This window comes from Streptomyces sp. DT190, from assembly GCF_049846985.1.
Classification (GTDB): domain Bacteria; phylum Actinomycetota; class Actinomycetes; order Streptomycetales; family Streptomycetaceae; genus Streptomyces.
On the sequence record NZ_JBNCNM010000020.1, the window covers coordinates 1 to 54,601 of the forward strand.

At 72.3% G+C, this 54,601-nt stretch carries 54 protein-coding genes and 1 pseudogene (1 of these 55 cut by a window edge); 33 read left to right on the plus strand and 22 right to left on the minus strand.

The genetic code is table 11. From position 1 onward, the window contains the following. Positions 1 to 128: 128 nt before the first annotated feature. The 5 genes from pgl to tkt are packed head-to-tail and all read right to left on the minus strand — an operon-like array spanning position 129 to position 6,758. Complete coding sequence (gene pgl, locus ACPXCS_RS28940; RefSeq protein ID WP_425945771.1) at positions 129 to 869, minus strand: 6-phosphogluconolactonase; 741 nt, start codon at positions 867 to 869, stop codon at positions 129 to 131. A gap of 41 nt (positions 870 to 910) precedes the next feature. Continuing rightward, complete coding sequence (opcA, locus tag ACPXCS_RS28945) at positions 911 to 1,993, minus strand: glucose-6-phosphate dehydrogenase assembly protein OpcA (protein WP_425945617.1); 1,083 nt, start codon at positions 1,991 to 1,993, stop codon at positions 911 to 913. Then, the gene (gene zwf, locus ACPXCS_RS28950; RefSeq protein WP_425945618.1) at positions 1,990 to 3,513 is read right to left on the minus strand and encodes a glucose-6-phosphate dehydrogenase; all 1,524 of its coding nucleotides are present in this window, start codon (positions 3,511 to 3,513) and stop codon (positions 1,990 to 1,992) included. The genes opcA and zwf overlap by 4 nt, the downstream gene beginning before the upstream one ends. Before the next feature lie 4 nt (positions 3,514 to 3,517). Next, positions 3,518 to 4,636, minus strand: coding sequence for a transaldolase (gene tal, locus ACPXCS_RS28955; protein ID WP_425945619.1), 1,119 nt, complete (start codon positions 4,634 to 4,636; stop codon positions 3,518 to 3,520). Positions 4,637 to 4,670: 34 nt separating this feature from the next. Next, positions 4,671 to 6,758 carry a transketolase gene (tkt, locus tag ACPXCS_RS28960; protein ID WP_425945620.1) on the minus strand — a complete coding sequence of 696 codons (2,088 nt, stop codon included), beginning with the start codon at positions 6,756 to 6,758 and terminating at the stop codon, positions 4,671 to 4,673. Between the two features lie 384 nt (positions 6,759 to 7,142). Here tkt and ACPXCS_RS28965 point away from each other — a divergent pair, with 384 nt between their 5' ends. The 3 genes from ACPXCS_RS28965 (at position 7,143) to ACPXCS_RS28975 (ending at position 9,731) form a co-directional block, all read left to right on the plus strand. After that, positions 7,143 to 8,060 carry a heme o synthase gene (locus ACPXCS_RS28965; RefSeq protein ID WP_425945772.1) on the plus strand — a complete coding sequence of 306 codons (918 nt, stop codon included), beginning with the start codon at positions 7,143 to 7,145 and terminating at the stop codon, positions 8,058 to 8,060. A gap of 66 nt (positions 8,061 to 8,126) precedes the next feature. Continuing rightward, positions 8,127 to 8,459 (plus strand): hypothetical protein, encoded by a 333-nt coding sequence (locus ACPXCS_RS28970; RefSeq protein WP_425945621.1) that lies wholly within the window; start codon positions 8,127 to 8,129, stop codon positions 8,457 to 8,459. A 138-nt stretch (positions 8,460 to 8,597) separates the two neighbouring features. Further along, the gene (locus tag ACPXCS_RS28975; protein WP_425945622.1) at positions 8,598 to 9,731 is read left to right on the plus strand and encodes an amidohydrolase family protein; all 1,134 of its coding nucleotides are present in this window, start codon (positions 8,598 to 8,600) and stop codon (positions 9,729 to 9,731) included. Here ACPXCS_RS28975 and ACPXCS_RS28980 read toward each other — a convergent pair. From ACPXCS_RS28980 to ACPXCS_RS28995, 4 genes are read right to left on the minus strand one after another with little or no spacing between them, the layout of a single operon-like run. Beyond that, on the minus strand, positions 9,728 to 10,777 hold the full coding sequence (locus ACPXCS_RS28980) for a COX15/CtaA family protein (protein WP_425945623.1): 1,050 nt from the start codon (positions 10,775 to 10,777) through the stop codon (positions 9,728 to 9,730). The two genes, ACPXCS_RS28975 and ACPXCS_RS28980, sit on opposite strands and share 4 nt — an antisense overlap. 4 nt (positions 10,778 to 10,781) lie before the next feature. Continuing rightward, the gene (locus ACPXCS_RS28985; protein ID WP_425945624.1) at positions 10,782 to 11,552 is read right to left on the minus strand and encodes an ABC transporter permease; all 771 of its coding nucleotides are present in this window, start codon (positions 11,550 to 11,552) and stop codon (positions 10,782 to 10,784) included. After that, on the minus strand, positions 11,549 to 12,472 hold the full coding sequence (locus ACPXCS_RS28990) for an ABC transporter ATP-binding protein (protein WP_425945625.1): 924 nt from the start codon (positions 12,470 to 12,472) through the stop codon (positions 11,549 to 11,551). Before ACPXCS_RS28990 ends, ACPXCS_RS28985 begins: the two co-directional genes overlap by 4 nt. A gap of 49 nt (positions 12,473 to 12,521) precedes the next feature. Then, positions 12,522 to 13,316 (minus strand): aminoglycoside N(3)-acetyltransferase, encoded by a 795-nt coding sequence (locus tag ACPXCS_RS28995; RefSeq protein WP_425945626.1) that lies wholly within the window; start codon positions 13,314 to 13,316, stop codon positions 12,522 to 12,524. A gap of 161 nt (positions 13,317 to 13,477) precedes the next feature. On the opposite strand from ACPXCS_RS28995, the gene ACPXCS_RS29000 reads away from it, so the two are divergent. The 8 genes from ACPXCS_RS29000 to ACPXCS_RS29035 are packed head-to-tail and all read left to right on the plus strand — an operon-like array spanning position 13,478 to position 20,071. Next, positions 13,478 to 14,221: a helix-turn-helix transcriptional regulator gene (locus tag ACPXCS_RS29000; protein WP_425945627.1), complete on the plus strand. Its 744-nt coding sequence runs from the start codon at positions 13,478 to 13,480 to the stop codon at positions 14,219 to 14,221. Beyond that, positions 14,218 to 15,639, plus strand: coding sequence for a Fe-S cluster assembly protein SufB (sufB, locus tag ACPXCS_RS29005; protein WP_356435594.1), 1,422 nt, complete (start codon positions 14,218 to 14,220; stop codon positions 15,637 to 15,639). Before ACPXCS_RS29000 ends, sufB begins: the two co-directional genes overlap by 4 nt. A 54-nt stretch (positions 15,640 to 15,693) precedes the next feature. After that, positions 15,694 to 16,914: a Fe-S cluster assembly protein SufD gene (gene sufD / locus ACPXCS_RS29010; RefSeq protein WP_425945628.1), complete on the plus strand. Its 1,221-nt coding sequence runs from the start codon at positions 15,694 to 15,696 to the stop codon at positions 16,912 to 16,914. Next, a complete protein-coding gene (locus ACPXCS_RS29015) occupies positions 16,911 to 17,228 on the plus strand; it encodes a non-heme iron oxygenase ferredoxin subunit (protein ID WP_086561395.1) in 318 nt (105 codons plus the stop codon). Before sufD ends, ACPXCS_RS29015 begins: the two co-directional genes overlap by 4 nt. A 7-nt stretch (positions 17,229 to 17,235) precedes the next feature. After that, positions 17,236 to 18,000 (plus strand): Fe-S cluster assembly ATPase SufC, encoded by a 765-nt coding sequence (gene sufC, locus ACPXCS_RS29020; protein WP_369197769.1) that lies wholly within the window; start codon positions 17,236 to 17,238, stop codon positions 17,998 to 18,000. Next, positions 17,997 to 19,253 carry a cysteine desulfurase gene (locus tag ACPXCS_RS29025; RefSeq protein WP_425945629.1) on the plus strand — a complete coding sequence of 419 codons (1,257 nt, stop codon included), beginning with the start codon at positions 17,997 to 17,999 and terminating at the stop codon, positions 19,251 to 19,253. The genes sufC and ACPXCS_RS29025 overlap by 4 nt, the downstream gene beginning before the upstream one ends. 18 nt (positions 19,254 to 19,271) lie before the next feature. Then, complete coding sequence (gene sufU, locus ACPXCS_RS29030) at positions 19,272 to 19,742, plus strand: Fe-S cluster assembly sulfur transfer protein SufU (RefSeq protein WP_062926164.1); 471 nt, start codon at positions 19,272 to 19,274, stop codon at positions 19,740 to 19,742. Further along, complete coding sequence (locus ACPXCS_RS29035) at positions 19,739 to 20,071, plus strand: metal-sulfur cluster assembly factor (RefSeq protein ID WP_006131178.1); 333 nt, start codon at positions 19,739 to 19,741, stop codon at positions 20,069 to 20,071. Before sufU ends, ACPXCS_RS29035 begins: the two co-directional genes overlap by 4 nt. A gap of 60 nt (positions 20,072 to 20,131) precedes the next feature. Here ACPXCS_RS29035 and ACPXCS_RS29040 read toward each other — a convergent pair whose 3' ends face one another. After that, a complete protein-coding gene (locus ACPXCS_RS29040; protein ID WP_425945630.1) occupies positions 20,132 to 20,965 on the minus strand; it encodes an AbfB domain-containing protein in 834 nt (277 codons plus the stop codon). A 201-nt stretch (positions 20,966 to 21,166) separates the two neighbouring features. Here ACPXCS_RS29040 and ACPXCS_RS29045 point away from each other — a divergent pair, with 201 nt between their 5' ends. The 5 genes and pseudogenes from ACPXCS_RS29045 to ACPXCS_RS29065 all read left to right on the plus strand — a co-directional run. After that, complete coding sequence (locus tag ACPXCS_RS29045) at positions 21,167 to 21,487, plus strand: DMT family transporter (protein ID WP_425945631.1); 321 nt, start codon at positions 21,167 to 21,169, stop codon at positions 21,485 to 21,487. Next, positions 21,487 to 22,041 (plus strand): TetR/AcrR family transcriptional regulator, encoded by a 555-nt coding sequence (locus ACPXCS_RS29050; protein WP_425945632.1) that lies wholly within the window; start codon positions 21,487 to 21,489, stop codon positions 22,039 to 22,041. The genes ACPXCS_RS29045 and ACPXCS_RS29050 overlap by 1 nt, the downstream gene beginning before the upstream one ends. Before the next feature lie 170 nt (positions 22,042 to 22,211). Then, positions 22,212 to 23,201, plus strand: coding sequence for a 2,3,4,5-tetrahydropyridine-2,6-dicarboxylate N-succinyltransferase (gene dapD / locus ACPXCS_RS29055; RefSeq protein WP_425945634.1), 990 nt, complete (start codon positions 22,212 to 22,214; stop codon positions 23,199 to 23,201). A gap of 104 nt (positions 23,202 to 23,305) precedes the next feature. Continuing rightward, positions 23,306 to 23,536 carry a hypothetical protein gene (locus ACPXCS_RS29060; RefSeq protein WP_425945635.1) on the plus strand — a complete coding sequence of 77 codons (231 nt, stop codon included), beginning with the start codon at positions 23,306 to 23,308 and terminating at the stop codon, positions 23,534 to 23,536. A 170-nt stretch (positions 23,537 to 23,706) separates the two neighbouring features. After that, a pseudogene (locus ACPXCS_RS29065) lies at positions 23,707 to 23,958 on the plus strand (SigE family RNA polymerase sigma factor); the annotation flags it as partial. A gap of 95 nt (positions 23,959 to 24,053) precedes the next feature. Here the strand turns inward: ACPXCS_RS29065 and dapA are convergent. Further along, on the minus strand, positions 24,054 to 24,941 hold the full coding sequence (gene dapA / locus ACPXCS_RS29070; protein WP_425945636.1) for a 4-hydroxy-tetrahydrodipicolinate synthase: 888 nt from the start codon (positions 24,939 to 24,941) through the stop codon (positions 24,054 to 24,056). A gap of 165 nt (positions 24,942 to 25,106) precedes the next feature. Here dapA and ACPXCS_RS29075 point away from each other — a divergent pair, with 165 nt between their 5' ends. From ACPXCS_RS29075 to ACPXCS_RS29085, 3 genes are all read left to right on the plus strand, one after another. Next, on the plus strand, positions 25,107 to 25,526 hold the full coding sequence (locus ACPXCS_RS29075; protein WP_425945637.1) for a phage holin family protein: 420 nt from the start codon (positions 25,107 to 25,109) through the stop codon (positions 25,524 to 25,526). Beyond that, positions 25,523 to 25,888 carry a DUF3618 domain-containing protein gene (locus ACPXCS_RS29080; protein WP_425945638.1) on the plus strand — a complete coding sequence of 122 codons (366 nt, stop codon included), beginning with the start codon at positions 25,523 to 25,525 and terminating at the stop codon, positions 25,886 to 25,888. The genes ACPXCS_RS29075 and ACPXCS_RS29080 overlap by 4 nt, the downstream gene beginning before the upstream one ends. A 208-nt stretch (positions 25,889 to 26,096) precedes the next feature. Beyond that, positions 26,097 to 26,795: an antibiotic biosynthesis monooxygenase gene (locus tag ACPXCS_RS29085; RefSeq protein WP_425945639.1), complete on the plus strand. Its 699-nt coding sequence runs from the start codon at positions 26,097 to 26,099 to the stop codon at positions 26,793 to 26,795. A 38-nt stretch (positions 26,796 to 26,833) separates the two neighbouring features. Here the strand turns inward: ACPXCS_RS29085 and ACPXCS_RS29090 are convergent, their stop codons facing one another. Beyond that, entirely contained in the window at positions 26,834 to 28,663 is a 1,830-nt protein-coding gene (locus tag ACPXCS_RS29090; protein ID WP_425945640.1) for an endonuclease/exonuclease/phosphatase family protein, read from the minus strand. A gap of 304 nt (positions 28,664 to 28,967) precedes the next feature. On the opposite strand from ACPXCS_RS29090, the gene ACPXCS_RS29095 reads away from it, so the two are divergent. The 4 genes from ACPXCS_RS29095 (at position 28,968) to ACPXCS_RS29110 (ending at position 34,020) form a co-directional block, all read left to right on the plus strand. Continuing rightward, entirely contained in the window at positions 28,968 to 30,386 is a 1,419-nt protein-coding gene (locus tag ACPXCS_RS29095) for a hypothetical protein (RefSeq protein WP_425945641.1), read from the plus strand. Between the two features lie 150 nt (positions 30,387 to 30,536). Continuing rightward, positions 30,537 to 31,985 carry an alkaline phosphatase PhoX gene (locus ACPXCS_RS29100; RefSeq protein ID WP_425945642.1) on the plus strand — a complete coding sequence of 483 codons (1,449 nt, stop codon included), beginning with the start codon at positions 30,537 to 30,539 and terminating at the stop codon, positions 31,983 to 31,985. 347 nt (positions 31,986 to 32,332) lie between these two features. Then, positions 32,333 to 32,974 carry a GntR family transcriptional regulator gene (locus ACPXCS_RS29105; RefSeq protein WP_425945643.1) on the plus strand — a complete coding sequence of 214 codons (642 nt, stop codon included), beginning with the start codon at positions 32,333 to 32,335 and terminating at the stop codon, positions 32,972 to 32,974. 29 nt (positions 32,975 to 33,003) lie between these two features. Further along, positions 33,004 to 34,020: a 1-aminocyclopropane-1-carboxylate deaminase gene (locus tag ACPXCS_RS29110; protein ID WP_425945644.1), complete on the plus strand. Its 1,017-nt coding sequence runs from the start codon at positions 33,004 to 33,006 to the stop codon at positions 34,018 to 34,020. Positions 34,021 to 34,104: 84 nt separating this feature from the next. On the opposite strand, the gene ACPXCS_RS29115 is transcribed toward ACPXCS_RS29110, so the two are convergent. Continuing rightward, positions 34,105 to 34,620: a DinB family protein gene (locus tag ACPXCS_RS29115; protein ID WP_425945645.1), complete on the minus strand. Its 516-nt coding sequence runs from the start codon at positions 34,618 to 34,620 to the stop codon at positions 34,105 to 34,107. Between the two features lie 135 nt (positions 34,621 to 34,755). Between ACPXCS_RS29115 and ACPXCS_RS29120 the strand changes: the two genes are divergently transcribed. The 3 genes from ACPXCS_RS29120 to ACPXCS_RS29130 all read left to right on the plus strand — a co-directional run bounded on the left by ACPXCS_RS29120 (position 34,756) and on the right by ACPXCS_RS29130 (position 36,985). Beyond that, complete coding sequence (locus ACPXCS_RS29120; protein ID WP_425945646.1) at positions 34,756 to 35,160, plus strand: VOC family protein; 405 nt, start codon at positions 34,756 to 34,758, stop codon at positions 35,158 to 35,160. A gap of 119 nt (positions 35,161 to 35,279) precedes the next feature. After that, positions 35,280 to 36,317 carry a LacI family DNA-binding transcriptional regulator gene (locus ACPXCS_RS29125; protein ID WP_425945647.1) on the plus strand — a complete coding sequence of 346 codons (1,038 nt, stop codon included), beginning with the start codon at positions 35,280 to 35,282 and terminating at the stop codon, positions 36,315 to 36,317. A gap of 92 nt (positions 36,318 to 36,409) precedes the next feature. Continuing rightward, a complete protein-coding gene (locus tag ACPXCS_RS29130; RefSeq protein ID WP_425945648.1) occupies positions 36,410 to 36,985 on the plus strand; it encodes a TetR/AcrR family transcriptional regulator in 576 nt (191 codons plus the stop codon). 561 nt (positions 36,986 to 37,546) lie between these two features. On the opposite strand, the gene ACPXCS_RS29135 is transcribed toward ACPXCS_RS29130, so the two are convergent. The 8 genes from ACPXCS_RS29135 to ACPXCS_RS29170 all read right to left on the minus strand — a co-directional run bounded on the left by ACPXCS_RS29135 (position 37,547) and on the right by ACPXCS_RS29170 (position 45,233). Continuing rightward, a complete protein-coding gene (locus ACPXCS_RS29135; protein ID WP_425945773.1) occupies positions 37,547 to 38,749 on the minus strand; it encodes a TerD family protein in 1,203 nt (400 codons plus the stop codon). Between the two features lie 64 nt (positions 38,750 to 38,813). Next, complete coding sequence (locus tag ACPXCS_RS29140) at positions 38,814 to 39,035, minus strand: hypothetical protein (protein ID WP_425945649.1); 222 nt, start codon at positions 39,033 to 39,035, stop codon at positions 38,814 to 38,816. A gap of 80 nt (positions 39,036 to 39,115) precedes the next feature. Further along, entirely contained in the window at positions 39,116 to 40,105 is a 990-nt protein-coding gene (locus ACPXCS_RS29145; protein WP_425945650.1) for a zinc-dependent alcohol dehydrogenase family protein, read from the minus strand. After that, the gene (locus ACPXCS_RS29150) at positions 40,102 to 40,953 is read right to left on the minus strand and encodes a carbohydrate ABC transporter permease (protein ID WP_425945651.1); all 852 of its coding nucleotides are present in this window, start codon (positions 40,951 to 40,953) and stop codon (positions 40,102 to 40,104) included. Before ACPXCS_RS29150 ends, ACPXCS_RS29145 begins: the two co-directional genes overlap by 4 nt. Continuing rightward, positions 40,950 to 41,891, minus strand: coding sequence for a carbohydrate ABC transporter permease (locus ACPXCS_RS29155; protein WP_383331930.1), 942 nt, complete (start codon positions 41,889 to 41,891; stop codon positions 40,950 to 40,952). Before ACPXCS_RS29155 ends, ACPXCS_RS29150 begins: the two co-directional genes overlap by 4 nt. Next, complete coding sequence (locus ACPXCS_RS29160) at positions 41,888 to 43,261, minus strand: ABC transporter substrate-binding protein (protein WP_425945652.1); 1,374 nt, start codon at positions 43,259 to 43,261, stop codon at positions 41,888 to 41,890. Before ACPXCS_RS29160 ends, ACPXCS_RS29155 begins: the two co-directional genes overlap by 4 nt. 82 nt (positions 43,262 to 43,343) lie before the next feature. Continuing rightward, complete coding sequence (locus ACPXCS_RS29165; protein WP_425945653.1) at positions 43,344 to 44,111, minus strand: DeoR/GlpR family DNA-binding transcription regulator; 768 nt, start codon at positions 44,109 to 44,111, stop codon at positions 43,344 to 43,346. 312 nt (positions 44,112 to 44,423) lie between these two features. Beyond that, positions 44,424 to 45,233: an NAD-dependent epimerase/dehydratase family protein gene (locus tag ACPXCS_RS29170; RefSeq protein WP_425945654.1), complete on the minus strand. Its 810-nt coding sequence runs from the start codon at positions 45,231 to 45,233 to the stop codon at positions 44,424 to 44,426. 223 nt (positions 45,234 to 45,456) lie between these two features. Between ACPXCS_RS29170 and ACPXCS_RS29175 the strand changes: the two genes are divergently transcribed. Beyond that, positions 45,457 to 46,398 carry a 5-dehydro-4-deoxyglucarate dehydratase gene (locus ACPXCS_RS29175; RefSeq protein ID WP_425945655.1) on the plus strand — a complete coding sequence of 314 codons (942 nt, stop codon included), beginning with the start codon at positions 45,457 to 45,459 and terminating at the stop codon, positions 46,396 to 46,398. Then, positions 46,395 to 47,558: a hypothetical protein gene (locus tag ACPXCS_RS29180; RefSeq protein WP_425945656.1), complete on the plus strand. Its 1,164-nt coding sequence runs from the start codon at positions 46,395 to 46,397 to the stop codon at positions 47,556 to 47,558. Before ACPXCS_RS29175 ends, ACPXCS_RS29180 begins: the two co-directional genes overlap by 4 nt. Before the next feature lie 888 nt (positions 47,559 to 48,446). Here ACPXCS_RS29180 and ACPXCS_RS29185 read toward each other — a convergent pair. Next, positions 48,447 to 49,688 carry an MFS transporter gene (locus tag ACPXCS_RS29185; protein ID WP_425945657.1) on the minus strand — a complete coding sequence of 414 codons (1,242 nt, stop codon included), beginning with the start codon at positions 49,686 to 49,688 and terminating at the stop codon, positions 48,447 to 48,449. A 132-nt stretch (positions 49,689 to 49,820) separates the two neighbouring features. Here ACPXCS_RS29185 and ACPXCS_RS29190 point away from each other — a divergent pair, with 132 nt between their 5' ends. The 5 genes from ACPXCS_RS29190 to ACPXCS_RS29210 all read left to right on the plus strand — a co-directional run. Then, complete coding sequence (locus tag ACPXCS_RS29190; protein WP_425945658.1) at positions 49,821 to 50,417, plus strand: TIGR03086 family metal-binding protein; 597 nt, start codon at positions 49,821 to 49,823, stop codon at positions 50,415 to 50,417. A 151-nt stretch (positions 50,418 to 50,568) separates the two neighbouring features. Then, entirely contained in the window at positions 50,569 to 51,228 is a 660-nt protein-coding gene (locus ACPXCS_RS29195; RefSeq protein WP_425945659.1) for a GntR family transcriptional regulator, read from the plus strand. Further along, a complete protein-coding gene (locus ACPXCS_RS29200) occupies positions 51,225 to 52,136 on the plus strand; it encodes a dihydrodipicolinate synthase family protein (RefSeq protein ID WP_425945660.1) in 912 nt (303 codons plus the stop codon). Before ACPXCS_RS29195 ends, ACPXCS_RS29200 begins: the two co-directional genes overlap by 4 nt. Continuing rightward, a complete protein-coding gene (gene araD, locus ACPXCS_RS29205; RefSeq protein WP_425945661.1) occupies positions 52,133 to 53,863 on the plus strand; it encodes an L-arabinonate dehydratase in 1,731 nt (576 codons plus the stop codon). The genes ACPXCS_RS29200 and araD overlap by 4 nt, the downstream gene beginning before the upstream one ends. Before the next feature lie 146 nt (positions 53,864 to 54,009). Next, positions 54,010 to 54,601, plus strand: partial view of a carbohydrate ABC transporter permease gene (locus ACPXCS_RS29210; protein WP_309097561.1) — the 5' portion only. 344 nt of this gene lie beyond the right edge of the window; only the first 592 of its 936 coding nucleotides appear in the window; it begins with the start codon at positions 54,010 to 54,012; its stop codon lies beyond the right edge, outside the window.

Here is a 54,601-nt window from a genome sequence, read left to right on the forward strand (position 1 = left end):
CCGAGCGGGCGGCCTACCCCGCCGGGGTGGTGCCGGGCCACGTCGCCGGGTAACACCGACGCGGCCGGCCCCCCCCCCCCGGGGGCCCCGCCCGCTTCGGTGAACGGACCGGCCGGCGTTCGTACCGGTCAGGCCGACGCCGGCGGATACAGCGAGCGCGGCAGCTGCGAGGCCGCCGCCGCGTCCAGCAGCCACAGCGTCCGGGACCGGCCGTAGGCACCGGCCGCCGGTGCCTGCACCTCGCCCGCCCCCGACAGCGCGATCGCCGCCGCCTGCGCCTTGTCCTCGCCGGCGGCCAGCAGCCAGACCTCACGCGCCGCGCGGATCGCCGGCAGCGTCAGCGTCACCCGCGTCGGCGGCGGCTTGGGCGCGCCGTGCACGCCGACCACCGTGCGGCCGGTCTCCCGGACCGCCGGCAGCTCCGGGAACAGCGACGCGACATGCGTGTCCGGACCGACGCCCAGCATCAGCACGTCGAACGTGGGGACGGGCCCGTGGTTCTCCGGGCCGGCCGCCGCCGCCAGCTCCTCCGCGTACGCGGCGGCCGCCGCGTCCACGTCGTCGCCGTGCGGGCCGTCCGAGGCGGGCATCGCGTGCACCCGCTTCGGATCGAGCGGCACCGCGTCCAGCAGCGCCTCGCGGGCCTGCGTGACGTTGCGCTCCGGATCGCCCTCGGGCAGGAAGCGCTCGTCGCCCCACCACAGGTCCAGCCGCGACCAGTCGACGGCGTCCCGGGCGGGCGCCGCGGCCAGCGCGGCCAGCAGGCCGTTGCCGTTGCGGCCGCCGGTCAGGACCACCGACGCCGAGCCCCGGGAGGCCTGCGCGTCCACGATCCTGGTGATCAGCCGGGCGGCCGCGGCCTGCGCCATCAGCTCCTTGTCCCGGTGGACGACCAGCTGGGGTGCCGTACTCACTTCACCTCCGCCTTCCGGGCCGGCTGCGGCGCGGGCGGCTCCTGCTTCACCGGTGCCTGCGCCGTCGCTTCCGCAGCGGGAGCTTTCGCAGCCTCCTCGACGGGAGCGGGGAGGGCGAGTCGGGCCCGCCCGTCACTTTTGGGCACCGGGCCCGACGCCTTCAGCCGGTCCACCCCGAACCGCAGGGCCGACGCGTAGGTGTCGTCCGGGTCCAGCCGCCGCAGCTCCTCCGCGATCAGCTCGGCCGTGTCCCGGCGCTTGAGCGCCACCGCACGGTCGGGCTGGCCCTCGATGGAGAGGGTCGCCAGGGAGCCGTCGGCGCGGTCCAGGTGGATCGGGCCGCAGGTCGTGTCCATGCGGACCGCCGTCAGACCCGGGCCACCGGACAGCGAGCGCCTGACGGGGACGTCCAGCCGGTCCGCGAGCCACATCGCCAGCAGCTCGCAGCTCGGGTTGAACTCCTCGCCCTCCACCTCGACGGCCCTGACCTCGCAGGCGACCTGGTCGAGCGCGGCGGCCAGCATCGAGCGCCAGGGCGTGATGCGGGTCCAGGACAGGTCCGTGTCACCGGGGGTGTACGTCCCCGACCGGGTGGCCAGGTCCCGCACCGGCTGCTCGGAGGCGTAGGTGTCGGTGACACGGCGCTGGGCGAGGGCCCCCAGGGGGTCCTTCGCCGGGTCGAGCGGTGCGTTCACCGGCCACCACACCACCACCGGGGCGTCCGGCAGCAGCAGCGGCAGCACCACCGACTGGGCGTGGTCGACGACCTCGCCGTACAGCCGGAGCACCACCGTCTCACCGGTGCCGGCGTCCGCGCCGACCCGGACCTCCGCGTCGAGGCGGGACTGCGTGCGGTCGCGGGGCGAGCGGGAGACGCGCTTGATGACCACCAGCGTGCGCGAGGGGTGCTCGCGTGAGGCGTCGCTCGCGGCCTTCAGCGCGTCGTAGGCGTTCTCCTCGTCCGTCACGATGACCAGCGTGAGCACCATGCCGACCGCCGGGGTGCCGATCGCCCGGCGGCCCTGCACCAGCGCCTTGTTGATCTTGCTGGCCGTGGTGTCCGTGAGGTCTATCTTCATGGCCGGCGCCAGCTCCGTCCGTGTCGCTCGAGCATTTCGTCCGCCTCGACGGGCCCCCAGGTACCGGCCGGGTACTGCGCGGGCTTGCCGTTGGTGTCCCAGTACTCCTCGATCGGGTCGAGGATCTTCCAGGACAGCTCGACCTCCTCCGTGCGCGGGAACAGGTTCGAGTCACCGAGCAGGACGTCCAGGATGAGACGCTCGTACGCCTCCGGGCTGGACTCCGTGAAGGACTCGCCGTACGCGAAGTCCATCGACACGTCCCGGATCTCCATCGACGTGCCCGGCACCTTCGAGCCGAAGCGGACCGTCACGCCCTCGTCCGGCTGGACGCGGATGACGATCGCGTTGGAGCCGAGCTCCTCGGTGGCGGTGGAGTCGAAGGGGGAGTGCGGGGCTCGCTGGAAGACCACCGCGATCTCCGTCACCCGGCGGCCGAGCCGCTTGCCGGTGCGCAGGTAGAAGGGGACGCCCGCCCAGCGGCGGTTGTCGATCTCCAGCTTGATCGCGGCGTAGGTGTCGGTCTTCGAGGAGGCGTTGATGCCGTCCTCCTCCAGGTAGCCGCGCACCTTCGTGCCGCCCTGCCAGCCGGCCGCGTACTGGGCGCGCACGGTGTCGCGGCCCAGGTCCTGCGGCAGCCGCACGGCTCCGAGCACCTTGGTCTTCTCGGCGGCCAGCGCGTCCGCGTCGAAGGACGCCGGCTCCTCCATGGCCGTCAGGGCCATCAGCTGCAGCAGGTGGTTCTGGATGACGTCACGGGCGGCGCCGATGCCGTCGTAGTACCCGGCGCGGCCGCCGATGCCGATGTCCTCGGCCATGGTGATCTGCACGTGGTCCACGAAGGACCGGTTCCAGATCGGCTCGAACATGGTGTTGGCGAAGCGCAGCGCCAGGATGTTCTGGACGGTCTCCTTGCCCAGGTAGTGGTCGATGCGGAAGACCTGCTCCGGGGCGAAGACCTCGTGGACGACCTTGTTGAGCTCCTCGGCCGACTTCAGGTTGTGGCCGAACGGCTTCTCGATCACCGCGCGCCGCCACGAACCGCCGGTCTGGTCCGCCAGCCCGTGCTTCTTCAGCTGCTGGATGACCACGGGGAAGGACTTCGGCGGCACGGAGAGGTAGAAGGCGAAGTTGCCGCCCGTGCCCTGCGCCTTGTCCAGCTCCTCGATCGTGGAGCGGAGCCGCTCGAAGGCGTCGTCGTCGTCGAACGTGCCCTGCACGAACCGCATGCCCTGGATGAGCTGCTGCCAGACCTCCTCGCGGAAGGGCGTGCGCGCGTGCTCCTTGACCGCGTCGTGCACCTCCTGCGCGAAGTCCTCGTGCGCCCACTCGCGGCGGGCGAAGCCCACCAGCGAGAAGCCCGGCGGCAGCAGACCCCGGTTGGCGAGGTCGTACACGGCGGGCATGAGCTTCTTGCGCGACAGGTCGCCGGTGACGCCGAAGATGACCAGGCCCGACGGCCCCGCGATACGCGGGAGCCGTCGGTCCGCCGGGTCACGCAGCGGATTGCTGCTCGACACCTGTTCAGCCCTCCGAGGGGGCGAGGCGCTTCAGCTCGGCCTCGGTCGACTTCAGCAGGTCGTTCCAGGAGTCCTCGAACTTCTCGACGCCCTCCTTCTCCAGCAGCTGGACGACCTCGTCGTACTTGATCCCCAGCCGCTCGACCGCGTCGAGGTCGGCTCGGGCCTGCTCGTACGTGCCGGAGACGGTGTCGCCCGTGATCTCACCGTGGTCCTCGGTGGCGAACAGGGTCGCCTCCGGCATGGTGTTCACCGTGTTCGGCGCGACCAGCTCGGTGACGTACATGGTGTCGCTGTACGCCTTGTCCTTCACACCGGTCGACGCCCACAGCGGACGCTGCTTGTTCGCGCCCGCCTTCTCCAGCGCGGCCCAGCGGTCCGAGGAGAAGACCTCCTCGTAGGCCTGGTAGGCGAGGCGGGCGTTGGCGACGGCGGACTTGCCGCGCAGCGCCTTGGCCTCGTCGGTGCCCAGCGCGTCGATCCGCTTGTCGATCTCGGTGTCCACGCGGGAGACGAAGAAGGACGCCACGGAGTGGATCTGCGACAGGTCCAGTCCGCGCTCCTTGGCCTTCTCCAGGCCGGTCAGGAACGCGTCCATGACCTTGCGGTAACGCTCCAGCGAGAAGATCAGCGTGACGTTGACGCTGATGCCCAGGCCGATGGTCTCGGCGATGGCCGGGATGCCCGCCTCGGTCGCCGGGATCTTGATGAGGGTGTTGGGCCGGTCCACCAGCCAGGCGAGCTGCTTGGCCTCGGCGACCGTGGCCCGCGTGTTGTGCGCCAGGCGGGGGTCGACCTCGATCGACACCCGGCCGTCCTGGCCGCCGGTGGCGTCGAAGACGGGGCGCAGCACGTCGGCGGCGTCGCGGACGTCCGCCGTGGTGATCATGCGGATGGCCTCTTCGACGGTGACCTCACGGGCGGCCAGGTCGGTCAGCTGCGTGTCGTAGCCGTCGCCCTGCGAGATCGCCTTCTGGAAGATCGACGGGTTGGTGGTGACGCCCACGACGTGCTGCTGGTCGATCAGCTCGGCGAGGTTGCCGGACGTGATCCGCTTGCGCGACAGGTCGTCCAGCCAGATCGCCACGCCTTCCTCGGAGAGGCGCTTGAGTGCGTCTGTCATGGAAATTCCATCTCCTACGTGTCGTATATGAGCGTCAGCGCTGGGCTGCGGCGATCGATTCCCGCGCGGCGGCGGCCACGTTCTCGGCAGTGAAACCGAACTCCCGGAAGAGGACCTTGCCGTCGGCCGACGCGCCGAAGTGCTCCAGGGAAACGATGCGGCCGGCGTCCCCGACGTACTTGTGCCAGGTGAGACCGATACCGGCCTCCACCGCGACACGCGCCCGCACGGACGGCGGCAGGACGCTGTCCCGGTACCCCTGGTCCTGCTGCTCGAACCACTCCACGGACGGCATCGACACCACGCGCGTGGGCACGCCGGCGCCCTGGAGCTGCTCGCGCGCCTCGACGGCGACGTGCACCTCGGAACCGGTGGCGATCAGGATCACCTCGGCGTCGCCGCCCTCGGCCTCGAACAGCACGTAGCCGCCCTTGGCCGCGTCGTCGTTCGGCTCGTAGGTCGGCACGCCCTGCCGGGTCAGCGCCAGGCCGTGCGGCTGGCCCTTGCCGAACTCCTTCGTCCAGCGCCGCAGGATCTCGCGCCAGGCGATGGCCGTCTCGTTGGCGTCGGCGGGGCGCACGACGTTCAGGCCCGGGATGGCCCGCAGCGACGCGAGGTGCTCGACCGGCTGGTGCGTCGGGCCGTCCTCGCCGAGACCGATGGAGTCGTGCGTCCACACGTACGTCACCGGCAGGTGCATCAGCGCCGACAGCCGCACCGCGTTGCGCATGTAGTCGGAGAACACCAGGAAGGTGCCGCCGTAGATGCGGGTGTTGCCGTGCAGCGCGATGCCGTTCATCTCGGCGGCCATCGCGTGCTCGCGGATACCGAAGTGGATCGTGCGGCCGTACGGGTCCGCCTCCGGCAGCGGGTTGTCCGCCGGGAGGAAGGAGCTGGTCTTGTCGATCGTGGTGTTGTTCGAACCGGCCAGGTCGGCCGAGCCGCCCCACAGCTCGGGGACGACCGCGCCGAGCGCCTGGAGGACCTTGCCGGAGGCGGCACGCGTGGCCACGCCCTTGCCGACCTCGAAGACCGGGATCTTCTCCTCCCAGCCCTTGGGCAGCTCGCCGCCGGCGATGCGGTCGTACTCGGCGGCGCGCTCGGGGTTGTTGTCCCGCCACTGCTGGTACGCCTTGTCCCACACCGCGCGGGCCGCCTTGCCCCGCTCCAGCGCCTTGCGGGTGTGCTCGATGACCTCGTCGGCGACCTCGAAGGACCGCTCCGGGTCGAAGCCCAGGACCCGCTTGGTGGCCGCGACCTCGTCGTCGCCGAGCGCCGAGCCGTGCGCGGCCTCGGTGTTCTGCGCGTTCGGGGCCGGCCAGGCGATGATCGAGCGCATCGCGATGAACGACGGGCGGTCCGTGACGGCCTTGGCCTGCTGGATCGCCTCGTAGATCGCGGCCGGGTCCAGGTCGCCGTTCTCCTGCGGCGCGACCCGCTGCACGTGCCAGCCGTAGGCCTCGTACCGCTTGACGGTGTCCTCGGAGACGGCCGTCTCGGTGTCGCCCTCGATCGAGATGTGGTTGTCGTCCCACAGCAGGATCAGGTTGCCGAGCTTCTGGTGGCCGGCCAGCGAGGACGCCTCGGCGGAGATGCCCTCCTGGAGGCAGCCGTCACCGGCGATGCAGTAGATGTAGTGGTCGAAGGGCGACTCGCCCTCCGGGGCCTCCGGGTCGAACAGGCCGCGCTCGTAGCGGGCGGCCATCGCCATGCCCACCGCGTTGGCGACACCCTGGCCGAGCGGGCCGGTCGTGGTCTCCACGCCGGTCGTGTGCCCGTACTCGGGGTGGCCGGGGGTCTTCGAGCCCCAGGTGCGGAAGGACTTCAGGTCGTCCAGCTCCAGGCCGAAGCCGGCCAGGTAGAGCTGGGTGTAGAGGGTCAGGGACGAGTGGCCGGCGGACAGCACGAAGCGGTCCCGCCCGACCCAGTCGGCGTCCGCCGGGTCGTGCCGCATCACCTTCTGGAAGAGGGTGTAGGCGGCAGGCGCCAGGCTCATCGCCGTACCGGGATGGCCGTTACCGACCTTCTGTACGGCATCGGCGGCCAGGACACGCGCGGTGTCGACGGCCCGCTGGTCCAACTCGGTCCACTCGAGGTCTGTGGTGGTCGGCTTGATGCTCACCCTGGGTCAGGGCTCCTCTCCACATGTCGGATGCCGGTGTCTCGGGGCGCCCACCGGCCGCAGCCGAGCCTACCCCCGTGGGACGTGCGTTTTTTCGAGTCACTCCAGAGTGCCGGGCCTCATTGCGATCCGCCTCCTGACTGGGCCGTTCCGCATTCGACAGGTGAATACGGAGCCGCTCATCCGGGTGCTCAATCGAGCTTCCGGCCGCCCGTCGGAAGCCGCCCGCCAACACGAGGCGACCCCCGCGGATGTCCGAGTCTGGGCAACGTCTAAAGTGGCGTGGTACGCGCGAGCCTTTACCGGGACTTCACACGGCCGAGGGCTTGCTGGGATGTCTCTGTAGGGGTGTGCGTGACGGCCGTTGAATCCCGTCCAGCGGGGATGCTCGGGACGGACCAGAGCCCGGCCCACCGGCCGTTCGGGGCCCGTGTCATGGCGTTCGTGGCTCTCACCAAGCCGCGGATCATCGAGCTGCTGCTGATCACCACGGTGCCGGTGATGTTCCTGGCGCAGCAGGGCGTGCCCGACCTGACCCTGGTGCTGCTGACGTGTGTCGGCGGTTACATGTCCGCGGGCGGCGCCAACGCCCTCAACATGTACATCGACCGCGACATCGACGCGCTGATGGACCGCACGTCGCAGCGGCCGCTGGTCACCGGCATGGTCAGCCCGCGCGAGTGCCTGGCCTTCGGCATCACCCTGGCGATCGCCTCCACCCTGCTGTTCGGCCTCACCGTGAACTGGCTGAGCGCCTGGCTGGCCCTCGGCGCGCTGCTGTTCTACGTGGTCGTCTACACGATGATCCTCAAGCGCCGGACCTCGCAGAACATCGTGTGGGGCGGCATCGCCGGCTGCCTGCCCGTGCTGATCGGCTGGTCCTCCGTCACGAACTCCATGTCGTGGGCGCCGGTCATCCTGTTCCTCGTCATGTTCTTCTGGACGCCGCCGCACTACTGGCCGCTGTCCATGAAGGTCAAGGAGGACTACGCGCGCGTGGGCGTGCCGATGCTGCCGGTGGTCGCCTCCAACAAGGTCGTCGCCAAGCAGATCGTGATCTACAGCTGGGTCATGGTCGGCGTCTCGCTGCTGCTGACCCCGCTCGGCTACACCGGCTGGTTCTACACCGCGGTGGCCCTGCTGGCGGGCGGCTTCTGGCTCTGGGAGGCGCACGGCCTGCAGAACCGCGCGAAGGCGGAGGTGACGGGCGCGAAGCTGAAGGAGATGCGCCTGTTCCACTGGTCCATCACCTACGTGTCGCTGCTGTTCGTGGCCGTCGCCGTCGACCCGTTCCTGCGCTGACGGACCGGCGTACGTCACACCGCCCGGCCCTCGCGAGTGGATCTACCGGTGAGTAGCATCCTGGTCATGGCAGACACGCAGCAGGTTGACCCGAAGGCCGAGCGCAAGGTCGCCCGGCTCGCCAAGCAGATCAGCTCCTTCTCCAAGGCCCACGGCGGCGCCGAGGGCCAGGTGGCCCACCTCGGCCGGCGCGGCGCCCGCATCGTCCTGGTCGGCGAGGACGGCACCTGGGGCGACCTGGTCGCCCCGTCCGTCGAGATCGCCGGGAAGGCGGTGGAGAAGTCGGGCATCACCCGCCACGAGTCCTTCGACGGCGAGTTCGCCGCCAAGGTGAAGACCGGCCGCTACGAGTGGTCGCGCATGGCGGGGATCCAGGTGGGCGGCCCGAAGAACGACTGACCCGCTCGGGGGCGCCGGCACCCGGGTGCGGTCCGCGGCCGTCGCCGGGCACCGGTCGCCCGCCCCGGGACCGCGACCTCGACCCCGCTTCACCCGTTAGGACCCTTGAGAACACAGGGTCCACACCGGGGAGCCCGGATGATCGAAACGCCGTCCCTCGTGGACCAGTACTGCCACGGAGTGCTCCGCACGGAGCTGGGCCTCGGCACCTTCGAGGCCCACCTCTCGCACACCGAGGGCCCACCCGCGCCCGGCACCACGCTCTTCGACACCCAGACCGGCTTCGCCGTCAGACGCTGGTGCCCGCCCCTGCTCGGCCTGGAACCCCACTGCGCACCGGCCCGCTACCTGGCCCGCCGCCGCGAACTCGGCGTGCTGGAATCCGGCCGAAGACTCCTGCGCGGCAGCGGCATCACCACGTACCTGGTCGACACCGGCCTGCCCGGCGACCTGACGGAACCCGGCGAGCTGGCCTCCGCCGGCGGCGCCGAGGCCCATGAGATCGTCCGGCTGGAACTCCTCGCCGAGCAGGTCGCCGACACCTCCGGGACCGTAGAGTCCTTCCTCGCCAACCTCGCCGAGTCGGTGCACGCGGCCGCCGCGCACGCCGTCGCCTTCACCTCCGTCGCCGGGGTACGGCACGGCCTCGCGCTGGCGCCGGAACCGCCCGGGCCGGGGGAGGTGCGCGGGGCCGCCGGCCGCTGGCTCGCCGGGCGCGGCGTCGGCGGGGAGCTGAGCGATCCCGTGCTGCTGCGGCACCTGCTGTGGAGCGCGGTCGCCTCGGGGCGGCCGCTGCAGCTGCACGCGGGGCTCGGCGCGCCCGGCCTGCGCATCGACCGTACGGACCCGGTGCTGCTGACGGACTTCGTCCGGGCGACCGCCGGGCTCGGCACGGACCTGGTGCTGCTGCACGCCTACCCCTACCACCGGCACGCGGCCCATCTCGCCGGCCTCTTCCCGCACGTGCACGTCGACTGCGGTGCCGCCCTGGCCCGGACCGGCGCGCGGGCCGCGACGATCCTGGCGGAGATCCTGGAGCTGGCCCCCTTCGGCAAGATCCTCTTCTCCACCGGGGCGCAGGGCCTGCCCGAGCTGCACGTGGTGGGAGCCCGCCTGTTCCGCGAGGCGCTGGGCCGGGTCCTGGGCACCTGGGTCGCCGAGGGCGCCTGGTCCCTGAGCGACGCGCAGCGCGTGGCGGGCATGCTGGCGTCGGCCAACGCGCGCAGGGTGTACGGGATCGGCCAGGGCGGCGCGAGCCCGGGGCGTCCCTAGGCCTTGGTGAGCGTGGGCTCGGCGGCCGGGCCGGGCAGGCCGGCCACGGCCTCGGGGCGCTCGCGCAGGGCCAGCACCACCCGCAGCACCCAGATCCACATCACGGCCGAGCCGAACATGTGCAGCCCCACCAGGACCTCGGGCAGGTCGGTGAAGTACTGGACGTAGCCGACGGCGCCCTGCGCGAGCAGGATCAGGAACAGCTCGCGGGTGCGGTGCAGCGGGCCCCTGGGCGCGTCGACGGCCTTGAGGACGAACCACAGGGCGAACGTCAGCGTCACCACGATCCACGCCAGCACGGCGTGCAGCTTGCTCACCGTCTCCCAGTCGACCGGCATCCGCTCGACCTCGCTGGAGTCGCCCGCGTGCGGGCCCGCGCCGGTGACGACCGTGCCGACCAGGATGAGCAGGACGGCGGCGGCGACCAGGAACCACACCAGCTGCTGCACGGCCTTGCCGACCAGCGGGCGCGGCTCGGCGTCGCCCTCCCGGGTGCGGTGCCACATCACCGTGGCGACCGCGATCAGCGCGGACGTCGCCACGAAGTGCGCCGCGACCGTGTACGGGTTCAGACCCACCAGCACCACGATGCCGCCGAGGATCGCGTTGCTCATCACGATCCAGAACTGCGCCCAGCCCAGCCGCACCAGGCCCCGCCGGTACGGCTTCTGCGAGCGCGCGGCGATGATGGCCCAGCCGACGGCGGCGCACAGCACGTACGTCAGCATCCGGTTGCCGAACTCGATGGCCCCGTGCACACCCATCTCGGCGGTCGAGGTGAGCGAGTCGTCGGTGCATTTCGGCCAGGTCGGGCAGCCCAGGCCCGAACCGGTCAGGCGGACGGCACCACCGGTGACGACGATGAGCACCGACATCACGAGTGCGGACAGGGCCGCGCGCCGGACGGTCCGGGGGTCCGGGGTCCAGCGTGCGGCGATGAAGGCGAGCGGGTTCCGCAGGGCGGCCACGGCGTCGGCACGGGTCACGTTTGGCACGCCTTCCATCGTAGGCGGCTGCTTGTGCACGCTTTCACGAGGGTCCGTCATGGCCTCACTCCCAGCGGAAGAACGCCCCGGCGGCGGTGAGCGCGGCGGCCGCCCAGACCGCGAGGATCCCCAGGTCGCCCCAGGGCATCCCGGCCCCGTGCTGCAGGACGTCCCGCAGCCCGTCCGACAGCGCCGCGATGGGCAGCAGGCCGAGCACGTCCTGCGCGGCCTCCGGGAACCTGTCGAGCGGCACGATCACCCCGCCGCCGACGAGCAGCAGCAGGAACACCAGGTTCGCCGCGGCCAGGGTCGCCTCGGCCTTCAGCGTCCCGGCCATCAGCAGCCCGAGGCCCGAGAAGGCCGCCGTGCCGAGGACCAGCAGCAGCACCACCGCCAGCGGGTTGCCCTCGGGCGACCAGCCGAGCGCGAAGGCGATCACCGTCAGCAGGAGCACCTGGAGCACCTCGGTGACCAGCACGGACAGCGTCTTCGCCGTCATCAGCCCCCAGCGCGGCAGGGGCGAGGAGGCCAGTCGCTTCAGCACGCCGTAACGCCGCTCGAAGCCGGTCGCGATCGCCTGGCCGGTGAAGGCCGTGGACATCACCGCCAGCGCGAGGATGCCCGGCGCGAGGAAGTCGACCGCCTCCCCGGAGCCCGTGTCGACGATGTCCACGGTGCTGAACAGGACCAGCAGCAGCGTCGGGATGACGACGGTCAGCAGCAGCTGCTCGCCGTTGCGCAGCAGCATCTTCGTCTCGAGCAGGGCCTGGGCCGTGATCATGCGGGGAAGCGGGGCCGCGCCGGGCTTCGGCGTGTACGTCCCGGTGGCGGTCATGCGCGCAGCTCCTTGCCGGTGAGCTCCAGGAAGACGTCCTCCAGGGTGTGCCGCTCGACCGAGATGCGCTCGGGCATCACGCCGTGCTGGGCGCACCAGGAGGTGACCGTCGCGAGCAGCTGGGGGTCGACCTTGCCGGTGACCCGGTAGGAGCCCGGCGTCAGCTCGGCGGCCGAGCAGTCGGCGGGCAGGGCCTTCAGCAACGACCCCACGTCGAGGCCGGGCCGGCCGCCGAAGCGCAGGGTGTTCTCGGCGCCGCCCCGGCACAGCTCCTCGGGGGAACCCTGGGCGATGACCCGGCCGGCGTCGATGATCGCCACGTCGTCGGCGAGCTGCTCGGCCTCGTCCATGTAGTGCGTGGTCAGGATCACGGAGACGCCGTCGGCGCGCAGGTCCCGCACCAGCTCCCAAGTGGCGCGGCGGGCCTGCGGGTCGAGGCCGGCGGTCGGCTCGTCCAGGAACACCAGCTCGGGCCGCCCCACCACGGCCATGGCGAGGGCGAGCCGCTGCTGCTGCCCGCCCGACAGCCGGCGGTAGGTCGTGCGGCCGCAGGAGCCCAGGCCGAGGCGCTCGACGAGCGCGTCCACGTCCAGGGGGTGGGCGTGCAGCCGGGCCACGTGCCGGAGCATCTCGTCGGCGCGGGAGCCCGAGTAGACGCCGCCGGACTGGAGCATCACGCCGATGCGGGGCCGCAGGGCCGCGGAGTCGGCGACGGGGTCGAGGCCCAGGACGCGCACCGTGCCGGAGTCCGGCCTGCGGTACCCCTCGCAGGTCTCGACCGTGGTCGTCTTGCCCGCCCCGTTGGGGCCGAGGACGGCGGTCACGCCCTGGCGGGCCACCAGGTCGAGCCCGTCCACCGCGGTCTTCGGGCCGTACCGCTTCACCAGGGCCTGGACCTGGACCACGGGCTCGCTTCGCATGACTCCAGAGTCTAGGTTCGCGCCCGGGGGTCCGGAGCAGGGGGTGCGGCTACTCCTCCTCGCGCGGCCGGTGCACCGCGAGCCACCGTTCGGCGTAGTCCACCGCGTCCTTCACCGGGAACAGCCGTGCCTCGGCAGCGCCGACCTTGCCGCGCACGACGGGGCGGTCCCGCTCGAAGTCGTAGCCGAGCTCGTCGAAACGGTCCGAGCTGATCGACACCTCGGTCACGGTCTCCCAGCCCTTCGGGCCGGGGCGGCCTACGGCCACGCGCGGGGAGGGGATCCGGTACTCGGCGAGGTGGAAGCTGGTGCAGGAGGCGTATCCGGCGCCGAGCAGCAGGACCCGGGCGCCCGTCGCCTCCAGCTTGGCGAGCGGGCTGCGCTCGCCGAGCCGGCAGTCGGGAGCGTGCCCGTCGAGGAGCTCCGCCGCGCGCGGGCCGACCGCCGCGAACGAGGTCTGCGGATGCGCGCTGCGCACGGCGCCGGGCCAGGTGCGCACGGTCTCCGGGACGACGCCGACGCCGCGGCTGGGCGTGATGCGCGGGTCGTAGGCGGGCATGGTGGCGCGGATGTCCGCCCACCACTGCGGGGGCACCGGCGGGTTGCTCCACAGGGCCGGGTCGGACAGGTCGCCGGTCTGCGTCGGAACCACCAGCGTGCCCTGCGGGCCGAGCACGTCGAGCAGTGCCCGCACCACCGCGACGGCGCCGCCGTTGACCCAGCCGAGGGCGCTGAGCGACGAGTGCGCGAGGAGGGTCTCGCCGGGGCGCACACCGAGCTCGCGCAGCTGGGCGCGCAGGGTGTCCCGGGTGACAAGTGGGCCGGTGGGAGGGGGTGTGGCCATGGTGGGGGAGTCTCCCCGAAGCGGCTGCCCCATGCCACCTCTTTGATCGATCAGAGATCGTTTCCGCAGGTCAGATTAGGTATACCTAAGTGACGCAGGGCACCGTCGGCCGGAGCGGACGCGGCTTGCCCGCTCCTGAAGAATTACGCAACAATGGCGTTGTGAAAAACGTCGGCGAGGCTCGGGAGGCCCCCACGGGGACCCCGCAGGAGGAGCTCGCGACCGGTGAGCGGTCCACCCGCAACCGGGTCGCGCGGTCCATCCTGGACCACGGCCCGTCGACCGTCGCCGAGCTCGCCGAGCGGCTGGGCCTCACCCAGGCGGCCGTGCGCCGGCACCTCGACGCCCTCGCGGGCGACGGTGTCGTCGAGGCCCGCGAGCAGCGGGTCTACGGTGCGCGCACCCGCGGCCGGCCGGCCAAGGTGTTCGCCCTGACGGACTGCGGCCGGGACGCCTTCGACCAGTCCTACGACAAGCTCGCGGCGGACGCGCTGCGCTGGATCGCCGACCGCGAGGGCGGCGGCGAGGCGATCGCCGCCTTCGCCCGCGCCCGGATCGCGGCGCAGGCGGGCGCCTACCGCCGCGCGGTCGAGGCCGCCCCGCCCGAGAAGCGGACCGAAGCGCTGGCCAAGGCCCTGAGCGCGGACGGGTACGCTGCTACCGCGCGCAGCGCGCCCCACCCGCAGAAGGGTGAGCAGCTCTGCCAGCACCACTGCCCGGTCGCCCACGTCGCCGAGCAGTTCCCGCAGCTGTGCGAGGCGGAGACGGAATTTTTCGCGGAGCTGCTCGGTACGCACGTACAGCGGCTCGCCACCATCGCGCACGGCGACGGCGTCTGCACGACGTTCATCCCCAAGATTTCCCACAACGCATCTGCAAGCACGGCCGGGAGGAACCCCGCATGACTCTCCCCACGGAGACTGCCCACCCTGAGCTCGAGGGCCTGGGCAAGTACGAATACGGCTGGGCCGACTCCGACACGGCCGGCGCCTCTGCCAAGCGCGGCATCAACGAGGACGTCGTCCGGGACATCTCCTCGAAGAAGAGCGAGCCGGAGTGGATGACCAAGCTCCGGCTCAAGGGCCTGCGCCTGTTCGAGAAGAAGCCCATGCCGAACTGGGGCTCGGACCTGTCGGGCATCGACTTCGACAACATCAAGTACTTCGTGCGCTCCACGGAGAAGCAGGCGGAGTCCTGGGAGGACCTGCCCGAGGACATCAAGAACACGTACGACAAGCTCGGCATCCCCGAGGCGGAGAAGCAGCGCCTCGTCGCCGGTGTCGCCGCGCAGTACGAGTCGGAGGTCGTCTACCACCAGATCCGCGAGGACCTGGAGGAGCAGGGCGTCATCTTCCTCGACACCGACACCGCGCTGAAGGAGCACCCGGAGCTCTTCAAGGAGTACTTCGGCACGGTCATCCCCGCCGGTGACAACAAGTTCGCCGCGCTCAACACCGCCGTGTGGTCGGGCGGCTCCTTCATCTACGTGCCGCCGGGCGTCCACGTGGAGATCCCGCTCCAGGCCTACTTCCGCATCAACACGGAGAACATGGGCCAGTTCGAGCGGACCCTGATCATCGTCGACGAGGGTGCCTACGTGCACTACGTCGAGGGCTGCACCGCCCCGATCTACAAGTCGGACTCGCTGCACTCCGCGGTCGTCGAGATCATCGTCAAGAAGAACGCCCGCTGCCGCTACACGACCATCCAGAACTGGTCGAACAACGTCTACAACCTGGTCACCAAGCGCGCCGTGGCGTACGAGGGCGCGACCATGGAGTGGATCGACGGCAACATCGGCTCCAAGGTGACGATGAAGTACCCGGCCGTCTACCTCATGGGCGAGCACGCCAAGGGCGAGACGCTGTCCATCGCCTTCGCCGGCGAGGGCCAGCACCAGGACGCGGGCGCCAAGATGGTCCACATGGCCCCGAACACCTCGTCGAACATCGTCTCCAAGTCGGTGGCGCGCGGCGGCGGCCGCACCTCCTACCGCGGTCTCATCGAGATCGGCGAGGGCGCCCCGGGCTCCAAGTCCAACGTGCTCTGCGACGCGCTGCTGGTGGACACCATCTCCCGCTCGGACACCTACCCCTACGTGGACGTCCGCGAGGACGACGTGTCCATGGGCCACGAGGCCACCGTCTCCAAGGTCTCCGAGGACCAGCTCTTCTACCTGATGAGCCGCGGCCTGAGCGAGGACGAGGCCATGGCGATGATCGTGCGCGGCTTCGTCGAGCCCATCGCCAAGGAGCTCCCCATGGAGTACGCGCTGGAGCTCAACCGGCTGATCGAGCTGCAGATGGAAGGCGCGGTCGGCTGACCCGCCCCCGCGACAGCAGACGTCCCATTCAGGAAAGCGAGCACTACGACAGCCATGGCTGAGGCCCAGAACTCCCCCACTCTCGGCTCCGCTCGAGCGGGGGGACCCCCACCCGTGGGATCCACCACCGCGGGCTCGATCGCGGTCGCCGCGGAGTCGACCGTCGCCACGCGCATGAGCGCGCCGCCGTCCTTCGACGTCGCGGACTTCCCCGTCCCGCACGGCCGCGAGGAGGAGTGGCGGTTCACCCCGCTGGAGCGCCTGCGCGGCCTGCACGACGGCACCGCCGTCGCCACCGGCAACGGCGTGAAGGTCGACGTCCAGGCCCCCGAGGGCGTCACCGTCGAGGCCGTGGGCCGCGACGACGCGCGGCTCGGCAAGGCCGGCACCCCGGTGGACCGGATCGCCGCGCAGGCCTACTCGGCCTTCGAGAAGGCCTCGGTCGTGACCGTCCCCAAGGAGACCGTCCTCACCGAGCCCGTCCGCATCACGGTGCACGGCGAGGGCGGCACCGCCTTCGGCCACCAGGTGATCGAGCTGGGCGCCTTCGCCGAGGCCGTCGTGGTCATCGACCACACCGGTGACGCGGTGCTCGCCGCCAACGTGGACTACCTGCTGGGCGACGGCGCCAAGCTCACCGTCGTCTCCGTGCAGGACTGGGACGAGAAGGCCGTGCACGTCGCGCAGCACAACGCGCTCGTCGGCCGCGACGCCTCCTTCAAGTCGGTCGTCGTCACCTTCGGCGGCGACGTCGTCCGGCTGCACCCGCGCGTGCGGTACGCCGGGCCCGGCGGCGAGGCCGAGCTGTTCGGCCTGTACTTCACCGACCGGGGCCAGCACCAGGAGCACCGTCTCCTGGTCGACCACAACGTCCCGCACTGCAAGTCCAACGTCGTCTACAAGGGCGCGCTCCAGGGCGAGCAGGCGCACGCCGTGTGGATCGGCGACGTGCTCATCGAGGCCAAGGCCGAGGGCACCGACACGTACGAGATGAACCGCAACCTGGTCCTCACGGACGGGGCGCGCGTCGACTCCGTACCCAACCTGGAGATCGAGACCGGCGAGATCGTCGGCGCCGGCCACGCCTCGGCGACCGGCCGCTTCGACGACGAGCAGCTGTTCTACCTGATGGCCCGCGGCATCCCGGAGCACGAGGCCCGCCGGCTGGTGGTCCGCGGCTTCTTCGCCGAGCTGGTCCAGCAGATCGGCCTCCCCGACATCGAGGAGCGCCTGATCGCCAAGATCGAGGAGGAGCTGGAGGCGGCCGTCGCATGACCTTCGTACGCGCCTGTGGACTGGGCGAGCTGGAGGAGGACACCCCCAAGCGGGTGGAACTCGACGGCACGCCCCTGTCCATCGTGCAGACCGAGGGCGAGGTGTTCGCGATCCACGACATCTGCTCGCACGCGAACGTCTCGCTGTCGGAGGGCGAGGTCGACGACTGCCACATCGAGTGCTGGCTGCACGGCTCGCGCTTCGACCTCCGCTCCGGCAAGCCCGACGCCCTTCCGGCGACGCGTCCCGTCCCCGTTTACCCCGTAAAGATCGAAGGGGACGACGTGCTCGTCTCCCTCACCCAGGAGTCCTGAGGCACCCATGGCTACGCTTGAAATCCGAGACCTGCACGTCACCGTCGAGGTCGAGAACGGCACGAAGGAAATCCTCAAGGGTGTCGACCTCACCGTGAAGCAGGGCGAGACGCACGCCATCATGGGCCCCAACGGCTCGGGCAAGTCGACCCTCGCCTACTCCCTCGCGGGTCACCCGAAGTACACGATCACCGGCGGCACCGTCACCCTCGACGGCGAGGACGTCCTGGAGATGTCCGTCGACGAGCGCGCCCGCGCCGGCCTGTTCCTCGCCATGCAGTACCCGGTCGAGGTCCCCGGCGTCTCCGTCTCCAACTTCCTGCGCACCTCCGCCACCGCCGTCCGCGGCGAGGCCCCCAAGCTGCGCACCTGGGTGAAGGAGGTCAAGGAGGCCATGGAGCGCCTCAACATGGACCCCGCCTTCGCCGAGCGCAACGTCAACGAGGGCTTCTCCGGCGGTGAGAAGAAGCGCCACGAGATCCTCCAGCTGGAGCTGCTCCGGCCGAAGGTCGCCATCCTCGACGAGACCGACTCCGGCCTGGACGTCGACGCCCTGCGCGTCGTCTCCGAGGGCGTGAACCGCGTCCGCGAGACGGGCGAGGTCGGCACGCTGCTGATCACGCACTACACGCGCATCCTGCGCTACATCAAGCCCGACCACGTGCACGTCTTCTCCGGCGGCCGGATCGTCGAGTCCGGCGGCGCCGAGCTCGCCGACAAGCTGGAGAACGAGGGCTACGAGGTTTACACGAAGGGTGGCGCATCCGCGTGACACAGCTGCCGGGCCTCCTCGACACCGAGGCGATCCGCAAGGACTTCCCCATCCTGGACCGCCAGGTCCACGACGGCCAGAAGCTCGTGTACCTGGACAACGCGGCGACCAGCCAGAAGCCGCGCCAGGTGCTGGACGCACTCAGTGAGTACTACGAGCGCTACAACGCCAACGTCCACCGCGGTGTGCATGTGCTCGCCGAGGAGGCCACGGCGCTGTACGAGGGCGCGCGCGACAAGGTCGCGGACTTCATCAACGCGCCCTCGCGCAACGAGGTGATCTTCACCAAGAACGCCTCCGAGTCGCTCAACCTCGTGGCGAACATGCTGGGCTGGGCCGACGAGCCCTACCGCGTGGACGCCGAGACCGAGATCGTCATCACGGAGATGGAGCACCACTCCAACATCGTGCCGTGGCAGCTGCTCGCGCAGCGCACGGGCGCGAAGCTGAAGTGGTTCGGCCTCACCGACGACGGCCGCCTGGACCTGTCGAACATCGACGAGATCATCACCGAGAAGACGAAGATCGTCTCCTTCGTGCTGGTCTCCAACATCCTCGGCACCCAGAACCCGGTCGAGGCGATCGTGCGCCGCGCCCAGGAGGTCGGTGCGCTGGTCTGCGTCGACGCCTCCCAGGCCGCGCCGCACATGCCGCTGGACGTGCAGGCCCTGCAGGCCGACTTCGTGGCCTTCACCGGCCACAAGATGTGCGGCCCGACCGGCATCGGCGTCCTGTGGGGCCGCCAGGAACTGCTGGAGGACCTGCCGCCGTTCCTCGGCGGCGGCGAGATGATCGAGACGGTGTCGATGCACTCGTCGACGTACGCCCCGGCTCCGCACAAGTTCGAGGCGGGCACGCCCCCGATCGCCCAGGCGGTCGGGCTCGGCGCGGCGATCGACTACCTCAACTCGATCGGCATGGACAAGATCCTCGCCCACGAGCACGCGCTGACCGAGTACGCGGTCAAGCGGCTGCTGGAGGTCCCCGACCTGCGCATCATCGGCCCCACCACGGCCGAGGAGCGCGGCGCGGCGATCTCCTTCACGCTCGGCGACATCCACCCGCACGACGTGGGCCAGGTCCTCGACGAGCAGGGCATCGCGGTCCGGGTCGGACACCACTGCGCCAGGCCGGTCTGCCTGCGGTACGGAATTCCTGCGACCACGCGAGCGTCGTTCTATCTGTACTCCACGCCGGCCGAGATCGACGCGCTGGTCGACGGCCTGGAGCACGTTCGGAACTTCTTCGGCTGAAGGGCGTGAGCTGAGACCGTGAAGCTGGACTCCATGTACCAGGAAGTCATCCTGGACCACTACAAGAACCCGCACGGGCGGGGCTTGCGGGACGGCGACGCCGAGGTGCACCACGTCAACCCGACGTGCGGCGACGAGATCACGCTGCGCGTGAAGTACGACGGCACGACGATCGAGGACGTCTCGTACGAGGGCCAGGGCTGTTCGATCAGCCAGGCCAGCGCGTCCGTGCTGAACGACCTCCTCGTCGGCAAGGAGCTCTCCGACGCGCGGAAGATCCAGGAGACCTTCCTGGAGCTGATGCAGTCCAAGGGGAAGCTCGAGCCCGACGACGCGATGGAGGACATCCTGGAGGACGCGGTCGCGTTCGCCGGGGTGTCGAAGTACCCGGCCCGGGTCAAGTGCGCCCTGCTGAGCTGGATGGCCTGGAAGGACGCGACGGCCCAGGTACTGGGCGGAGCCGACGCCGAGAAGGAGACGACGGCATGAGTGAGACCGTGGAGATGAAGCCGGCCTCGGAGGAGGAACTCCGTGAGGCCCTGATGGACGTCGTCGACCCCGAGCTGGGCATCGACGTCGTCAACCTGGGCCTGATCTACGGCATCCACATCGACGACTCGAACGTGGCCACGGTCGACATGACGCTGACGTCGGCGGCCTGCCCCCTGACGGACGTCATCGAGGACCAGGCCAAGTCCGCCACGGACGGCCTCGTCAACGAGTTGCGCATCAACTGGGTCTGGATGCCGCCGTGGGGCCCCGACAAGATCACGGACGACGGCCGTGAGCAGCTGCGGGCGCTCGGGTTCAACGTCTGAGATCACCTGGCGGTACCAGGGGCGGCACCCTCCGGGGTGCCGCCCCTTCCGCGTGCCCGCTCAGCCCAGCCCGGCCACCAGCCGGAACGCCGAGTCCGCGCGGAACAGGGCGCTGTGGTCGTACGGGTCCAGGCGGATCCGGAAGTCCCGGTGGCGCAGGAACCGGCCCGGGTAGTTGACCGACTCCAGCATGACCGCGCCCGAGGAGGCCGCGGGGCGGGGGCAGAACGTGGCGTCCGCGCGGAACAGGGACGAGCCGTCGTCGGCGTCCGCCACCAGGACGAAGCCGCGGTGGCGCAGAAGGCGCCCGTCCGCCGTGGCGAAGGAGGAGCAGGAGGGGTCGGCGAGGCCGGGCACCCGCCGGAAGGTGGCGTCCTCGCGCTGCTCCGGTCCGGAGCCGACCCGCTCCAGGCGCACGGAGCCGTCGCTGACCCGCCAGTGGCGGTCGGGGTGGCTGACCGAGCGTATGGAGGTGCCGGGGGAGGCCGGCCGTTTCGAGGGCTTCGCGGGGCTGCCCGTCTCCGGCGGACTCGGCGCCTTGCGCTGCGGCTCGGGTGCGGGGGCGGAGCCCGTGGGCGCGCTCGTGGCCGGGGTGGGGGAGGGGCGGCCGCGGTCGGCGGCCGGGGCGGTGCGGGCGCCCTTGGAGGGGGTCGCGAAGGAGATCAGGCCGCCCGGGGCCGAGCTGCCGAGGGTGGTCGGCTCCGCCGCCCGGTGCGCCGGCTCCCCGGACTCCTTCTCCATCACGGCGACGGCCGCGACGCACGCGGTGATCGCGGCCAGGGCCAGCGCGCCCGCCAGCCAGAGCCGTCGCGTTCCCGGTGCCCGGGTGGTGTCCGGGGCCCAGCCGCTCTCCCAGGGGCGGTCCTGGGGCGGACGGGACTTCTCTTCTGCCATGCGCGATTCCTCCGGCGGGGCGCCCGTGACGGCGGCGCAGTTGTGGTGCCCCGGTGTGTGATCGGGGAGTCACCGTAGTGGACCCGCGAGACCCCTGTGGCCCGTTTGCTGAGAGCGGTTTCTGCGCGAGATCAAGCCGTTGTCCGCTGGTCCGTACCACTGTTGTGTACGCCCGTACACATATTGTGTACGCTCGTACACATGGGTTATCTGCTGCTGGCCGGTGCCATCACCGCCGAAGTGGTCGCGACCACCGCCATGAAGTACAGCGACGGGTTCAGCAGGCTCGGGCCCTCGCTGCTCACCCTCCTCGGCTACGTGCTCTCCTTCGGGCTGCTCGCGCAGACGCTGAAGACCGTCTCCGTCGGCACGGCCTACGCCATCTGGGCCGGGGTCGGCACCGCCGCCGTCGCCACCATCGGCATCGTCTTCCTCGGGGAGGGCATGACCGCCGCCAAGGCCGCCGGGATCGCGCTGATCATCGTCGGGGTCGTCGTGCTCAACCTGGGGGGTGCCCACTGATGCCCCGGCGCCACGACCCCGAGCGCCGGCAGCGGATCATCGACGCGGCGATCCGGGTCGTCGGCTCCCAGGGCATCGCCGGACTGAGCCACCGCACCGTCGCCGCCGAGGCCGACGTGCCGCTCGGCTCCACGACCTACCACTTCACGACCCTCGACGAACTGCTGGTGGCCGCACTGCGGCAGACCAACGAGGGCTTCGCCAAGGTCATCGCCTCGTGCGGCGGCATCGACGACCCGCGCACCGATCTGGCCGCCGAACTCGCCGGGTGGATCGGGCAGTGGCTCGCCGGTGACCGCACGGGGGTGGAGCTGGAGTACGAGCTGTACCTGGCCGCCCTGCGCCGGCCCGCCCTGCGGCCCGTCGCCGCCGAGTGGGCCGAGGACGTCGCCGAGCAGCTCTCCCGGCGCACGGATCCCGTCACCGCGCGCGCCCTGGTGGCGGTCGTCGACGGCATCTGCCTGCAGGTGCTGCTCACCGGGGTGCCGTACGACGAGGCGTACGCGCGGGAGGTGCTGGGGCGGGTGCTGGCCGGGGCGGCCGGGGCACGGTGACGGCACAGGGGCGGGGTGTTCCGGGACGGTGAGAACGCGCGGGCTCCCAGGCACGGCGCCAGGGGATCCGTGCTGCTGAGGGGCGTTCCGCACGGGCCGATACCGACCGGCTCGTGAGACGTCCGCGCACCGGTTCGCATCGACCCGCGTCCGCCGGTTAGGTTGCCCTCATGACCGACACGACTGCTCCTCGCACCACCGGCGCCGTGGCCGCCGGCCTCGCCACGATCGCCGCCGACGGCACCGTTCTCGACACCTGGTTCCCCGCGCCCGAGCTGGCCGACGCGCCCGGCCCGTCCGGCACCGAGCGGCTGTCCGCCGAGCGCGCCGCGGAGCTGCTCGGCGGCGGCGCCACCGCGGCGATCGGCCCCGACGCCCGACGGGGCGTCGAGGTGGTCGCGGTCCGCACGGTCATCGCCTCGCTCGACGAGAAGCCGCTCGACGCGCACGACGTCTACCTGCGCCTGCACCTGCTCTCGCACCGCCTGGTCAAGCCGCACGGCCAGAGCCTGGACGGCATCTTCGGGCACCTCGCCAACGTCGCCTGGACCTCGCTCGGCCCGGTCGCCGTCGACGACCTGGAGAAGGTCCGGCTGAACGCCCGCGCCGAGGGCCTGCACCTCCAGGTCACCTCGGTGGACAAGTTCCCGCGTATGACCGACTACGTGGCCCCCAAGGGCGTCCGCATCGCCGACGCCGACCGGGTCCGCCTCGGCGCGCACCTCGCCGAGGGCACCACCGTCATGCACGAGGGCTTCGTCAACTTCAACGCCGGCACGCTCGGCACGTCGATGGTCGAGGGCCGCATCTCCGCCGGCGTCGTCATCGGCGACGGCTCGGACATCGGCGGCGGCGCCTCCACCATGGGCACCCTGTCCGGCGGCGGCAACGTCATCATCTCCGTCGGCGAGCGCTGCCTGATCGGCGCCGAGGCGGGCGTGGGCATCGCCCTCGGCGACGAGTGCGTCGTCGAGGCCGGCCTCTACGTCACCGCGGGCACCCGCATCACCATGCCCGACGGCCAGATCGTCAAGGCCCGCGAGCTGTCCGGCGCCTCCAACATCCTCTTCCGCCGCAACTCGGTCACCGGCGCCGTCGAGGCCCGGCCGAACAACGCGGTGTGGGGCGGGCTGAACGAGATCCTGCACAGCCACAACTGACGACTCGTACGAGGTACCCGGCGTGACCTCATGGTGGTTTCGGCAGATGAACGGGTGGACGCAGTGTCCGATCAGAAGCCGAACCGACGAAAAGGGGCCGGGGCATGAGGAACGAGCGGGGGCGGGGCGTGGTGCGCCTGCTGGCGGGGACCGTCGCGGCGCTGGCGGTGTGCTGGCTGCCGGCGGGCGCCGCGCACGCCGACGAGACCAACAGGGACTCGCACAACGGCCACCGGGTCGGGCTGATCAACGTCAACGTCGGTCAGATCGACGACCCGGCGGAGGACGTCCTGGAGCACACGCTGCTGTTCGGGGACGGCTACGCCTGGAACTGAACCCGGGGCGGGATCCCGCACCGACGTGCACGGCCCGTGCCGCAGACACCTGCGGCACGGGCCGTCGCGTTCTTCCTCCGGGCGGGTGGCACAGCGCGACACACCCGCGCGCGTCACAGGGAGTACGCGCAGCGGGCGCAGGGTCCGCCCCGGGGAGAGCGAAGGTGACGATGGATGCCGAAGCGCAGGAGAGCTTCCGGGAGTTCGTGGCGAACCGGTCGTCGGCTCTGCCGAGGACGGCGGTGCTGCTCAGCGGGGGCGACCGGCACGCCGCCGAGGACCTGCTCCAGAACGCGCTGATCAAGGCGGCGGACCGCTGGCACCGCATCGAGGAACCCGAGGCCTACGTCCGGCAGGTCCTGTACCGGCAGCAGGTGAGCCGCTGGCGTCCGAAGTGGCCGAGACGCGAACCGAGCGGGGCGGTGGGAGCCGGTGTTCGCCGCGCGGTGACCGGGCGGACGTCCGCCGTCGTGCGGGCCGGGGGCACGGGGGCCCGTGGTCGTGCGGTGCCGGGTCGTCATCGCGTGCCGAGCAGGTTCTCGTGGAGGGAGAGCAGCCCGTCGGCCGTGGCGCGGTCGGCGGGTCTCAGGGGCGCCCGGACCGGGCCCGCGGGGAGGGCCAGGCCGTTCAGGAGCGACTTCGCCGTGACGGCCCCCGGCAGGCCCGCCGACATCATCGCCTCGATGAGGGGGATGGCGCGCTGCTGGAGGCGGGCGGCCCGGGCCGTGTCGCCCGCGTCGAACGCGTCCAGTACGGCACGCAGATGGCGCGGGACGACATTGGCGACCGTGCTGACGTACCCGGCGCCGCCCACGGCGTACAGCGCGAGGTCGTGTTCGTCGCAGCCCGCGTAGTAGGCCAGGCCGGTGCGGGCCATGACCTTCTGGGCGGCCAGGAAGTCCGAGGAGCAGTCCTTGACCGCGACGATGCCGGGGTGGTCGGCGAGGCGCAGGAGCGTCTCGGGCTCGACGCGGACGCCGGTGCGGGCCGGGATGTCGTAGAGCATCAGCGGGAGGCCGGTGGCGCCGGCGATCTCGCGGAAGTGGGCCTCCACGGCGTCCTGCGGGGGCCGGCTGTAGTACGGCGCCACCACCAGCAGGCCGTCCGCCCCGGCCTTCTCGGCCTCCCGGGCCAGTTCGGCGGTGTGCCGGGTGTCGGCGGTGCCGATGCCCGCGACGATCGACGCCCTGTCGGCCACGGCCTCGCGGACGGCTGCGATCAGGGCGGACTTCTCGGCGTCCGTGGTGGTCGGGGACTCGCCCGTCGTGCCGGAGAGGACCAGGCCGTCGCAGCCGCCGGCGACCAGGTGGGCGGCGAGGTGCCGGGCGCCGTCCAGGTCCAGGGCGCCGGACCGGGTGAACGGGGTGATCATCGCGCACAGGGTGCGGCCGAAGGGTGGGGTCATGCGAGTAGTCTCGGGTCGCTGATCGTGTAGCTCTAGTTAATTTCTGTGTGCAGTATCTTTAAGTGATGCTTCTGATTTGAGTGGGGGCCGCAGCCGGGCGCGTGCGGGGGTAGCCGCAGGGCGCCTGGGTACTCGGGGGTCCCTACTTCGAGAGGAGGCGGAACCGTGACCGGGACGATGGAACATCGGGCCGTGCGCGACGAGCACCACTCCGTCGGCGAGCTCGTCGGGCAGGCCGCGGAGCAGCTCTCTCGGCTCGTGCGGCAGGAAGTGGCGCTCGCGAAGGAAGAGCTGGCCGAGAAGGGGCGGCGCGCAGGGCGGGGCGGGGGACTGCTCGGTGCGGCGGGTGCCGTCGCCTACGCCGGGTTCCTCGCGCTGGCCGGCACGGGTGCCGCCGCGCTCTCGCTGGTGCTGCCCGTGTGGGCCGCCGCGCTGATCGTGACAGGCGTGCTGTTCGTGATCGCTGCGGTGCTGGCCGTGGTGGGGCGCGGGCAGTTGCGGCAGGCCGCGCCCCCGACGCCCGAGCGGGCGATCGGCAGCGTGAAGGCGGACGTCGAGGAGATCAAGGAAAGGGCGCATCGATGACGGAGCCGACCGGTGGGGCGAAGGGGCCCGACGAGCTGCGCCGGCAGATCGAGCGGACGCGCGGTGAACTCGGCAACACCGTCGAGGAGTTGGCCGGGAAGGCCGATGTGAAGGGGCGCGCGCGGGCGCGGGCCGCCGACCTCCGGGACAAGGCCGGGGCGATGACGGTGCAGTTGCGCAGCAGCGCGGCGCAGGCCGGGCACTCCGTGCAGGACCGGGCCGCGCAGGTGGGGCCCCGGCCGGTGCGGAACGTGGTGCAGGCCGGGATGCGTCATCCGAAGCCGGTGCTGATGGCCGGGGCGGCGGGGGCCGTGGTGGCGGTCGGTGTCGTGCGGTGGAGGTATGCGCACGGGCATCGGTGAGCGTTCGGCGGTGTGTCGGTGCAGGCGGCGGCCCGTGCCTCCCGAGTGGGGGCGCGGGTCTTCGCCTGACGGTTTCCGGTGGGGCGGGACCCCGGCGGGGAATGTCCGTCCTCGCGACGCCGGGCATCCGGAGCCCTCTTGACCTCAAGTCCGGTTGAGGGCAGAAGGTCTGGTTGTAGCGAATCGGCGTACACGACTGGAGTTCTCCATGGCCCGGCGGACCGAACAGCACCCGGATCTCACCGACCCCCGGATCGGTGCCCCGTTCTTCAGTACCTGGCGGGTGGGAACCCCCGAGCGGCAGCGGCAGGCCGTGGAGGCGATCGCGCGGGCGTGGGAGCGGCGGCCCTGGCCGACCAAGGACCTGCTGGGGTACCACGTGTACGCCGGACACGACGGGGACACCCTGCTGCACTACTCGCAGTGGCGCAGCGAGCAGGCCTACGAGGCGTTCGTGAAGACCCACCGGCAGGAACGCGTCGACGAGATCGACACGGCCGTGCCGGGGATCGAGCGGGTGTGGCTCGGGCGGTACCGCCACTACCGCAGCGCCCGGCGGGAGGGCGGGGCCGTGCCGGGGTGCGTCGTGATCGTCGACGTCCGGTTCGACGGGCCCGACGCGGACCGGCAGCGTGCCTGGGTCGACGCGGTGTTCGAGGCGTTGGAGAGCGATCCGGAACAGCATCCCGGTGGGATCTCCGCCCACTTCCACCTCGGTACGGACGGCACCCGCGTGCTCAACTACGCCGAGTGGGAAAGCGCCCAGGCGCACATCGACGCCCTGGCCGCGCCGGGGGACGGTGTCGGCTCGGCCACCGAGCAGTGGAAGCGGGTGCAGAACTGGCCCGGGCTGTCGGAGGGCGGCTCCGTCAGGCGGTACGACCACGTGCTCGGGCTGGTGCCCTGAGGCCGGCCGGACACCGTGTCCGGCCGGCCCGGCCCGCGCTACGGGCGGAACCGCAGGATCTGCGGGTCGTGGTCGCTGATCTGGTCGTGGAACTCCGCGTTGACGTGCACGCTGTCGTACTCGAAGTCGCAGCCGCGGCGGATCGACGGGCTGATCAGGATCTGGTCGAGGACCTGGCTGTTGCCCTGGTAGACGTACGAGTAACGCTCGCCGCGCGGCAGCGACTTGATCGCCGACCAGAGTTCGCCCCGGCCCTCCAGCAGCTCGGCGGTCCGGGAGAACTCGAAGTCGTTGATGTCGCCGAGGGTGACGACGTCCGCGTTCTTCTGGGTGTCGAGGATGTCCTTGACGAAGGCGTTCACCAGGGTGGCCTGCTGGTGGCGCTGCGTCTCGGAGCTGCGGGCCGGCGGCTGGTACTGGGAGGTGAGGCCCTGGTCGCCGCCCTTGGAGTTGAAGTGGTTGGCGATCACGAAGACCGAGCGGCCGCGGAAGACGAACTCGCCGGCCAGGGGCTTGCGGCTGTTCTTCCACGCCTCGTCGGCGGGGGCGATGCGGCCCGGGCTGAGCGTCAGGTGCGCCTTGCCGCGGATCTTCGTCACGCCGGTGGCCGTCGTGGCGTCACCGCCGGCGCGGTCGGCGAAGGAGACCCGCTCGGGGTTGAACAGGAACGCCTGGCGGATGTTGCCGCCGGGCTCGCCGCCGTCGGTGCCGTCGGCCGGGTCGATCGAGCGCCAGTCGTAGCGCGGGCCGCCGGCGGCGACGATCGCGTCGATCAGCTTCGTCAGGGTCTGGTCGGCCGCGACCGTGCCGTCGTTCTTCGCGCCGTTGTTGTCCTGGATCTCCTCCAGGGACACGATGTCCGGCGACTGCAGGTTGTTCACGATCGCGGAGGCGTGCGCGGCGAAGGTCTCGTCCGCCGGGTCGAGGTTCTCGACGTTGTAGGTCGCGACCGCCAGCTCCGAGGAGCGCTGCTTGCGGGTGGTCTCGCGCTCCAGACCCCCGCTCTTCAGCGTGCCGAGGTCGCTCGCGACCAGGGTGTAGCCGCCGAACTGGTTGTAGTCCAGGGGGCCCGTGGTGGTGCCGGCGAGGGTGTCGCCCACGTTCGCCTTCGGGAAGTCCGCCGTCGCGCCGAGGGACTGGATCTGCAGCCGGCCCGTGTTCTGGGCGTCGTAGGAGCCGTAGACGGTGCCGCCGTGGCCGGTGCGGTTCTCGTGCGGCTTCACCGTCACCCAGAGTTCGGTGTACGGGTCGGTGGCGCCGACCACGCGGGTGTCGGCGACCTGGACGGTCATGCCCTCCAGCGACTCGTAGTAGTCCAGGGCGTACTTCGCGGGCTGCAGGGGCAGGGCGTTGATCGAGCCGCCCGCCGCCGTGTCGCCGGCGGGGGTGTAGGCGGCGGGGACCGAGCGTGCCGTGACGGGCGTGGCGGCGGGCAGTTCGTTGCCGCTGGACAGGACCGTGGTCGTGGGCTTGGTGATCTCCGTCAGGGCCTGGTTGCCGGAGCCGGTGCCGCCGGGGACGTACTCCGAGACCGTGCCGCTGACCTTGACGGAGTCGCCGACGGCGACGCCCTTGGGGGTGGAGCTGGTGAAGACGAAGACGCCCTCACTGGTCGCCGGGTCGGCGTCCGGGGCGGTGTCCTGGATCCAGAAGCCGCGGGACGAGCCGTAGGTCCGGACGCCGGTGACGATTCCGGTCACGTCCGTGACCTGCCGGCCGGCGTACGGGGATATCCGGGTGCTGCCCTGGATGTCGTGGATACGGACCGATTCCGCGTGCGCGGGGGTGGTGAGGACGATCGAGGACGCCGCGGAGCACGCGGCGGCGACGGTGAGCGCGGCGAGGCGCGCGGACGACTTGCTGGGCAACGGGATTCCCTCCGGGGACGTGACAGGGCGCCGGGACGAGGGTGGTGCTCGGACTGTCCGCCGCCTCTGTGGGGCGGGCGGTGTGACGCGCGTAGACGACGAGGGCGGGGCACCTGGTGGGGCAGGTCCGGTGAACAAGTGTCCGCCGACTTCTACGCGCGTCAATCTCCAGCCTGGCCACGTCACTTGTCAAGGTTTCGGCCATGTACGGCAGTCGACGGGGAGATGAAGCGGGCGGCATGGGTGGAAATCCGTCTAGGCTGAGCGGTTGAGTCACCTGAAGGCGCGCTAGGAGAAACAGCCGATGTCAGACAGCTCCCCCCTGCCGCCGGTGCGGCTGCACACCGAAGCGGAGCTGGCGCGCGACGCGCTGTCCACACCGTTGCTGTCGAGGGCCGCCCGGCTCGCCCGCTGGGCCGGGCCGGACACCCGCGTCGACGCCGGGGGCGGGCTCGTCGACGAGCAGCTGCCCGCGGCCGCCGAGGCGCTCGGGCTCGGCGGGGACGAGGCCGCAGCCGACGCCAGCGAGGCGTGGCGGGTCGCGGTGGACTCCGGGCTCGTCGAGATCGTGGACGAGGAGGAGGGCACCGTCCGCGCGGGCGAGGACCTCGCGCTGCTCACCGGCGGTACGCCGCACGACGTGCTCGCCGTGTGGCTCGCCGCCCTGGAGACCGTGCTCGCCGACGCGAGCGTGCCCGACCTCGACGGGCTGCTGGACGAGGACGGCGAGGTCGACCTGTCCGGCCTCGACTGGGACCCGGAGGCCGAGGCCGAGTTCCTCGACGGCGTGCTCGGCAACCTCTACCTGCTGACCGCCGGCGAGCAGGCCCCCGGCCAGGCCCCGGTGCCGCTGCCGGCGCTGGCCGCCTCGGTGATCGTCCCCGGCGACATGGGCGAACCCACCAACGACGTCCTGGAGCAGGTCTCCGACGCGATGATGCGCCTGGACGACCAGTTCCGGATGCTGGAGCCGGTCGGTCTCGTGGAGTACCAGCCCGTCGACGAGGCGCTCCTGGCCGACGCCGACGAGGAGCCCGCTGCGCCCGTCGACGACACCGACGTCTCCCGGTACGGCATGGTCCGGCTCACCCCGCTCGGCCTGTACGGCATGCGCGCACGCCTGCTGGAGGCCGGCTTCGAGGCGCCGGCCGTCGGGGACCTGGCGGACAAGGGGGCCGACGCGCTGCTCGACGGCACCGCGGCGTTCCCGCCGGCCGCGGCGCAGGCCGAGACCGAGCAGTGGCTGCAGCGGCGGGACTCCCTCGCGGCGGCGCGGGAACTGCTGGCGGCGGCGCGGGGCTCCGACGCCGGGGCGCCGTTGCGGCGGCTGCGGTGCCAGCAGGCGCTGTCGCTGGTGGGGGCCTCGGCCGAGCCCGCGTTGCGCGAGGTCCTCGACGACGCCGAGCTGGGCGGCCTCGCCCGGGTCTGGCTGACCGAGCACGGGGCGGCGGACGTGCCCGCGCCGTCCGAGGCGATGGTGTACTGGCTGACCATCGACACGGTGGCCGCGCAGCTCGCCGCGGAGGGGAACTCCGAGGAACTGCGCGCGCTGGTCGCGGGACTGGCGCAGCAGCACAGCGGGTTCTTCACGGCGGTGTGGCGGGTCGACCATCCCGCGACCGCGGACGTGCTGGAGGCGATGGGGCGGCTGCACCCCGACAAGAAGGTGGCGAAGGAAGCACGGAAGGCGGCGTTCAAGGCGCGGTCGCAGCAGGCCGGCTGACCGGCTCGCGGGGAGCGGCGCGGCGGTTGCTTGGCGCGTCGTTCTCCGCGCCTCCGGGGTGTTGTTCAACCGGCGTTCACATGTGAGCGGGACGGTTTCGCCGTACGAGGTCCGCCACCCTCCACGGCATCCCCCGTCACAGGAGACTCCATGTCGCTCACCCGCAGGGACTTCGCCAGAACCTCCGCGATCACCGGTGCCGGTGTCGCGCTGGCCGGCAGCGTCGGCGCCCTCGCCAGCGCTCCGAACGCCCTCGCGTCCTACGACACCGACACCGACAGCGCGCAGGACACGGCGGACGCCCGGCACGGGGTCGGCTACGGGCCCCTCGTGCCCGACCCCCGGGGCATCCTCGCCCTGCCGGCCGGGTTCTCGTACCGGATCATCACCTACAGCGGCAAAACGAAGCTGGAGACGGGCGAGTTCACGCCGTCCAACCACGACGGCACCGCCACCTTCGACGGCCCGCGCGGCACCACCCTGCTCGTCAACAACCACGAGCTGAAGGGCCCCCGCGCCAACTGGGAGCACCCCGTCCCGCTCACCGAGGGCCTCGTCTACGACCCCGCCGCCTCCGGTGGCTGCACGGTCGTCGAGATCCGCCCCGACGGACGGGTCGCCGAATGGGTGGGCATCGCCGGCACCTCCACCAACTGCGCGGGCGGCCGCACCCCGTGGGACACCTGGCTCACCTGCGAGGAGAACTCCGACCGGGCCGGCACCAACGGCATGACCAAGGACCACGGCTACGTCTTCGAGGTCGACCCCGTCGACCGGCGTGCCAACCGCGACCCCAAGCCGCTGAAGTTCTTCGGCCGGTACGACCACGAGGCCGTCGTCGTCGACCGGCGGCGCGGTCACGCCTACCTCACCGAGGACGCCGCGAACCCCAACGGCCTCTTCTTCCGCTGGACCCCGCCCGAGGGCTTCACACACGGCCCCGGCGCGTTCCGGACGCTCGCCGACGACGCCGGTGCCCTCCAGGCACCCAAGTGCTACGACTCCGGCGGCCGGTTCGTCGACGACCTGTCCCGCGCCACGCGGATCGGCACCGTCTACGGCGTCGACTGGGTCGACGTGCCCGACCGCGACGCCCGCACCACCCCCGTGCGCAAGCAGTTCGGGGCCGGCGAGGTCACCCGCGCCCGCAAGCTGGAGGGCATGTGGTGGGGCGACGGCGGCGCCTACATCGTCTCCTCGTACGCCCGGGACGAGAGCCCGGTCCGGCACGACGGGCAGGTCTGGTTCTACGACCCCCGGCGCCGGACCCTGACGCTGAAGGTCCTGCTCGGCGTGAACCCCGACCCGTCCCGCGACGGCGCCCTCGACGGCCCCGACAACATCACCGTCTCCCCGTACGGCGGGCTCGTCATCGCCGAGGACGGCGAGGGCGTGCAGCACCTGTTCGGGGCCACCGACAGCGGACGCACGTACCCGATCGCCCGCAACGAACTCAACATCGGCAGCGCGGAGGAACCCGAGTACAGCGAGTTCGCCGGTGTCACCTTCTCGCCCGACGGCCGCACCCTCTTCGCGAGCATCCAGACGCCCGGAATCCTGCTCGCCATCACCGGTCCGTGGAAGCGGCAGAAGCGGTAGGAGGACCGGTTCGCCGTGGGGGCTTGGCGGAGGGCACCCGGATCCGGCTTCCGGACGGCAACCAGTCTTCGCTGTGGCCCTCGCATCCGGGCGCGTGCTGGAGGCAACGGCCGACTGCCAGTGGGCCGTTCGCGACCGTGCGGGCTCACGCCGTCCCACCGGGACAGACGGACCTACTGCGTCGAGGTGGTGCCGTCCCGGCTCTACGTTGCCAACGGCATCGTGGTCGGAGGCGGGTCCGCCCCGGCCGAGGACATGTGACCTTACTGCTGCGTTCCGGGACGGTCGTGCGCTCATGCCTGCGCCGCCCTTGCTGTGCAGAGCACTGACATCTAACATTTCAGTTCATGGAAGCCATCCGGCCCGTGCCCCGCACCCTGCTCAGGGACCGGGCCTACGCGGCGATCCGGGACGCCATCGTGGCCGGGGAGATCGAACCCGGCGCGGTGGTGCGCGACGCCGATCTCGCCGAGCGCCTCGGGCTGTCCCGGGCCCCGGTCAGAGAGGCGTTCTCCCGGCTCGTGGACGAAGGGCTGCTGGAGAGCAAGCCGCAGAGCTACACCCGGGTGACCCCGCTCGTGGCCGCCGACGTCCGGGACGCCGCCGCGGTGGTCGGCGCCATGCACGAACTGGTGACCCGGGTCGCCGTGCCCCGGCTGGCCGCCGCTGACCTCGCGGTGATGCGCGCCGCCAACGAGCGGTTCGCCGCGGCCGTGCGGGCCGGTGACGTCGACGCCGCGCTGCGCGCCGACGACGACCTGCACGAGGTCCTCGTCCGGGCCGGCGGCAACCGCGCGGCCGCCGCGACCGTCGCCCGCTACACCCCGCTCATCCGCCGACTGGAGCGCCGGCGCTTCGGCGAGGGCGGCAGCTGCCGTTCGGCCGGACTGCACGACCGGCTGATCGACGCCTGCGCGGCCGGCGACACGGCCGGGGCGGTCCGCGTCACGGCGGAGATCTGGCGGGGCCTCGAAGAGCTCGCCGACTGAGGCGGACCCACACCCACCCGGGAGGAACCATGTCCCTTTCCTCGTACGCGCGTTACCCACTGCTCTTCGGCCCCTCGCCCGTGCACCCCCTGGAGCGCCTGAGCGCACACCTCGGCGGCGCCTCCCTGTGGGCGAAGCGGGAGGACTGCAACTCCGGCATCGCCTACGGCGGGAACAAGACCCGCAAGCTGGAGTACCTGGTCGCCGACGCGCTCGCCCAGGGCTGCGACACGCTCGTGTCGATCGGCGGCGTGCAGTCCAACCACACCCGCCAGGTCGCCGCCGTCGCCGCCCGGGCCGGACTGCGGTGCGTCCTCGTGCAGGAGAGCTGGGTGGACTGGCCGGACGCCGTGTACGACAAGGTCGGCAACATCCTGATCAGCCGCCTCGCCGGGGCCGACGTCCGGCTGGTGAGGGCCGGGTTCGGGATCGGGTTCAAGGAGAGCTGGGAGCAGGCCTTGCGGGAGGTCGAGGAGTCCGGCGGCAAGCCGTACGCCATCCCGGCCGGGGCCTCCGACCACCCGCTCGGCGGTCTCGGCTTCGCCGGCTGGGCGCAGGAGGTGGCGCGGCAGGAACAGGAGCTGGACGTCTTCTTCGACACCGTCGTGGTGTGCTCGGTGACCGGGTCGACCCAGGCCGGCATGGTCGCGGGGTTCGCCGCCCTGGAGGAGGCGGGCGGGCGGCCCCGGCGGGTGCTCGGCATCGACGCCTCCGCGAAACCGGCCGCCACCCGGACCCAGATCGCCCGCATCGCGCACCGCACCGGGCAGCTCATCGGCGTCGGGCGGGAGCTGACCGAGGCGGACGTCGAGCTCGACGAGCGCTACCACGCCGGCACCTACGGCGTCCCCGACGAGACCACCCTGGCGGCCATGCGCCTCGCGGCCCGCACGGAGGGGATGGTCACGGACCCCGTCTACGAGGGCAAGTCGATGGCCGGGATGGTCGACCTGGTGTCCCGGGGCGAGATCGGCCGGGACTCCACGGTGCTCTACGCCCACCTGGGCGGCCAGCCGGCGCTGAACGCCTACAGCGCGCTGTTCTAGGCCGGGCCGGCGACGTGGCCGGTGGGGACGACGGGCCTCCCGCCGGCATCGCGCCAGGCACCCGCCCCGGCCGGGAGAACCCGCCTAGGAGTAGCCCTTCGTCCCGTCCAGCAGCTCCCGCACGATGTCCGCGTGCCCGGCGTGCCGTCCGGTCTCCTCGACGAGGTGGATGAGCATCCAGCGGAGGCTGGCCTTGGCGGAGCGGTACCCGGGGTGGCGGCCGACGTCGTCCAGGCATGCCGCGGCCACGATCTCGTCGCTGCGCGCGCACTGGGCCTCGTACGCGGCGAGCGCCTGCCGCAGGGTGATCGAATCGGTGCGCCAGTCGGCGTCCTCGTCCGTCTCGTCGAAGGACGGGTTCTCCTTCTCGTCGCCCCCGAGGAACAGCACCTCGAGCCAGGTGTGCTCGACCCAGCGCATGTGGGTGATCAGCCCGGCCATCGTCATCGCCGGCGAGGTCGGGACCACGGAGCGGTGCGCGTCCGCCTCGCTGAGGCCCTCGCACTTCCACCGCAGGATCCGCCGCTGGAGTTCCAGCCATCCCAGGAGCGTGGTGCGCTCGTCGGCCTGGAACGGGGGACGTTCGAGTGAGGGGGCCATGCCGACGGACGGTAGCGCGCCCCGCCCCGGGTTGTCGCCCGGTTTTCGGCGGGCCCGGCGACCGCCGCCCCGGCCGGGAATCAACCGCCCGGCCGACGGGTTGTCAGGCGGTATCCGACGTCATGAGGAGCCGCCATGTCCGACGAACCAGCCGTCCGCGAACTGCGCCTGGTCGTGACCGCCGACGACTACGACGCGGCGCTGCACTTCTACCGGGACGTGCTCGGTCTGCCCGAGCGGGGCGCCTTCGCCTCCGAGGACGGACGGGTGACGATCCTGGAGGCCGGGCGGGCCACTCTGGAGCTGACCGATCCGAACCATGCCGCGTTCATCGACGAGGTCGAGGTGGGGCGGCGGGTGGCCGGGCACATCCGGGTCGCCTTCCAGGTCGACGACTCCGCCGCCACCACCGCCCAGCTCGCCGCGGCCGGGGCCGAGGTCGTCGCCGAGCCGACCCGCACCCCCTGGAACTCGCTGAACTCCCGGCTCGAAGCCCCGGGCGCCCTGCAGCTGACGCTCTTCACCGAGCTCGGCGACTGAAGCGGCCCCGGCCCGGCCGCCACCCCCCGCGGCCCGGCCGCCACCCCCCGCGGCCCGGGGCGCCGGGCCCTGCCGTCCGCCCTGCCGGGCCGTGTCCGGCGCCGGATAAGGTGCTGGGCGTGCGGACGGACGAGCAGCGCGCGGAACCGGGAGCCGAGCGCCCCGACGGTGCGCGGCGCCGGGCCACGATCCACGACGTCGCCCGCCTGGCCGGGGTGTCACGCCAGACGGTCTCCCGGGCGGTCAACGACAAGGGGGAGATCGACCCGGCCACCAAGGAGCGGGTCCTGGAGGCGGTACGGCTCCTGGACTACCGGCCGAGCCGGTTCGCGCGCGGCCTCGTCCAGAAGGGCGCGGTCACGGCCGGCCTGGTCATCCCGGACCTGCGCAACCCCTTCTTCCCCGAGGTGGCCGCCGGGGTGCTGGAGGCCGCCGAGCAGCGCGGCTGGCAGGTCGTCGTGTGGGACTCGCGGATCGACGGGGCCCGGGAACGGCAGGCGCTCGACGTGCTGTCCCACCAGGCGGACGCCGTCGTGGGCTACTTCAGGGACTCCGACGACGTCCTCACCCGGCACCTCGGGGGCGTCCCGCTGGTGCTGCTGGAGCGCGGCCCGCGCCAGACCCGGTTCGCGGCCGTCGGCATCGACGCCGCGACCGGTGTCGAGCAGGGCATGCGCCATCTGTACCGCCGGGGCCACCGCAGGATCGGCATGCTCGACGGCGTGCACGGCCCCGGCCCCCGCCGGGCGGCCTTCCTGGAGCAGGCCCGGCGGCTCGGCCTGCCGGTCGGTGAGGACTGGATCGTCACGTGCCCCGAGCACAGCGTGACGGGCGGCGAGACCGGCATGGAGCGGCTGCTGCGGGAGCGGCCCGGGATCACGGCGGTCTTCGGCTTCAACGACCTGATCGCGCTCGGCGCGATGCGCACCGCCCGCCGTCACGGGCGCCGGATCCCCGACGAGCTGGCCGTGCTGGGCTTCGACGGCCTGTCCCTGGGCGAGTTGGTGGAACCCGCCCTGACCACCCTGCACATCGACAAGCGGCAGCTGGGCCGGCTGGCCGTGGAACAGGTGGCCCGGCTGCGCGCGGGCCAGGAGCCCCTGCGGGGCGCGGAGGCCTGGGTGACGCCGGAACTGGTGGTGCGCGCCTCGGCCTGAGCCGCCCCCCCCCCGCCGGACCGGACCGGGAGGTGCGGTCGCCCGGTCTCGGTAGGGTGCGGGGGAGTCCCCGGTCGGTGAGGAGTGGTCGCGTGGCGCAGGTCAAGCCCATGCGGGCGGACGCCCGGCGCAACTACGAGCGGTTGCTGCGGGTGGCCGCCGAGGCGTTCGCCGAGCACGGCGAAAGGGCGTCGCTCGACGACATCGCCAAGCGGGCCGGGGTCGGCTCCGGGACGCTGTACCGGCACTTCCCGACGCGGCACGCCCTGCTGGAGGCCGCGTACCTGGACCGGATCGAGGCGCTCGCGGCCCGCGCGGACGCGCTCGCCGCGGAACTGCCGCCGGGCGAGGCGCTGCTGGAGTGGCTGCACGAACTCGGCACCGGGATGATCCGCATGCGCGGCCTGCGGGCGCTCCTCGGCCCGGCCGTCACCGAGGGCGACTCGGCGGCGGCCACCGCCTGCGGCGACTGCCTGCGGAGCGCGGCGGGTCGGCTGGTCCGGGCGGCGCGGGAGGAGGGCGCGTTGCGGCCGGACGTGGAACCGATGGACGTCCTGCGGCTGGCCCACGGCGTGGCGACGGCCTCGGAACTGGCCGACGGGCAGGGGCGTCACATCCGGCGGTATCTCGCCCTGTTGACGGAGGGGCTGCGGCCGCGGGAGCGCTGACGCGGGGAGACCCGGGGACCGGGGGTTCGGGGAACCGGGGACCCGGGGGCCGGGGGTTCGGGGAATCGGGGACCCGGGGGCCGGGGGACCGGGGAACCGGAGGACCAGGGGTTCGGGGAACCGGGGAACCGGGGGACCGGGATCAGGGGACCGAGGGACCGGGGGTTCGGGAACCGGGGGACCGGGGGCCGGAGGCCGAGGGCTCGGGGACCCGGGGGCCGGTTGATCGGGGAACCGGAGGACCGGGGGCCGGGGGTTCGGGGAACCGGGGGACCGGGGGACCAGGGATCAGGGGACCGAGGGACCGGGGAACCGGAGGACCGGGGAACCAGGGGGACCGGGGACCGGGGGACCGGCGTGCGTACCGGCACGTGCCTCGGCCGGGCCACGTGCGGGCGTCGGACGCCCCCAGCCCTGGCGTGGGACGCCCCCAGCCCCGGCGTGGGACGCCCCCAGCCCCGGCGTGGGACGCCCCAGCCCCCGGCGTGGGACGCCCACCGGACCGGCGTCGGACGCCCCCGGGCAGGGGGCGTCCGGGACGTCGGTCGTGGGGCGCGGGCGTCACAGTGCCTGTGCCGCCGGCTTCACCATGCCCCTCACCGTGCGGGACTTCACGAAGTCGCCCATCGCCGTCATGTCCCACTCGCCGGAGAACTGGCGGATCAGCTTGGCCATCATCACGCCGGTCTGGGCCTCGGCGCTGGTGAGGTCGAAGCGGACCAGCTCCTCACCGGTCGTGCCGTCCAGGAGGCGGCAGTAGGCCTTGGCGACCTCCGTGAACTTCTGGCCGGAGAAGGAGTTGACCGTGAAGACCAGGCCGGTGACCTCCTGGGGCAGACGGCCCAGGTCGACCGTGATGACCTCGTCGTCACCGCCGCCCTCGCCCGTGAGGTTGTCGCCGGAGTGCCGGATCGCGCCGCCGACGATCTGCAGCTTGCCGAAGTAGCAGCTGTCGATGTGGTTGCGCTGCGGCCCGTAGGCGATGACCGAGGCGTCCAGGTCGATGTCCTTGCCGCGGTAGGCGGGCTCCCAGCCGAGGCCCATCTTGACCTGGGAGAGCAAGGGGCGGCCGCCCTTGATCAGGGAGACCGTCTGGTTCTTCTGAAGGCTGACCCGGCCCTTGTCGAGGTTGATCTTCCCGGCGCCGGGGGCGGGCGGCGGGGGCGTGGCCGGGGCGGCCGGGGGAGCGGCGGGCGCGGCGACGGGCGGGGCCGGCGGCTGCACCGGGGCCGGCGGCGGCGTCACCGGCTGGGCCGGGGCGGCGGCGGCCGGTTCCTCGACCGTCACGCCGAAGTCCGTGGCGATGCCCGCCAGGCCGTTGGCGTAGCCCTGGCCGACGGCGCGGGCCTTCCACTGGCCGTTGCGCTGGTAGATCTCCACGACCACCAGGGCCGTCTCGCCGCCGAGCTGCGGGGGCGTGAACGTGGCCAGGACGGAGCTGTCGTCCGCGTTGCGGATCGTGGCCGTCGGTTCGATGCCCTGGAAGGTCTGGCCCGCGGCGTCCGGGCTGGCCGTGACGACGATCTTCTCGATGCCCGGGGGGAGGGCCGAGGTGTCGACCACGATCGCGTCGGGCGCGCTGCCGCCGCCCGAGCGGTACGTCACGCCGGGGCCCGACGGCTGGTTGTAGAAGATGAAGTCGTCGTCGGAGCGCACCTTGCCGTCGGCGGTGAGCAGCAGGCCCGATACGTCGAGCCGCACCGGGGCGGCGACGTCCACCGTCACGCGGGCGGCGGACAGGGGGATGTTCGAGCCGGGGGTCATAGCTGTCATGCCCCGTGAACGAGCGAGGCGGTTTTGCCGTTCCCTTACCCTGCGGCCAATCGGGTCAGCGGCGGTTGCGCGGGTGGGCGCGGGCGGCGCGTTCGTTGCCGCGCTTGTAGTTGCCGGTCCAGCGGGCCATGACGAGCTGCGGGTCGGAGCCCTCGACCTCGGCGAGGAACCGCGCGGCGCGCGGCCCGTTCAGGGTGGTGGCGGGGCGGCCGTGGTGGCTGATGCGGACGGTTCCGCCGGCGTGCCGCTCGTAGGTGAATCCGTGGGGTCGTGGCATGCCGTGAGCGTAGGGCGGGCGGGGGCGGGAGCCCAGCGGATTTCGCGCGCTCCCGTCCCCGCCCGCGGCGGTCCGCAGCCCTACGGCACGACCACGATCTTGCGGCCGACCCCGGCCGCGAACTGCTCCAGCGCCTCGGGGTAGCGCTCCAGCGGGATGCGGTCGCTGATGAAGACATCCGGGTCGAGGACGCCGTTCGCGAAGAGTTCCGCCGCCCGCTCGAAGCTGTGCAGCACCGCCATCGAGCCGGTGATGGTGATCTCCTGGTTGTAGATGCGGTACGGGTCGATCGTCACGCGGGTCGCGTAGTCGGCGACGCCGAACTGCAGGAACGTGCCGGCCTTCGACACCCGGTCCAGGCCGTCCTGGATCGCCGCCGCGTTGCCGGTGGCGTCGACGACCAGGTCCCAGCCCTGCGGGCGGTCCAGCTCGTCCGGGTTCGCCGCCGCTCCCGAGACGCCGAGTCGGCGGGCCGTCTCCAGGCGGGTGGGGTTCACGTCGACGACGTCCACGCTCGCCGCGCCCGTGCGCTTGGCCAGCTCCAGCATCATCAGGCCCATCGTGCCGGAGCCGTAGATCAGCACGTGCGCGCCGAGGCGGGACTGCAGGACGTCGTAGCCGCGCACCGCGCAGGACAGCGGCTCCACGAGGGCCGCGTCCTGCGTGCGGACGTGCTCGGGCAGCTTCACGCAGTTCGCCACCGGGGCGAGGGCGTACTTCGCCGCGCCGCCGGCCGTCGTCACGCCGATCGCCGCCCAGCGCTCGCAGAGGTTGTTGTGGCCCGTACGGCAGTAGCGGCACTCGTGGCAGTACAGCGACGGGTCGACCGCGACCCGGTCGCCGACCGCCACCTCGGTGACCTGGGTGCCGACGCCGACGACCTCGCCGGCGAACTCGTGCCCGGGCACGATCGGCAGCTTCGGGGCGAACTCGCCCTGGAGAATGTGCAGGTCCGTGCCGCACAGCCCGCAGGCCGCGACCTCGACGACGACCTCGCGCGGCCCTGGCGTCGGGTCCGGGACCTCGGCGACGACGGCCTTGCCCACGGACTCGATGACGGCGGCCTTCATTTCACGGCTCCCAACGACAGGCCCTGGACCAGCTTGTCCTGGGCGGCGAACCCCGCGGCGAGCACCGGCAGGGAGATGACGAGCGACGCGGCGCACACCTTCGCCAGGAACAGGCCCTGGCTGGTGATGAAGCCGGTCAGGAAGACGGGGGCGGTCTCGGCGACCACACCCGTCAGCACCCGGGCGAAGAGCAGTTCGTTCCAGCTGAAGATGAAGCAGATCAGGGCCGTCGCCGCGATGCCCGGGAGGGCGATCGGGGCCACCACCCGCCCGAGCACCGTCGGCAGCCGGGCCCCGTCCACCCGGGCCGCCTCGATCACCGCGACCGGGATCTCGGCGAGGAAGGACTGCATCATCCACACCGCGATCGGCAGGTTCATGGAGGTGTAGAGGATGACCAGCAGCCAGATGTTGTCGAGCATCCCGGCGTTCTTGGCGAACAGGTAGATCGGCAGCAGGCCCGCCACGGCCGGCAGCATCTTCGTGGAGAGGAAGAAGAACAGGACGTCCGTCCACTTGCGGACGCGGTTGATGGACAGCGCGTAGGCCGCAGGGAAGGCCAGCAGCAGCACCAGCAGGGTCGACGCGACGGACGCCACCATGGAGTTGATCAGCGCCGGCCAGGGGCTCGCGCCGCCGCCCGCGCCGAAGAACTCGCGGTAGCCGTCCAGGGTCAGGGCGGCCGCGAAGGACGGCGGGTTGGTCGCCGCGTCCGTCTCGGAGTGGAAGGACGTCAGCGCCATCCACGCGATGGGCAGGAAGAACGCGATGCCGAGCAGCCAGGCCAGCAGGCCCAGGCCCGCTCCCTTGCCACGGACACGGCGGGCACGCAGGGCGGTCGTGCTCATGCGCGGGACACCTCCTCGCGGAACAGGGACGACACCACGCGCAGGGCGAAGGTCGCGATGACGATGGAGCCGATGACGACCAGGACGCCCGCGGCCGAGGCGAGGCCGTTCTCGTGGGCCTGGTAGAAGCTCTGGTACACGGTGTAGGGGAGGTTGGCGGTGCCGAGGCCGCCGGACGTGATCGTGAAGACCGCGTCGAAGTTCTGGACGATGTAGATCGAGCCCAGCAGGGCGCCCAGTTCGAGGTAGCGGCGCAGGTGCGGGAGCGTCAGGTGCACGAAGATCTGCCAGTCGCTCGCGCCGTCGACCCGGGCCGCCTCGATCTGCTCGTGGTCGCGGCTCTGCAGCCCGGCGAGCAGGATCAGCATCATGAACGGGGTCCACTGCCAGATGAGCGAAGCCTCGACGGCCAGCAGCGGGGTGTTCGAGATCCAGTCGGGCTGTGGGCCGCCCACATAGTGCAACAACCCGTTGAACAGGCCGTATTCAGGGTTGTAGAGCACATGCTTCCAGAGCAGGGCCGCGGCGACAGGCACCACCAGGAAGGGCGCGATCAGCAGCGTCCGCACGATGCCCCGGCCGCGGAACCGCCGGTCCAGCAGCAGCGCCAGGACGAGCCCCAGCACCAGGCTGGCCAGCACCACGGCGACCGTCAGCAGCACGGTCGTCCACACCGAGTGGCGCAGGTCCGGGTCGGTGAGGACCTCCTGGTAGTTGTCGAGGCCCGCGAAGTGCCGGGCGTCGGGGTAGAGGCTGTTCCAGTCGAAGAAGGAGATCACCAGCGTGGCCACGAAGGGCAGCTGGGTCACGGCGATCATGAAGATCAGGGCGGGGAGCAGCGGGGCGCGGGTGGCCCAGGCACGCAGGCGGGCGGAGGGCCGGCGGACCGGGGTACGTGTCTCGGGAGCGGCCACGGGGGCCGTGGTCGTGGCGGTCATCGTCCCTCGTACTCCTCGGAGATCTTCTCGGCGAGCGCCTGCGACTTCTTCAGGGCCGACTCGACGGACTGGCGTCCGGCGATGGCCGCGCTGATCTCCTGGGAGACCTTGGTACCGAGGTCGGTGAACTCGGGGATGCCGACGAACTGGATGCCGGGCGCGGGCCGCGGCTGCACGCCGGGGTCGTCGGGCCGGGCCTGCTCGATGGCCTTCCTGGTCATCTCCTGGAAGGCGGCGGCCTCGGCGCGGTAGGCGGGGTTGGCGTAGGTGGACGCCCGCTTGCCGGCCGGGACGTTGGACCAGCCGATCTGGTCGCCGACCAGTTGCTCGTACTCCTTGCTCGACGCCCAGGAGACGAACTTCCAGGCGTCGGAGGGGTTGCGGGAGGCCTGCTGGATGCCCCAGGCCCAGGTGTAGAGCCAGCCGGAGGACTCCGTCCGCTCGACCGGGGCGGGCGCGTAGCCGACCTTGCCCTTGACGGGGGAGCCGTCCGCCTCCAGGGATCCGGCCGCCGAGGTGGCGTCGTACCACATGGCGACCTTGCCCTGGGTCATGTTGTTCAGGCACTCGGCGAAGCCGGACTGGGCGGCGCCGGACTCGCCGTGCTCGCGCACCAGGTCGACATAGAACTTCGTCGCCTTCTCGAACTCGGGGGAATCGAGCCGCGCCTTCCAGTCCTTGTCGAACCAGGTGCCGCCGAAGGTGTTCACGACGGTGGTCAGGGGGGCCATCACCTCGCCCCAGCCGGGCAGTCCGCGCAGGCAGATGCCCTTCATGCCGGGCTCGGCGCCGTCCGTCTTCGCCGCGAGGTCGGCCACCTGCTGCCAGGTGGGGCGCGCGGGCATCGTCAGGCCCTGCTTGTCGAACACGTCCTTGCGGTACATCAGGAACGACGACTCGCCGTAGAACGGCTGGCCGTAGAGCTTGCCGTCCTCCCCGGTGAGGGACTGGCGCATGGGCTTGAGCACGTCCTGCTCGTCGTAGCCCGGGTCCTTCGCCACGTAGCCGTTCATCTCGTGCAGCCAGCCGTTGCGGGCGTAGATCGGTATCTCGTAGTTGGACAGCGTGGCGACGTCGTACTGGCCGGCCTGGTTGGCGAAGTCCTGGCTGATCTTGTCGCGGACGTCGTTCTCCGGCAGGACGGTGAAGTTGACCTTGATGCCCGTCTCCTTGGTGAAGTGGGCGCGGGTCAGCTTCTGCAGCTCGACCATCTGCGGGTTGTTCACCATCAGGACGTTGATGGCGTCGCCGCCGGATCCGGCCCCGCCCGCCCCGACCCAGCAGCCGGAGAGCAGCGGGGCGAGCAGCGTCCCTGCGGCGGCCAAGGCGAGCGTGGCTCGCGGAGGCCGTCGTCGGCTCTGGGTTCGCATGGATCGCTCCTGGAATGAATGGGGAGATAAGGGGCAGCACGGGGTGTGACTGCACCCGGTAGGGGGACGGAGGGGCAGTGGCTCAGACGCGGATGACCTGCGGTCCGAGCAGGGAGTACCGGTGGGCCTCGGCCGTCGGCAGCAGGGTGCTCGTCACGATCGTCTCCAGGGTGCCGACCTCGGCGAACCGGCAGAAGCTGACCGCTCCGAACTTGGTGTGCACCCCGGCGAACACGGTGCGCCGGGCGGCCCGGATCGCCTGGGCCTTGACCTCGCTGACGGCCGGGTCGGGGGTGGTGAGGCCGTGCTCGCGGGAGATGCCGTTGGCGCCGATGTACGCCAGGTCGACGACGAAGCCGGCCAGCATCTTCGTCGTCCAGTGGTCGACGGTCGCGAGGGTGCCGGAGCGGACCCGCCCGCCGAGCAGCAGCACGGAGACGCTGTCGGACTCGGCGAGGGCGCCCGCGACCGGCAGGGAGGCGGTGACCACGGTCAGCGGCCGGTCCCGGGGGAGAGCCTCGGCGATGAGCTGCGGGGTGTAGCCCTCGTCGACGAAGACCGTCTCGGCGTCCCCGAGCAGGTCGGCCGCGGCGGCCGCGATCCGGCGCTTCTCGGGGACGTGGCTGGTGGCGCGGAAGGCGAGGGTCGTCTCGAACCCGGCGCTCTCCACGGGGTAGGCGCCGCCGTGGGTGCGGCGGAGCAGGCCGTGGTCCTCCAGGACGCGCAGGTCCCGCCGCACCGTCTCCTTGGCCACGCCCAGTTCGGCGGCGAGGACGGTGACGTCGACCGAGCCGTCACGCCGTGCGGCCAGCACGATCTCGCGCTGTCGCTCTTCCGCGGTCCTGTTCACGGCCGTCACCCGCCTTCCTGCCGCACTGCCCGTTCGGACCCTCGGTGGGTCATGGGGGAAGTTCTACAGCGGGTGTATCACCGATGGCCAGGTCTGTTGCGGGCGGGATCGTGCCCGGGTGTGCCCGTTCGGTCTTGGTCAGGTGTGCGCCGACGGGGGCGGGCCGGGGTGGCTCGCGGAGGTGTCGTCGCAGGTCACGCGAGTTCCCGCAGAGCGGCGAGTGGGGCCGGGCCGGGTACGGGCCGTGCCCGAATGCCCGAGCGGGCAGGCCCGTTCTCTGCCCGCCCGCCCCTGTGCGCCGACTTTTTCCGGTCAGTACGGCCAGATCGGCGGGTCGGTCACGAAGTGGCCGCCGAGGTAGGCGTGCGCCTCGTTCCCCGGCTCCAGCTCGCCCTGCTCGGCGATGAGCTTCGCGGCCCAGGGCTCGGAGTCGTCCTGCGGTTCGTAGCCCAGCGCCCGGGCGGAAGTGAGGTCCCACCACAGGCGGGTGTTGGCGGAGGAGCCGTGGACGACGGTGTGGCCGACCTGCTCGGCGGTCAGGGCCGCGTGGAAGAGGCGGGCGCCGTCGGCGGGGCTCATCCACACCGAGAGCATGCGCACGCTGGTCGGCTCCGGGAAGCAGGACCCGATCCGCACCGACACCGTCTCCAGGCCGTGCTTGTCCCAGTAGAGCTGCGCCAGGTCCTCGCCGAAGCACTTGGACAGGCCGTAGAAGGTGTCCGGGCGGCGCGGGGTGTCCACGGGGATGAGCGGGTCGCCGCCCTGGGGGCGGGGGGTGTAGCCGACGGCGTGGTTGGAGGAGGCGAAGACGATCCGGCCCACGCCCTCCTCGCGGGCGGCCTCGTAGAGGTGGTAGGTGCCCTCGATGTTCGCCTTGAGGATCTTCTCGAAGGGGGCTTCCAGGGAGATGCCGGCGAGGTGGATGATCGCGTCGACGCCCCGGACCGCCTCGCGCACGGCGTCCCGGTCGGCCAGGTCGGCGGTGATCGCGTCGGGGGCGCCCTCGACCGGGCGCAGGTCGAGCAGGCGCAGGTCGTAGCCGTAGTCCGGGAGCAGGTCCCGCATCAGGGTGCCGAGGCCACCGGCGGCGCCGGTGAGCAGGACGGTGCGGGGAGCGGGCATCCTCGGTTCTCCTTGAATCGCCGATCGTGCACATGCGCGCACGGCATTCATATGCGTGGACACGCTATGAAGCCATCGCGGAGCCCGTCAAGGGGGCGGCGGAAGCGGGGAATCCGCTGGTGTGACGCGGCTGCGTGCGCTTGACCCGCGCCGCGGCGGCGCCTTAGCGTGAAGTGGTTCAGAGATATAGACGCCAATCATGAATATGGAACCGGGAGAGCTTGTGACGTCAGCCCCTCTCGCCGCTCGACTCACCATCCCCAGCGGGCCGCTGTTCTTCCCGGTCACCGCCTACGCCCCCGACGGTTCCGTGGACCTCGACGCCTACCGCGCCCACGTGCGCGGCGGCGTCGAGGCCGGAGCCGCCGCCGTGTTCGCCTGCTGCGGCACCGGCGAGTTCCACGCGCTCACCCCCGAGGAGTTCGAGGCGTGCGTACGGGCCGCCGTCGAGGCGGCCGAGGGGCGTGTGCCGGTCGTCGCGGGCGCCGGGTACGGCACCGCGCTCGCCGTGCGCTACGCCCGCCTCGCGGAGAGGGCCGGAGCGGACGGTCTCCTGGCGATGCCGCCGTACCTCGTCGTCGCCGCGCAGGAGGGGCTGCTGCGGCACTACCGGGAGGTGGCCGCGGCGACCGCCCTGCCGGTCATCGTCTACCAGCGGGACAACGCCGTCTTCACGCCGGGGACCGTGGTCGAACTGGCCCGCACGGAGGGCGTCATCGGCCTGAAGGACGGCCTCGGCGACCTCGACCTGATGCAGCGGATCGTCAGCGCCGTGCGCACCGAGGCCCCCGGCGACTTCCTCTACTTCAACGGTCTGCCGACCGCCGAACAGACCCAGCTCGCCTACCGCGCCCTGGGCGTCACGCTCTACTCCTCCGCCGTGTTCTGCTTCGCGCCCGAGATCGCCCTCGCCTTCCACCGGGCGCTGAACACCGGCGACGACGATGTGGTGGCCAGGCTCCTGGACGGCTTCTACCGCCCGTTCGTCGAGCTGCGCGCCCGGGGCCGCGGCTACGCCGTCGCCCTCGTCAAGGCCGGTGTGCGGCTGCGCGGACTCGACGTCGGCGAGGTGCGGCCCCCGCTGCACGAACCGGCCGAGGATCATGTGAAGCGGCTCGCCGAACTGATCGAGCACGGCTACGCGTTGCTGGAGGAGACCACGTGAAGGCGTCGGCATTCGTCTACCCCTGGGACGTCAACGGCGACCCGGAGGCGCCCGCGCGGATCGCGGCACTCGGCGTGCCGCAGGTCACGCTCGCCGCCGCCTACCATTCCACCCGCGCGCTCACGCCCCGCCACCCGCGCCACCGCGTCGTCACCGCCGAGCACGCCGCCGTGCTGTACCCGGCGGACGGCCGCTGGCACGGCCGGGAACTGCGCCCGTACGCGGCCGGCGACTGGGCGCCCGGGGACGCGTTCGGTGAGGCCGCCGCCGCGCTCGCCGGCGCGGGCCTGGAGGTGCACACCTGGGTCGTCCTCGCCCACAACTCCCGTATGGGCGCCGAGCACCCGGACACCTCGGTCGTCAACGCCTACGGCGACCGCTACCCCTGGGCGCCCTGTATCGCGCAGCCCGCCACGCGCGCGTACCTGACCGACCTGGCGGCCGAAGCGGCCGTCCGGCCCGGGGCGCGCGGCACCGAGCTGGAGTCCCTCGGCTGGTACGGGCTGCAGCACCTGCACGCCCACGACAAGACCGGCGGCGTCGGCCTCGGGGACGCCGGGCAGTACCTGATGGCGCTCTGCTTCTGCCCGTCCTGCCGGGAGGGCTACGGCCGCCACGGCCTGGACGCCGGTCAGCTGGCGGCCGCCGTGCGCGCCGCGCTGGAGCCGGTCTGGCGCGGGGCGCCGTCCGACGGGGGCTGGACCGGCGTGGAGAAGCTCCTCGGCGAGGGCCTCGCGCGGGCCACGCGCGCGTACCGCGACGAAACCGCCCGCACGCTCCAGGAGCAGACCGTCGCGGCGGTCCGGGCCGCCGCGCCCGAGGGCTTCCAGGTGCTGCTGCACGCGGACCCGGTCTCCTACCACGTCGGCGCCAACGCCGGGGTCGACCCCGCGCACATCCTGTCCGTCGCCGACGGCGTGGTCGTGCCCTGCGCGGGCGGCACCGGCACGCTCACGCCGTTCGCGCGCCAGGGCCGGGCGGACGCGGTCGTCGCCGCCAACTTCACGGTCGTCTCCGGCATGGGCGGCAGCCCCGGCACCCTCGCCGAGGACGCGGCCGAGGCCCGCCGCCTCGGCGCCACCGAACTGCGGCTCTACCACGCCGGACTGGCATCCGACACCGACCTGTCCACGATCCGCACGGCCCTCGCCGGGCTCTGAGCCGGGCGGTTGTCCCGTGGGGCACCTGCCCGGGCTCTGGAGCGCTGCGGCCGCACCGCCGTCGGCAGGGCGCTTCCCGGGGGCGTGGGCGCCGCACCCTGCGCGGACCGTTCAGGCCCGGGCCGGGCGGCGGGCGGTTGTCCCGGGGGCATCTGCCCGCCGGAGGCGTTGCGGTCTCACCGCCGTCGGCAGGGCGGTGTCGGGGGCGGTTCCCGAAGCGTGGGCGGCCGCTCCCTGCCCGAGATGGCTCAGGCCCGGGCCGGGAGGCGGCCGGTGGGTGCCATCGGCGGGGTGGCTTCGGCATGGGGAGGGAACGGGGGTAGCGCCGGGTTCTGCGGCGGGCGGTTGTCCCTCGGGCGGGACATCCGCCCGGGCCGGGGGCGCTGCGGTGTGGCCGACGTCTGCAGGGTGATGCCCGGGGCGGTCCCCGGGGCGTGGGTGCCGCACCCTGCGCGGGACGGCTTCGGTCCTGGGAGGGAACGGCGGTGACGCCGGGTTCTGGGACGGGTGGCCGTCCCGCCTTGCAGCCGCCCGGCCGGGGGCGCTGCGGTGTGGCCGACGTCTGCAGGGTGATGCCCGGGGGCGGTCCCCGGGGCGTGGGCGCCGCACCCTGCGCGGGACGGCTTCGGTCCTGGGACGGGTGGCCGTCCCGCCTTGCAGCCGCCCGGCCGGAGGCGTTGCGGTCTCACCTCCGTCGGCAGGGCGGTCCCCGGGGCGTGGGTGCCGCGCCCTGCGCGGGACGGTTCAGGCCCGGGCCGGGAAGGGAACAGTGGCGGCGCCGGGCTCCGTGGCGGGCGGTTGTTCCTCGGGGTGTCCGCCCCGGTCCGGGGCGGTGTGACCGCCGCCGGCAGGGCGGTCTGCGTGGCCGGCACCCCTCCGCGTGTCGGCTCAGGCACCGGCCGGGGCGCCGTCGGCGGGGGTGTCATCGGCGTGGGGCCGCCTCGGGCCGGGGCGGAACAGCGGCAGGGCCGTCAGCAGCAGGGCCACGCCCAGAAGCACCAGCACCGGCCGGTGGTGCACCAGCTCGACCAGGGCCGCGCCGGCGGCCAGCCCGGCCACGTTCGGCGCGTGCACCAGCGTGTGGGCCGTGGCGGTGACCCGGCCCAGCAGCGGGCCCGGCGTCTCGCGCTGCACGGACGTCAGCGCGGCGATCAGCACGGCGGGCAGCCCCGCCCCGACCGCCGCGCTGCACACCAGCGCCACCGGGGCGGACGGCACCGCGCGCAGGGCCACCCCGAGCGCCAGCAGGGCGATGCCGTACGCCGCGAAGCGCCGCGCCCCCAGCCGGCGCAGGGCGGGGCCGGACAGCAGCCCGACCGCGACCGACCCGGCGCCCTGTACGGCGTACAGCACACCGGCGTACGCGGGGGAGCGGCCGAGGTCGTCGACGACGGCGTAGATCATCGCGCCGTTCAGGCCGGCGCCCAGCATGGTGGCGCCACCCGCCAGGACCAGGGGGCGCAGCACGGGGTGCGCCCACAGGTGGCGGGCTCCCTCGGCGGTGCGCCGCCGGGTGCCGCCGCGGGGTGGCGCGGGCTTCTCCTCCCGGACCCGCAGCAGCGCGCACAGGCCCGCGGCCAGCGCGAACGTGGCCGCGTCCAGCAGGACGACACCCGCACCGCCGTACGCCGCGTACAGGCCCGCGCCCACCAGCGGGGCCAGCAGCTTCATGCTCTCCGTGGCCGTCATGCGCAGGCCGTTGAAGTCGCCCAGCAGGGCCGGTTCGACGGCGGTGGCGACGAGCGCCGACTCGGCCGCGTCGTGGACCACGCCCGCCGCGCCGTACACGAGCAGCACCGCGTACAGCAGCCACAGCTCGCCCGGCGAGTCGACGCCGACGAGGGTGAGCAGCAGACCGCCCAGGAGCACATCGAGGCCGATCAGCAGCGGTTTGCGGCGGCCCCGGTCGGCCAGGGTGCCCAGCAGCGGTCCGGCCAGGGCCGGCAGCCACAGGGCGAGCACGCACAGCGCGGCCAGGCCGTCCGAGCCGGTGAGGTCCTTGACCCACACCCCGGACGCCAGCCACAGCGCGGAGGTGCCGAATCCCGACACCACCACGCCGGAGAGGTAGAGCCCGGCGTCGCGGTCGCGCAGGACACGCGCCACGGGCCAGGTCGTCATGGTCATCATGCTGGGTCATCGTGGTGCTGAGGCCCGGTGGCCGGGATCGGTCAGATGCCCAAGGAAACCGGCCCGCCGGCGATGAGTTCCGCGGGCGCCCTCGGTCTACCTCCCAGGACACGGAACCCGGAGGAACCGCGGATGACCGACACCAGCCCGACCCTCGACCTCGGACCGCAGACGGCGGCCCTGGCGCGTCTCGCCGAGGGCGTCACCGACGAGCAACTGGAGGACCCCACGCCCTGCCCGCGGTACGCGGTGCGCCACCTGCTGGGGCACCTCGCCGGGCTGGCCGTCGCCTTCCGCGACGCCGGCCGCAAGGACCTGGGCGTCACGACCGACACCAGCCCGGACGCCGCGCTCCCGGACCTCGCCCCCGGCTGGCGCGAGGAACTGCCCGAGGTCCTCGCGGAGCTGGCCGAGGCCTGGCGCGACCCGGCCGCCTGGACCGGCATGACACGGGCCGGCGGCGTGGACCTGCCGGGCGAGGTCGCGGGGCTCGTCGCCACCGACGAACTGGTCGTCCACGGCTGGGACCTGGCCCGCGCGACCGGCCGGCCCTACGCCCCCGACCCGGCGGCGCTCCGGGTCTGCCACGACTTCCTCGCCGCGAGCGTGGACGACCCGGGCCGGGGCGAGATCTTCGGACCCGTCGTCCCCGTCGGGCCCGAGGCACCGCTGCTGGACCGGACGGTGGGGCTGAGCGGGCGGGATCCGGGGTGGAGCCCCAGGTCGTAGAAAGCGATTGCCGTTTCTTGCGTCAGAAGCATTGACGAAACAAACGCGCCCTCCTACCGTCATCGCGTCGTACTTCGTACGTCATATATGAGACGCGATACGAGAGATCCGATACGCGATCCACCGGGACCGCGAGATCCGAGAGGCGCGCATGACCTCTGTGCCCACGCCGATCCCCTCCCGCACGCAGTACGTGCTGGAGGGGATCAAACACCGCATCCTGACCGGGCAGCTGACGCCGGGGCAGGCCCTGGTCGAGACCGAGCTCGCCGCGCAGTTCGGGGTGTCCAAGACCCCCGTGCGGGAGGCGCTCAAGACCCTCGCGGGGACCGGGCTGGTCGTGATGAGCCAGTACAAGGGCGTCACGGTACGCATGGTGGACGCGGACATGGCGCGCGAGGTCTACGACGTCCGGCTGCTGCTGGAGCCCGAGGCGCTGCGGCGTGCGGTGCAGCGCGGCGCCTCCCTGGACGCCGCCCGCTCCGCGCTGACCCGGGCCGACGACGCCATCGACACGGCCGAACGCTCCCTGGCCAACCGGGAGTTCCACCGCGCCCTGTACCTGCCGTGCGGCAACCCGCTGCTCGGCCGGATGCTCGACGAGGTGCGCGACCAGGCCGCCTTGGTCTCCGCCGTCGCCTGGGCCGCCTCGCCCTCCTGGGAGCGGGAGGCCGGCGAGCACCGCGAGATCCTGCGGCTCGCCCTCGACGGCGACGCCGACGGCGCGGCCCGCGCCCTCCACTCCCACATCGCGTCCTTCGTGCAGCGTGCCTTCCCCGAGGCGGCACTGGAACAGGAAGGCCAGGAATGAGCAGTGTGGCGTTCGAGACCCAACGGGCGGCCCTGGCCGACGTGGTGGCGATCCCGGTGACCCCGTTCGCCGAGGACGGCTCCGTCGCACGGGACACCTACCGGACCCTGCTGCGCCGCCTCCTCGACGGCGGCATCACGACCCTCACCCCGAACGGCAACACCGGCGAGTTCTACGCCCTCACCCCCGAGGAGCGCCGGCTCGTCACGGAGCTGACGATCGAGGAGGCCGGGGAGCGGGGCGCCGTCCTGGTCGGAGTCGGGCACGACATCCCCACCGCCGTCGCCTCCGCCCGGCACGCCCGGGAGCTCGGCGCGCAGATGGTGATGGTCCACCAGCCCGTCCACCCGTACGTCTCCCAGGCCGGCTGGGTCGACTACCACCGGGCCGTCGCCGAGGCCGTGCCCGAGCTGGGCGTCGTGCCCTACATCCGCAACGCGCAGCTCACCGGAGCCCGTCTCGCCGAACTCGCCGACGCCTGCCCGAACGTCATCGGCGTGAAGTACGCCGTGCCGGACGCCGCCAGGTTCGCCGCCTTCGCCCGGGACGCGGGCCTGGAGCGGTTCGTGTGGGTCGCCGGACTCGCCGAGCCGTACGCGCCCTCCTACTTCTCCGCGGGCGCCACCGGCTTCACCTCCGGTCTGGTGAACGTCGCCCCGGCCGTCTCCCTGAACATGATCGAGGCGCTGCGCTCGGGCGACTACCCGGCCGCCATGAAGGTCTGGGAGCAGATCCGCCGCTTCGAGGAACTGCGCGCGGCCAACGGCTCCGCGAACAACGTCACCGTCGTCAAGGAGGCCCTCGCCTCGCTCGGCCTGTGCCGCCGCGAGGTCCGTCCGCCGAGCAAGCCGCTGCCGGAGGGCGAGCGCGCCGAGGTCGCCGCGATCGCCGCGGGGTGGTCGATATGACCGGCCGGCTGCGCCCCGAGGAGCTCAGGAGCCACCAGTGGTACGGCGTCGAGGGCCAGTTGCGCACCTGGTCGCACAACGCCCGGATGCGCCAGCTCGGTTACGAGGCGGAGGAGTACCGGGGCCGCCCGGTGATCGCCGTCCTGAACACCTGGTCCGACATCAACCCCTGCCACGTCCATCTGCGCGAGCGGGCCGAGGCGGTCAAGCGGGGGGTGTGGCAGGCCGGCGGCTTCCCGCTGGAGTTCCCGGTCGCCACGCTCTCCGAGACGTACCAGAAACCCACCCCGATGCTCTACCGCAACCTGCTCGCGATGGAGACGGAGGAGCTGCTGCGGTCGTACCCGGTCGACGCGGCGGTGCTGCTCGGCGGCTGCGACAAGTCGACGCCCGCGCTGCTCATGGGCGCGGCCTCGGCCGACGTACCGGCCCTCTTCGTGCCCGCCGGGCCGATGCTGCCGGGCCACTGGCGCGGTGAGACCCTCGGCTCGGGCACCGACATGTGGAAGTACTGGGACGAGCACCGCGCGGGCAACCTGACCGACTGCGAACTGCGGGAGCTGCAGGGCGGGCTGGCCCGGTCCCCCGGGCACTGCATGACCATGGGGACCGCGTCGACCATGACCGCGGCGGCCGAGGCCCTCGGCATGACGCTGCCGGGCGCCTCCTCGATCCCGGCCGTGGACTCCGGGCACGAGCGGATGGCCGCCGCCTCCGGGCGCCGCGCCGTGGAGCTCGCCTGGACCGCGCTCAAGCCGTCCCGGATCCTCACCCGCGCGGCCTTCGAGGACGCCGTCACCACGGTGCTCGGGCTCGGCGGCTCCACCAACGCCGTCATCCACCTGATCGCGATGGCGGGCCGCTGCGGGGTCGACCTCACCCTCGACGACTTCGACCGCACCGCCCGCACCGTACCGGTGCTCGCCAACGTCCGGCCCGGCGGACGGACGTACCTCATGGAGGACTTCCACTTCGCCGGCGGTCTGCCCGCCTTCCTCTCGCGGATCACCGACCTGCTCCACCTGGACCGGCCCACCGTCAACGGCACCCTGGGAGAGCAGATCGCGGGCGCCGTCGTCCACGACGACGACGTGATCCGCACCCGCGAGAACCCGGTCGCCGCCGAGGGCGGGGTGGCCGTGCTGCGCGGCAACCTCTGCCCCGACGGCGCCGTCATCAAGCACATCGCCGCCGAGCCGCACCTGCTCAAGCACACCGGTCCCGCCGTCGTCTTCGACGACTACCGGACCATGCAGCGCACCATCAACGACCCGGCGCTCGGCATCACCCCCGACCACGTGCTGGTGCTGCGGGGCGCGGGCCCCAAGGGCGGCCCGGGGATGCCCGAGTACGGCATGCTGCCGCTGCCCGACCACCTGCTCAAGCAGGGCGTGCGCGACATGGTGCGCATCTCCGACGCCCGGATGAGCGGCACCAGTTACGGCGCGTGCGTGCTGCACGTCGCCCCCGAGTCGTACGTCGGCGGACCGCTCGCCCTGGTGCGCAGCGGTGACTCGATCACCCTGGACGTCGAGGCCAGGACCTTGCAACTCAACGTGAGCGATGAGGAGTTGGAGAGCCGCCGCAAGGCCTGGACGCCCCCTCCCACCCGCTACGAGCGAGGCTACGGCGCGCTGTACAACGACCAGATCACGCAGGCGGACACAGGCTGCGACTTCGAGTTCCTGGCAAGGCCGGGCAAGACTCCGGATCCCTACGCAAGCTGACCGGCCCCACCCAGGGGCGCGGGGAACTGCGCGACGAGCCACAGCGAGCCCGCAGTCGCCACGCAACCTCAACACGCACGCACGCACCGCGAGAAAGCGCTTTCTGCACCACGCACGCAAGCCGTACCGAGATCGGAGACCCTGTCATGGCCCAAGCCGCAGCCGTGGCGAAACCGCCCGCGCCACCCCGGCGGCGCCGTGCCTCCGCCACCCCGCGCAGACTCCCGTACCTGCTGATCGCCCCGGCCGCCCTGCTCATGCTGGGCTTCATCGCCTACCCGGTCATCAGCGTCTTCTACTACAGCCTGCAGAACTACAACCCCACCAAGCCGTGGCGGAACGGGTTCGCGGGCCTCGACAACTTCGTCCACGCCTTCACCGAGGACCCCGTCTTCTGGGACACCCTGGTCTTCAGCGCCAAGTGGGTCTTCGTCGAGGTCGGACTCCAGCTGCTGTTCGGTCTCGCGCTGGCCCTCATCGTCAACCAGACCTTCGTGGGCCGGGGCCTGGGACGCGCCCTGGTCTTCTCCCCGTGGGCCGTCTCCGGCGTGCTCACCTCCGCGATCTGGGTGCTGCTCTACAACTCCCAGACGGGCATCACCCGTTACCTCGCGGACATCGGCATCGGCTCCTACGGCACCAGCTGGCTCTCCGACACCTCCACCGTCTTCCCGGCGGCGGTCGTGGCCGACCTGTGGCGGGGCGTGCCCTTCTTCGCGATCCTCATCCTCGCCGACC

What these genes read in the sequence shown, in the direction of transcription:
- ACPXCS_RS29140 (WP_425945649.1), bottom strand. Translation starts at nt 39,035, where the DNA reads ATGCCACGACCCCACGGATTCACCTACGAGCGGCACGCCGGCGGAACC.
- ACPXCS_RS29040 (WP_425945630.1), bottom strand. Translation starts at nt 20,965, where the DNA reads ATGGCAGAAGAGAAGTCCCGTCCGCCCCAGGACCGCCCCTGGGAGAGC.
- ACPXCS_RS29105 (WP_425945643.1), top strand. Translation starts at nt 32,333, where the DNA reads ATGGAAGCCATCCGGCCCGTGCCCCGCACCCTGCTCAGGGACCGGGCC.
- ACPXCS_RS28980 (WP_425945623.1), bottom strand. Translation starts at nt 10,777, where the DNA reads ATGACGGACCCTCGTGAAAGCGTGCACAAGCAGCCGCCTACGATGGAA.
- ACPXCS_RS28985 (WP_425945624.1), bottom strand. Translation starts at nt 11,552, where the DNA reads ATGACCGCCACCGGGACGTACACGCCGAAGCCCGGCGCGGCCCCGCTT.
- ACPXCS_RS29160 (WP_425945652.1), bottom strand. Translation starts at nt 43,261, where the DNA reads ATGCGAACCCAGAGCCGACGACGGCCTCCGCGAGCCACGCTCGCCTTG.
- ACPXCS_RS29060 (WP_425945635.1), top strand. Translation starts at nt 23,306, where the DNA reads ATGAGGAACGAGCGGGGGCGGGGCGTGGTGCGCCTGCTGGCGGGGACC.
- ACPXCS_RS29155 (WP_383331930.1), bottom strand. Translation starts at nt 41,891, where the DNA reads ATGACCGCCACGACCACGGCCCCCGTGGCCGCTCCCGAGACACGTACC.
- ACPXCS_RS29200 (WP_425945660.1), top strand. Translation starts at nt 51,225, where the DNA reads ATGAGCAGTGTGGCGTTCGAGACCCAACGGGCGGCCCTGGCCGACGTG.
- ACPXCS_RS29035 (WP_006131178.1), top strand. Translation starts at nt 19,739, where the DNA reads ATGAGTGAGACCGTGGAGATGAAGCCGGCCTCGGAGGAGGAACTCCGT.
- ACPXCS_RS28990 (WP_425945625.1), bottom strand. Translation starts at nt 12,472, where the DNA reads ATGCGAAGCGAGCCCGTGGTCCAGGTCCAGGCCCTGGTGAAGCGGTAC.
- pgl (WP_425945771.1), bottom strand. Translation starts at nt 869, where the DNA reads ATGGCGCAGGCCGCGGCCGCCCGGCTGATCACCAGGATCGTGGACGCG.
- ACPXCS_RS28970 (WP_425945621.1), top strand. Translation starts at nt 8,127, where the DNA reads ATGGCAGACACGCAGCAGGTTGACCCGAAGGCCGAGCGCAAGGTCGCC.
- ACPXCS_RS29185 (WP_425945657.1), bottom strand. Translation starts at nt 49,688, where the DNA reads ATGATGACCATGACGACCTGGCCCGTGGCGCGTGTCCTGCGCGACCGC.
- ACPXCS_RS29050 (WP_425945632.1), top strand. Translation starts at nt 21,487, where the DNA reads ATGCCCCGGCGCCACGACCCCGAGCGCCGGCAGCGGATCATCGACGCG.
- opcA (WP_425945617.1), bottom strand. Translation starts at nt 1,993, where the DNA reads ATGAAGATAGACCTCACGGACACCACGGCCAGCAAGATCAACAAGGCG.
- sufC (WP_369197769.1), top strand. Translation starts at nt 17,236, where the DNA reads ATGGCTACGCTTGAAATCCGAGACCTGCACGTCACCGTCGAGGTCGAG.
- ACPXCS_RS29115 (WP_425945645.1), bottom strand. Translation starts at nt 34,620, where the DNA reads ATGGCCCCCTCACTCGAACGTCCCCCGTTCCAGGCCGACGAGCGCACC.
- tal (WP_425945619.1), bottom strand. Translation starts at nt 4,636, where the DNA reads ATGACAGACGCACTCAAGCGCCTCTCCGAGGAAGGCGTGGCGATCTGG.
- sufD (WP_425945628.1), top strand. Translation starts at nt 15,694, where the DNA reads ATGGCTGAGGCCCAGAACTCCCCCACTCTCGGCTCCGCTCGAGCGGGG.
- dapD (WP_425945634.1), top strand. Translation starts at nt 22,212, where the DNA reads ATGACCGACACGACTGCTCCTCGCACCACCGGCGCCGTGGCCGCCGGC.
- ACPXCS_RS29015 (WP_086561395.1), top strand. Translation starts at nt 16,911, where the DNA reads ATGACCTTCGTACGCGCCTGTGGACTGGGCGAGCTGGAGGAGGACACC.
- sufB (WP_356435594.1), top strand. Translation starts at nt 14,218, where the DNA reads ATGACTCTCCCCACGGAGACTGCCCACCCTGAGCTCGAGGGCCTGGGC.
- ACPXCS_RS29095 (WP_425945641.1), top strand. Translation starts at nt 28,968, where the DNA reads ATGTCAGACAGCTCCCCCCTGCCGCCGGTGCGGCTGCACACCGAAGCG.
- ACPXCS_RS29150 (WP_425945651.1), bottom strand. Translation starts at nt 40,953, where the DNA reads ATGAGCACGACCGCCCTGCGTGCCCGCCGTGTCCGTGGCAAGGGAGCG.
- ACPXCS_RS29110 (WP_425945644.1), top strand. Translation starts at nt 33,004, where the DNA reads ATGTCCCTTTCCTCGTACGCGCGTTACCCACTGCTCTTCGGCCCCTCG.
- dapA (WP_425945636.1), bottom strand. Translation starts at nt 24,941, where the DNA reads ATGACCCCACCCTTCGGCCGCACCCTGTGCGCGATGATCACCCCGTTC.
- ACPXCS_RS28965 (WP_425945772.1), top strand. Translation starts at nt 7,143, where the DNA reads ATGCTCGGGACGGACCAGAGCCCGGCCCACCGGCCGTTCGGGGCCCGT.
- araD (WP_425945661.1), top strand. Translation starts at nt 52,133, where the DNA reads ATGACCGGCCGGCTGCGCCCCGAGGAGCTCAGGAGCCACCAGTGGTAC.
- ACPXCS_RS29120 (WP_425945646.1), top strand. Translation starts at nt 34,756, where the DNA reads ATGTCCGACGAACCAGCCGTCCGCGAACTGCGCCTGGTCGTGACCGCC.
- ACPXCS_RS28995 (WP_425945626.1), bottom strand. Translation starts at nt 13,316, where the DNA reads ATGGCCACACCCCCTCCCACCGGCCCACTTGTCACCCGGGACACCCTG.
- ACPXCS_RS29145 (WP_425945650.1), bottom strand. Translation starts at nt 40,105, where the DNA reads ATGAAGGCCGCCGTCATCGAGTCCGTGGGCAAGGCCGTCGTCGCCGAG.
- ACPXCS_RS29100 (WP_425945642.1), top strand. Translation starts at nt 30,537, where the DNA reads ATGTCGCTCACCCGCAGGGACTTCGCCAGAACCTCCGCGATCACCGGT.
- ACPXCS_RS29080 (WP_425945638.1), top strand. Translation starts at nt 25,523, where the DNA reads ATGACGGAGCCGACCGGTGGGGCGAAGGGGCCCGACGAGCTGCGCCGG.
- ACPXCS_RS29190 (WP_425945658.1), top strand. Translation starts at nt 49,821, where the DNA reads ATGACCGACACCAGCCCGACCCTCGACCTCGGACCGCAGACGGCGGCC.
- ACPXCS_RS29195 (WP_425945659.1), top strand. Translation starts at nt 50,569, where the DNA reads ATGACCTCTGTGCCCACGCCGATCCCCTCCCGCACGCAGTACGTGCTG.
- ACPXCS_RS29045 (WP_425945631.1), top strand. Translation starts at nt 21,167, where the DNA reads ATGGGTTATCTGCTGCTGGCCGGTGCCATCACCGCCGAAGTGGTCGCG.
- ACPXCS_RS29085 (WP_425945639.1), top strand. Translation starts at nt 26,097, where the DNA reads ATGGCCCGGCGGACCGAACAGCACCCGGATCTCACCGACCCCCGGATC.
- ACPXCS_RS28975 (WP_425945622.1), top strand. Translation starts at nt 8,598, where the DNA reads ATGATCGAAACGCCGTCCCTCGTGGACCAGTACTGCCACGGAGTGCTC.
- ACPXCS_RS29135 (WP_425945773.1), bottom strand. Translation starts at nt 38,749, where the DNA reads ATGACCCCCGGCTCGAACATCCCCCTGTCCGCCGCCCGCGTGACGGTG.
- ACPXCS_RS29170 (WP_425945654.1), bottom strand. Translation starts at nt 45,233, where the DNA reads ATGCCCGCTCCCCGCACCGTCCTGCTCACCGGCGCCGCCGGTGGCCTC.